The following is a 57,671-nucleotide window of genomic DNA, read 5'->3' on the forward strand; positions in this document are numbered from 1 at the left end:
TGAAAAGCTGGCTGAAGGCGTATTTCAAACGACATACGAAAACGGAGGCTTCGCTCTGGTGAATTATAACGACTTCCCGGTGCAGGCAGCTGGCCGAACTGTGGAAGCGAAAAGTTATGTGACAGGTGGTGAGCAGCTCTGAAAGCGCTACTGAAATGGAAGTGGGGACGTCGGACCTATGCCCAGCAGAAGGCGGCCTGGGGAGTGATCTATGTGCTTCCCTGGCTTATCGGCTTTGTCCTGTTCTTTTTTGTTCCGCTGCTGGCTTCCCTGCGTTACAGTCTAAGCTCAATTCAGGCGAACGCGCAGGGTATATCCATCCAGTTCACTGGTCTCGCCAACTATATTCAGGCGCTGACGGTCAATACCAGCTTCAACCGGGCGCTGATCGAATCCATAACGGATGTGCTCGTCAATGTGCCGCTGATCGTCATATTCAGCCTGTTCCTTGCCGTCATTCTCAATCAGAAGTTTCCGGGGCGGGCCATAGCGCGGTCTATCTTTTTCCTGCCGGTGATTTTGGCATCAGGCGTCATCATGGCGCTGGATAGCACCAGTCTGATCGAGGCCGTTAACCAGAGCAGTACGGGTGGCAGCGCTCTGGGTACCTTTGAAATCGAAAACCTGATGCTGGACGCAGGGTTAAGCGAGTGGGTAGTCATGTATCTGAGCGGCGCGGTTGACCGTATTTACCAGATCGTCAGTCAATCTGGCGTGCAGATTCTTATCTTTTTGGCAGGCATCCAAACCATTTCGCCCCAGCTGTACGAGGCATCCAAAATGGAAGGAGCCACGGGATATGAAGCTTTTTGGAAAATTACGTTCCCCATGGTCAGCCCGCTTATTTTCGTTAATGTGATCTATACCATCGTCGATTCCTTTGCCAGCAATGCCATGACTACGCTGATTCGAGATACGGGCTTTGTCAAATTTGATTTTGGACTGAGCTCAGCCATGGCGTGGGTCTACTTCGTGGCGATTGCCGTTATTCTGATCGTGGTATCGCTTATTTTCTCCAAACGTGTCTTCTATCAAGATTAGAAAGGAGGTTGTTCGGATTGATGATATCAAGGCTGTTGTCGCTTGAGCAGTGGAAAAGCTGGCTGTGGTCTGTTGTGCGGTTCACGCTCATTACCGGGCTCTCCTTCGTGATCCTGTTCCCGATATTTCAGAAAATATCGACATCCATTAAGGATAAGAGCGACCTGTATTCGGCTGTCGTGGTCTGGATTCCGCAAAACTTCTCCATCGACAATTTCAAGCAGGCCATTCGAGTCATGGATTATTGGGCCACGCTGCTCAATACGTTTGCACTGTCTGCCACTACGACCATTTTGACGACGCTTTCCTGCGCACTCGCCGGATATGGGTTTGCCCGCTTGAAATTCAAAGGAAGCAATCTGTTGTTTGCCGGAGTCATCTTGACCATTCTGGTTCCGCCAACGACCATCTTGATTCCGGTGTACCTAAACTTGAAGAGCTTTGATCTGATGGGGCTGATGACATTGATCGCCGGCAAGCCCGTAAATCTGCTGAATACGTACTGGCCGTTTATCCTGACAGCCATAACCGCCAATTCGCTCAAGGCAGGGCTGTATATTTTCATCTTCCGCCAGTTCTTCAGAGGCATTCCTAAGGAAGTGGAGGAAGCGGCTTACGTTGATGGTGCTGGCATCAGCCGCACCTTTGTACGCATCATGCTGCCCAATGCGGTCCCTTCCATTGTGACCGTGCTGTTATTTTCCTTCGTGTGGCAATGGAATGACAGCTTCTATACGACAACCTACCTGACATCCAGCAAAGTGATGTCAACCCAGCTGTCCTCGCTGCCGTATAATCTGGCCCAGCAGGTCAGCGACGGTGCATCCAAAGCCGATCCTTTTTATCTAAGCATGATACAGGATACAGGTATTTTACTGGCCATCTTGCCTTTAATTATCATTTACTTGTTTGTACAGCGTTACTTCGTGGAGAGCGTTGAACGCACGGGCATCGTTGGATGATGCTTCTCCATCGGAAGGGGCTTCAAGGGAGAGTCCCAATACAGTCCAGTGAAGGAGGTGATGCTGTCTGTTTTCACGTTTCACCATTCAAGCTCAGGAGGGATTATGTTGAAGAAGATGTTGAATTACTGTAAATTTATGCTCATTCTGGCCTTGCTGCTGTCCATCACGCCACTCGGATCGGGTCGCGCGGACGCGTGGGTTGGCATGCCCATGGGCAAGCTTCATGTGAGTGGGAAAAATCTGGTCAACAGCAGCAACCAGCCAGTCTTGCTGAGTGGGTGGCATCAGCCTTCTGGTGCCTATTGGACTTACCAGAACAGCAACTATTATCTCACTCGAAACGGCAACAATCGCCATGCCGCAACGCTGGCTTATCTCAAGGACATTACCGATACATTTACGAGCACCAGTCCGAAATACGGAAGCAGCCACGGCTGGAACATGAATCAGATTCGTCTGTTTATCGACCGTGAGGATATGGGCGATGTAGCAGCAGGTACTTACAATTTTGCCGGTGTACAAACGGTAACGCAGAACGTCATTATCCCTTATATCCAATATGCAAAAACGAAAGGCGTCTATGTTACACTCGGACTTGACTTCACATTGAAGGATGATCAAGCTACGACCGCAGCCAATCTGCAAAAGTTCAATCAGATCTGGGGTTATCTCGCTTCTCGCCCGGAAATTAAAAGCGCAGACAACGTACACTTCGAGCTGATCAATGAGCCGGTTAAATCGTACGCTAACGGTCATTGGGGCGGCTACAACGGCGAGAACGACTTCGTGGACCACTGGAATGATCTGCGCAATTTCCAGAACTCCATCATCTCAACCATCCGCAGCCAAGGCGCGGATAATGTCATCTGGGCCGCTGGTTTGGGATATAACCAATTCTACAGTCTTACAGCAAGCCATCCTTTGACAGACCCGCTGAACAATTACGGTTATGCCGTTCACTGGTATCCGGGGTACGGAGCGTATGACAACATGTCGATTCTGCAAGATCAGTGGAATACGAATGTGAAGGCTGCGGCTGATAAATATCCGATTAACATCACCGAAGTCACGTGGTTCAAAAAGAAAGCAGGCGATTCCGAATACTGGAATCTGTTCAACGGCAGCAATGAAGGCTTTGGCAACAATACAAAGACCATTTTCAACGCGGCAGGCAATGTCAGTATCGCAGCACATATGAACGGATTCATTTTGGATGCCGGGGAACGAAGCTCCTTTGCCGATCCAACGGCAGGCTTGAAATGGGACGGTGATGCTTCACGGAGTGCAATGGGACGTTTTTTGTTTAATTGGTTCTATGAACGCGCACAGTCTTATCCAAATGGTGGCACTCCATCAACCGGATTGACACCGGGAGCGACATACAAGATTGTGGCCAGACATTCTGGCAAAGTTATCGATGTCCCGGGTGGGGTAAATGAGAACAATTTGCAGCTTCAGCAATGGTCGGATCTGGGTGGCAATCCTCAAAAGTGGGTCCTGACCCAGATTGCTAATGGAATTTACAGTTTGACGAGCGTGAATTCGCCGGATAAGGTGATCGATATCCGTAATGGGACCAGTAACAACGGAGAGGCAGTTCAGCTCATGAGCAATTTGAATACCACTGCACAGCACTTCAAAATCAATGATCTGGGCAATGGATACTGGAGTATTATAAACGTAAACAGTAACAAGGCTGTTGAGGTCACAGGTTCCTCAACGGCAGACGGTGCCAAATTGCAGCAAAACGATTTTACAAACGCAACCAACCAGCAATGGAAATTTGTCGCCGTAAACTAAGAGAATGCAGGGGCACCCTGAACCGTCATTTATTAACGGACAGGATGTCCCCTGTTAATTGCCACACGGTGATATAAGGACAAGCGTGAGTGACAAAGGTAACCATCCCTTTTCATTCATGCTTTTTTTGCGTTTATATCAGTCTGTATATGAACCAGAAGAGAGATGAATAGAGATGAATAAAACCATTTGTATCATAAAAAAGGTATGATAACGATAAATCCGCAATTGTACGCTAAGGAAGAAGGTGTACCTACCCCAGGCCCTAATGCAAGGCGTATCATCATATTACTGTATTTGTAAACGCTTACTATAAAAAAGGGAGGGTACATATGAAGCGTTTATGGTCCAAATTTTCACCGGTATTCCGCAGATTTATGATTTCCTACTTTATCATTCTGATGATTCCCCAGATCGCGGGCTATGCCTCTTACAAGGCATCAATTGAAGTGGCCAGGACGAGCTCTATCGAAAACAGTCTGAAATCATTGAATCTGGGAAAGGAAATTATTGAACGAAACCTCCTGCAGGTAGAGGCCTTCACGAGGCAGCTTGCAATCAACCAGGATTTGTACCGCCTGATTGCCGATCCCAAGCCGCTGGATTCGAACAATGTTTACGGCGTGGGACGCATGCAGCGCAGCCTGTCCATGTACAGCAGCACGAACGACTATCTGTCCCATTTTTTTATTTACATTCCGAACTACAATGTCATCATCACGCCCACGACCGTTTTTTACCGACCTGAGCATTACTACGCCGCGAATCAACTTGAAGGCATGACGTTTGAGGAATGGAGCGAGCATATTTTGAAGAAACCGCATTTGAACGAGATCATGCCGCTTCGAAACTACAAGCGGGAGATTCGCAATAACGTTCTTGTTGACGCTCCAGCGATCACGTTTCTGCAATCTCTTCCGCTGAACAGCTTCAATAAACCGCAGGCTACGATTGGCGTCATGATTGATGAGGACCAGATGGCCGGTCTGACGCAAAATATCGTGGAGCAGTATGGCGGTTGGACGCTGGTGACGGATTCGGAGGGGAACATTATATTCTCGCGTGGCATCGATGGAGCGGAGGCAGAACGATTAAAAGACATGCCTGCCGACAAGCACGATAAAGTCACGCCTATGGGCAATGGTCGTCTGCTCATTTCCATCAAGTCGGATCTGAACGGCTGGAACTATGCCGCTGGCATTCCCGAGAGTGCGCTCATGGTCACAGCAGACCGGATCAAACAGGTTACCTTTACCTTTACACTGGCAACGCTCGGGCTTGGGCTGTTGATCGGGCTTTTGCTGGCTTACCGGAACAGCGCGCCGATTCACCGACTCCTGTCCGTGTTCCGGGATCAGGATATCGCATTACCCGGTAAGATCCGCAACGAGTACGATTTTCTGGCGAGCAACATCACCAGCCTGATTATGAACAATCATCTGCTGGAGAGCGCATTGAACGAGCAGCTTCCGCTGCTGCGCGACGGGTTTATCAAACGCCTTCTGACGGGCGAGTTCTACACAACGGGCGAGCTCGAGGCTGTCTCTTCCCAGACAGGCGTATCCCTTATCAGCAGCCAGGGCTTCGTAGGAATTGTGAAGGTAGACGGTTATGGAAGACCCGACAGCGGGGAGATTATTCAGGAGCTGAGCATTGCCAGATTAATCGTAAGGCAGGCTCTGATTGATTGGGATTCTGATGTTCTGGTAACCGATTGGGGGACGGATCAGATCGCATTTGTGCATTCAGTCCCTGGAGAGCATGAGCACACAGAGGAAACCTTGGGGACGTTCGAAGCCGAACTGCAAAGCCTGATCGCTTCCGTGTACCGGGATTACCGGGTATCAACCAGGATCGGGATGGGTTCTCCGTATCACGTATGGAACGACATCGGCCGCTCGTTCAATGAAGCGAGGCAAGCACTTGAATACGCCATTCATATTGGATCGGAGAACATGGTGCGATTCGAGGATGCCGTGAAAGAAACAGAGATGTATTATTATCCGATCGAGTCCGAGCAGCGGCTGCTGAATACGCTCAAGGCGGGTGAATTCGAGGAATCGAGCCGTATTCTGGACCAGCTGTTCAGCCGGAACTTCGAGGAGCGGGAGCTGTCGTATGACATGACGCAGCAGTTCATCATGGAGCTGAAGGGAACATTTCTGAAGGTGGCCGAGCCCAAAATATTGCTGGACGAATCACTCATCGAGCAATTCAAAAGCCGGGTAGCTGCCGTGTTGACAACAGATAGCGTTGCTGTGCTTCGGGATAAATTCAATCAGCTGACGCAAGACATCTGTCTGGACGTGCAGCGGAAGAAATCCGACATGCATGCGGACATTGTGAACGGAATTATCCGTTATATCCAGTCGAGGTACGACGATGCGAGCTTGACGCTGTACCGGATTGCGGAACAGATCGGCAAGCCGGAAAAGTATATCTCACAGCTGTTCAAAGAACATACCGGAGAGAATCTTTCGGAGTATGTCGAACTGGTTCGGATTAACAAGGCGGCAGAGCTGCTGCGGGAAAGCAGTCAGACGGTTGATGAAATTGCAGTACAAGCCGGATATAACAGCGCGCATTCGTTCCGCAGAGCGTTCAAGCGGGTTCGAGGGGTGTCGCCGAGCACGTTCCGGCAGATCGAAGATAACGGAGGGCGAAGCTGAGAATGGAGTAGTAACAAGGCTATCCGTCGATAAAAACTGGAATCGTACCCCATCGGTCCAAGTGTACCTTTACGAGCCGGGACGCGCAATCTTATGATTACGATCAAGAAAGCGCTAACAAAAAAGGGGTCTGCCTGATGGCATCGACCACCGCATGGGGGGATGAATCTGAGAACGACAATTTCCAATGCCAATTCGGATGTGAGGCAGCGCAGGCGCTCGGCGGTCAAGCATGCCGTATCCAAAAGTCTGAGAAGGCACTGGCAGCTTTATCTGCTAGTCCTTCCACCCGTCGTATACTTCATCATCTTCAAGTATGTACCGATGGCTAACGCGGTCCTGGCATTCAAGGACTACAACGTCATCAAGGGGATATGGGGCAGCCCGTGGGTGGGGACCAAGTATTTTGAAATGCTTTTCCGAAATCCCGCGTTCGCCACCCTGATCAAAAACACGCTGTATATTTCTTTCTATCAGTTAATCGTTGGTTTTCCGGTGCCGATCCTGCTGGCCCTGGCGCTGAACGAGATCAAGAGCGCAAGATTCAAGAAAACCGTTCAAATGGTCACCTATGCGCCTTATTTTATTTCGACGGTTGTTATGGTATCAATCATCATGCTGTTTCTTTCCCCGCGGCTTGGCATCGTGAATACGATTGCAGGCGCACTGGGCTTTGAAGCGGTGAATTTTCTGGGTGAGCCGGGATTGTTTCGCTCCATTTACGTGTTCTCGGACGTGTGGCAGAGCATGGGATATTCGGCAGTTATCTATTTGGCGGCGCTTTCCGGCATCGACCCTTCCCTGTACGAAGCAGCCAGGGTTGATGGTGCTAGTCGGTTTCAGAAAATAGTGAACGTCGATCTGCCTGGCATACTGCCCGCGGCGGTTATTATCCTCATTTTAAGTGTAGGCAACATTATGGCGGTTGGGTTTGAGAAAATCTATCTGCTCCAAAACCCGCTGAACCTGTCGGCTTCGGAAATTATCTCCACCTACGTGTACAAAATGGGGCTGCTGAACGCCAATTACAGTTTTGCCACGGCCGTCGGCCTCTTTAATTCATTGATCAACCTGATCCTGCTGTTGACTGTGAATGCAGCCGCCAAGCGATTGTCCAATACAAGCCTGTGGTAATGCAATACGCCCTTGAAAGGAGGAAGTCCATACGATGAGCGAGTTACAATCGCATCCAAGCCGTTTGGTGGATAAACGAAAGCACACGATCAGGGAGTCCTTTGGGGACCGCGTGTTCATGACAGTCACCTACATCATTCTGACCGTGGTTCTGATTGCAGTGCTCTATCCGCTGATCTATATTTTAAGCTCGTCCCTAAGCAGCCCGGCTGCTGTCTCTTCGGGGAAAGTCTGGCTGTGGCCGGTTGACATTACGCTGGCCGGATACAAGGCGGTATTGCAGAACGATCAGGTAATTACCGGATATGCCAATTCACTGTTCTACACCGCATGCGGCACGCTGATCAGCGTAGCTTTAACGATCATGATCGCTTATCCGCTTTCCAAAAAAACTTTTGTCGGGCGCAGCCCTCTTATGATGTTCATCACGTTCACCATGCTCTTCTCCGGCGGTTTGATTCCGACCTATCTCGTGGTCAAATCGATGGGATTGATTGATACCCGCTGGGCGCTGCTGATTCCAAATGCTATCTGGGTGTGGCAGGTTATCATTGCGCGCACCTTTTTTCAGAACTCCATTCCTGAGGAGCTGTCCGAGGCAGCCGACATTGACGGGTGCAGTGATATCAGATTTATTTTCAGCGTCATTCTGCCGCTGGCAAAGCCCATTGTCGCCGTTCTGTCGCTGATGTATGCGGTCGGGCAGTGGAATGCGTACTTCGATGCGTTGATCTATTTGAAATCACAATCGCTCTATCCACTGCAGCTGATTCTGCGCAGCATCCTCATCCTGAACAACGGCACCGGAAACATCGACGCCGGGGAAATGGTAAAGATGCAGCAGATGGCGGAATTAATGAAGTTTTCATTGATCGTCATGGCAAGCTTGCCAGTGCTGGTGATCTACCCGTTTGTTCAGCGGTATTTCGTGCAGGGCATGCTGATTGGCTCTGTCAAAGGTTGACTGATTACAATCATCGATAAGGGAGAGGATATTTTTGAGAAAATCAGGATCCATCATGCTTGTGTGCCTGCTTCTTCTTAGTGTGGCGCTGGCGGGGTGCTCGTCAAGCAATCGCGGCAACGGGGAGAAGGGCGATGCTTCCTCCGGCGACAAAGTATCCATCAACGTTTTTGCGCATCAAGGCTCGGATACCAATCTGCAAACGAACAAGTTTACGAAAAAGATGGAAGACAAATTCAACATCCAGTTCCATTGGACGACGGTTCCCTTTGACGGAGCTGCTGAAAAGAGGCAGATCTCACTTGCCTCGGGCGATTATCCCGACCTGTACCTGCTCATTCCTTGGGTAGACCGCTTCTCGCAAACGGACTTGCTGAAATTCGGCCAGCAGGGCGTTATTCTGCCGCTTAACGACCTGATCGACAAGTACGCTCCAAACATCAAGAAGGTGCTTGACAGCAACGAATATTATAAAGCGATGAATACAGCTCCTGATGGCAACATCTACGGTCTGACCGGCTTAAACGAATGCTTTCACTGCTCCTATCCGAATAAAATGTGGGTTAATACAAAATGGCTGAAACAACTCGGGTTATCCGAACCCGGAACGACGGATGAATTCAAGGCGGTGCTCGAAGCGTTCAAAACCAAGGACCCGAATGGCAACGGAAAGGCGGACGAAGTACCGCTTAGCGGGTCCATTGAAAATTTTGGCGTGCACATCATTCCGTACCTGATGAACGGGTTCATTTACGATGATGACAGAACATATCTTGTTGTGAATAACGGCAAGGTCGATACGGCAGCGAGCAAACCGGAGTGGAAGGAAGGACTCACTTATATTAAATCGCTATACGATGAAGGTCTGATCGATCCCGGCGCCTTTACACAAAATTCGGGGGCATTCAAGAAGATTGGCGATAACGCCGATGCGCAGCTGCTAGGAGCAGGCGCAGCCATGCACCCGGCCCTTTTTGTGAATACGGATGAGGGCTCGCCGTACGGCAAGGACTACAACGCGATTCCTCCGCTGCAAGGACCACATGCGAACTATGCAACCTACAACTATCCGATTGATCCCGGAGCATCGTTTGTGCTGACGAACAAGGCCAGCGAGCAAACGCAAATCGCAGCTATTCAATTGCTGGATTACCTCTATACGCAAGAAGGTGCGATGAGTGCTTATCTTGGCGAGGAAGGCACCAGCTGGCGCAAGCCGCAGGAAGGTGAGGTCGCGCTGAACGATCAGATCCAGCCGCTCTACAAGTCGATTCCGCTCGCCTCTGGAGAAGAGCCGCGTAATGACAGCTGGGGAGCGATGAGTCAGTACAACCATCACCGGGCATACCGCGACGCGGAAGTACAGGGCACGGACATTTATGCAAGCGACGGATATGAGCGCCGTCTGTATGAAGCAACATTGCTGATGGAAGGTAAGGAGCCCAAAAACGTATTCCCTCACTGGGCGCTGTGGGTCGACCCTGCAAGTGCTGATGAAGTGAGCATGATGCAGACCAATCTCAAGGATTATATTGACCAGAACGCCCTGCAATTCATCACGGGGGCAAAGAGCCTGGATAAGGATTGGGAGGATTACGTGAAAGGGTTGGAGGGACTCAACATCCAGCGTTATGTGGAGATCATGCAATCGTCTTACGATTCCTCGTCTATTTCCAAGTAACTGAATGTAATTTCCAGAATGCACGAGCGCCAGGTAGAAGCTTATCCATTGATTATGGAATCGATGTGTCCGGTTTGTTTGCCAATTTTAGCTTGGATGAAGTGAGGTTGACACCTGTGTGAAGCATAGCAATAATTCCGGCTGCCCGTGGTCATGAATAAAACGGACCAAGCTCGCATCTGCGAACCAGGTCCGTTTTTTTGTTCTTTCCATTCTTTGTACAATCTTTGCTTTCTTACTGCGACGAATGGGTTTATTTCAGCTTCCCGGCACGTATGTCATCCGTCATGCCAGGATAAGGTGCTATGGAGATCAGTTTCTCATTGTTGATGCCTGCATTTTCAATAAATGTTATATCGGCAAATTCGGGAACGACGTATTTCGGATAGGTCTCATATTTTTCTCGTGAATCAATCATAAGATCGATATAGTCGTTCTGGTAACAGACCGTGATTTCCGGATGATCATGCACCCATTTCGGGAAAAAAATAATGCCGTGCATCCGCATTTCGTTCGGCATGAAGTTTAGGGCAACATCCGTGCCTGTCGGCTCGGTCCACGCTACTTTATAAACGCCCTTCGTCAACTTCACAACGTTTGCTTCCTGATCGCGCACCCAGCGACCTGCAACCATGCCGCTATGAATGCGATAATCGATAGTATGATCGTTTTTGATATAGATTTCGTATTCCCAGCCGTTTTCGTAAGTATATATCATGTGGCTCCCAGTGAAGCCTTGCAGTGCCTCTTTCGTCTCCATATCCATGTGCTCCTTTCCTTATCAAAGGTTGAATAAATTCCTTCCTTGCCCAAGCTCAAAGCGCCAAGCGGTCAACAATCTATGTATGCCGATGATGAAGCAATTATGCTTGAGGCATAAGTCTGCGGGCCAGGACAGCTGGATGACAATCAACTCATACATATTAATACATACAATAACGTCCGCTCAAAGCCAGAAGACTGAAGAAGTACAGACAATTGTCATAGTATCGGCGGACACCTTGGCGTAATGGCGTATTCCAGAACTGATGCACGAACGGGTTAGCATGCGGCCCGTCGGCGGCCAGAGAAGCCATGGCATTGGTGGCGAGCAATCCGATGGGGTGCAGAGACAGTTCATCAAATGGCTGACCCTCAATCGTGTAACGGCGATAATCCGATACTTCAATTTCGCTGAAAAATGCCTGGATACGATTGGACTGCGCCACCTGCCAGCGATCCTTGCGGAACCATTCCCAGTCGAGGGCTATGTTGGCCGCTACCCGGTAAGCATCACTGTAGAAATGCCGGAAATCGCCATGGTGCTGAGGTGGTGCAGGCGTTCCGTCAAAATTTGCATATTCAGGCGAAAGTCCGGTTACCGGATGACAGGCTTTATGCAGATAAGCCCGACTCTCGGCGGCAGCTTCGTTCCAGAACGATTGATCACACTCATCTGCGTATTTGGCGAACAGTTCGTAAAAATGGGGCAGGTGATAGGACGGGTCGCTGAATGGTGATTCCGGTATGAATTTAATCAGTTTGGTTTCGGGGTCCCACATCGGATCGCCAACGCCGTTCTCCCCTTGATGTACGCAGGCATGCAGTATTTTCCGCGCTTGTACGGCATAATCATAAGGCTCTGGACCGTCGCCCCACCGATTGGAGGCGAAGAACAGGGCCATAGCGAAAAATTCCTCACCGTCAGGGGCAGGTCCCTGAGATATCCGGGTTCCATCCGGCTTGCAATGCCATGCAAAATAATCCTTGTATCGGCCTTCGGTATGCTGCATATACGTTTTCGAGAAATTCCAGAGTCGATTGAACTCTTCTTTTTTGTCCATTTGCACAGCCATCATCATCCCGTAAGACATGCCCTCCGAGCGCACATCCAGATTGCCGGTGTCGAGTACATATCCTTTGTCCTCACCCATCGGGTAATAGATTCGCGTATCGGCATCTCCATAAAACAATTCGGTCCACGTTTTATCCAGCTTTTCCGTAATTTCGCTGTCGTCATAGCCCAGTTCAAGAAACAGATTCCGGTATGTTCCCGTGTAAAATGCACCTTTGTCCGTGATGGTCATTCGCTTCCTCCTTGGTATCTCGATTTAGTCAAATTATAACATGACAAATACTAACCAAATTAAAGCGCTTTCCAGAAAAAATATAGGTAATTCCAACCGAGTATTCTCTTCGCTTGATTTTCATTGTATGTTAAAACAAAAAACTATACTTTATCAGGGAGAAAAGCAAGTTATCGTCAGGTTGATGGTACATAATGTAAGCGTTACACTTTAAGGTGAAAGGGTAAAAGACTGCGTTCCATTGACTGACCGTGCCTGTTGCTTGTTTCTCTCCATTGTTCTTCTCAAGTGTCTGCTTCTTTCTTCACATTTGTTACAGGAAAGGGTGATGGATGTCCATGCTCAACAATTCAGCGGATTCGGCAAATGAAAAGGAAGTTCCAACGGCACCGCGTGACCCGGTTGGGGTTGCTGAAGCTGTGAATGAGCCACCGGTTGATTCCGAGTCACAGGCGTATCGCAATATGATTGCCAAATCTCTTTTGAGCAAAGGGAATAACACCAGATTGAAGGCTGCTATCGAAAAAGCAAAAGGCGGCGAGCCCGTGACCATCGCTTATATTGGCGGTTCGATTACCCACGGCGCAGGGGCCATGCCTCTTCATCTCAATTGTTACGCCTATCGCTCGTTTGAAATTTTCAAGCGCATGTTCGCTCCATCTGAGGACAGTCCAATTCGTCTAATCAAAGCAGGCGTAGGCGGCACGCCGTCACAGCTGGGCATCATTCGCTATGACCGGGATGTGCTTAGGGACGGGACAGTCCAGCCGGATATTGTCATTCTGGAGTTTGCAGTAAATGATGCAGACGATGAGACCCAAGGCATTTGTTACGAGAGTCTGGTGTTAAAGGCGCTTGATGCAGATAACAAGCCAGCCGTCATTTTGCTGTTCAGCGTGTTTGAGAATGACTGGAATCTTCAGGATCGGCTGGCTCCTGTTGGCTGGCACTATAATTTGCCTATGGTGAGTGTAAAGGATGCTGTGGTGGAGCAATTCCACTGGACACTGGAACAGGGCCATGTCATTTCCAAAAAGCAATTTTTCTACGACATCTACCATCCGACCAATGCCGGGCATCATATTATGGCTGATTGTCTGGGCTGGCTGTTCGACGTAACCGATCAATCTGCCCTGGACGGGGAGGATGAAGACAGTACGAATGAAAGGCCGCCGCTAATTGGGGACCATTTTGTCGGCACAAAGCTGCTGGACCGTCTGAATGGGGACAGTATCGCCCGGATTGAGGCGGGTGGGTTTCGGGAGACGGACACCGATCTGCAACTGACGGAGATGGATGATCATGCATACGGTACACCACTATTTCCCAACAACTGGATGCACACGGGGCAGAACGTAACGGGCCATGCCAGCTTTAAGCTAATCCTGCGGAGCAAACGACTTATTTTGGTATTTAAGGATTCCGGCAGAGCCGATTTCGGGACAGCTAATATCAGGGTGGATGGTGCACTGGTGAGGACGGCTGACCCGCATCTAGTGAACTGGACGCATTGCCATGCTGTAATCCTGTACGATGAAGAACATTCCAGAGAGCATACTGTGGAGATTGCAATGGCTGAAGGCCATGAGGACAAACGATTTACGATTTTGGGATTTGGTTTTGTTGATTAGCCGCAACATCATGTTAAGCCGGAACGAAAGACGTATGTTGGGAAAGGAGAATGATGATGATAATAACTACGGCACCGGAAGGGTATGACCAGTACAGGGAAAACATACGGCATGGCAACATTGAAATGGTGGAATATTTCTCGGCAACGGTAGGGAATTCGCGCAAAACCATGGTGTATACTCCACCCGGATATTCCGTTGAATATACCTATAATGTGCTTTATCTTTTGCATGGGATCGGTGGAGACGAAGCCGAATGGCATAATCATGCCAATCCACAAGTGATTCTCGACAATCTGTACGACGATAACAAGCTTGAACCGATGATTGTCGTTTTTCCTAATGGCCGCGCAATGCCAAACGACAGGGCTGAGGGAGATCTGTTTGATCCGGAGAAAATAAAAGCATTCGAGACGTTTGAGTCCGATTTACTTCACGATTTAATTCCTTTTATTGAATCGAATTACCATGTACGGACGAAAAGGGAGAACCGGGCAATTGCAGGATTGTCCATGGGCGGAGGCCAGTCTTTAAATATCGGATTGAAAAATTTAAACCATTTTGCCTGGATCGGTGCGTTCTCCGCAGCTCCAAACACCAAAGCCCCGGAGCTGCTTCTCCCGCATCCATCAGAAGCGTCATCGCTTCTTCGATTGCTCTGGTTGTCCTGCGGTGACCAAGACAACCTCAAGCAAATCAGCGAACAGATGCACGCTTATTTGGCACAGCACGAAGTACCTCATATTTGGTATGAGGAGAGCGGTGGACATGATTGGCCTTTATGGAAGAATGATCTGTATCAATATTCCAAATTAATTTTTCAATATTAAAAGAATTGGATAGACAAACCTTGAGATTTCACCAAGAAACAGACAAGAACAAAAAGACAGGAGCATTCCTACTGTGGCTGAGACAGGGGAGCGCTTTTGTCTTTTTGTTCTGGTTTTGACAAGGTATATGAAGACGAAGATCCCTTTTTTTAAGCTTACGATTGGTTCCTACTTTAATGCAGCTGTGAATGTGGTAACACTCTGGGCAGGAAGTTGAGCAGTAAAAGAATTGTTAGTGATGTTAATGGAAGATCCGGCTGCCAGATTTCTTGTGCTGTCCGTAATCCAGGAAGATACGGTTGAGGCGTTCCCGTTTTGCAATACGAACTTTTGGTTTACAGCGGAAGTACCTCGGTTGATTGCTACGATAACCACCTTGTTATCTCCTTTGTATGCAGAGATAAACGTTTGGGTATCCGGATTTTTCGTCGCCTCAACTCTTACAAAGCCTGGGCGAACAAACTTGGAAAAATGGGCCATGTTATATCCCCGCTTGCTAATAGTGCCATCCTCTTTCATGGGTCCGTATTGTCTACGAATATACCACCACACATACGCCTGGAAATCTGCCTCTACCATTGCATTATGGATGTGATAGGAGACATCCAGCGCTTCTGGCCAATTATCTGCTGAGTTCGCATTACTATTAGGGTAGTATACCTCCGACATCCAAAGTTCCTTGCCAGCACCTTTTTGTTTAAAAAGTGGGTAAGGGAAATTGTTAAACTGTGTACCATACGTATGTGCACCCAGAATGTCCATGTTTGCTAAAGCTTGAGGATCATTCAGTATGGGGTCTGACATTTCTTTCAAGTAAGAGAAGGATTCTGGCGCCATTACTTTTGCTCCTGTAATGGAGCCTGCATAATCTTTCATGAATCGAAGCATCTCCTGAGGTGTCCACCATGTCCAATCATGCGCATAATCCGGTTCATTTTGCACGGAGATTGCATAGAGATTAACACCGTTGGATTTCATGTAAGAAACAAAGTCGTTAAGATGCTGGGAATACGCTGCATATTTGTCGTATTTAAGGCGCTTGGCTGCAGTGTCTCCATTACGATTGAATGTTTCCACCATATCACTTGGGGGATTCCATGGTGACGCAAAGACGATCGCCCCCAGCTCGATGGCTCGTTTCGCGGTAGGCACTTCTTTATACCAATTGTTTTTGTTTTCATCAATATACACACGCAAAATCGAAAAACCTAGCTGATTTTGTCCATTACCGAATGCCGTATCTCTTTGTGCTGATGTCAAATCTCCAATCCAGGCCGGATGATTGATTCCCCCAAATCCCTTGATAAGCTGCTTTTCAGAGGACAAGTTCACAGTAACATCGCTGGCAGCCGAAGCCTGAATTGGAGTTAAGATCAGCGGCAAGGCAGTCAGGATGGCCAACAGAATACTAATTGACTTCTTTAATTTGAATAACAACACTACACTCTCCTCTAAACTAAATTTTTCAACCTGAACAAGCAAGCCTAGACTTATTTTGAGACCTATTTTGGGCCAATCATTTTCTTGTATCACCTTCTTTTTTTTACAAAAACATATAAAAGATATGGAATTATTTATATGTTTTTGTAATGTTATGAATTTAATTCTACGGGAATAAATAAGAGATTTAAACCGGACAGATTCCAGTTTTTGAGCACAGAAGAGAGATTGATTGTTGTTCTGATCAGGTATGATTTGGCTATAATAGTTCGTTTCGAGCTGAGAAGCTTGTTACAAGCATGTGCCAAAACAGGCTTAATGCTGGCGTAACCAGTTTATTACGATGTCTTACTGCATAGATCGTTCTAACCGGAGTCCAATCGGGAATAGGGCAGGCTTTGAGTTCTCCTTTTTGCAGCTCCTGAATAATGGAGGCTTCAGATACCATGCCAATACCAAGATTAAGGCGAACAATGGATTTCAATGCCTCGGAACCGGATATTTCAATGGCGTGGGTGAACTGGACCCCATGTGCTTCCGCCCATTGATCAATCAGCGTGCGACTGCTTGAGCCCTCCTCATGAGCAACGAGCGGATATGCCTGCAAATCCATGGGGTGAACGATACTTTGGCGAGCCAGCGGATGCTCGGGATGGAAAATAATGACCAGATCATCCTTCATCAGTGGTTCAAAGATCAGATCCGCATCATCCGGGGAAGTATGGGAGATAACGCCCACATCCAATTCGAAATATTTTATTTTCTCCATTATGTAGCGTGCCGGTTTTACATCAAGACTCAGGAGCAGATTATGCTGCTGTTTGAAATCGGATAACAAGGATGGAAGCATATATGTGGCGGGTGTATGGGTACTTCCGATCAGCAATCGACCAGTTTCGGAGCCCCTGTGGTCGTCCAGAGTGCGGAGCATTTCCTCGTTCAGGGCAACAATCTGACTGGCATAGTGGTACAGTGCCTTGCCAGCTTCCGTCAATTTGATGACATGATAGGTTTTGGTATGAAACAGGGCAATCCCGGCGTCCTCCTGCAGTTTGTTCAAATGGAATGTCACTGTCGGTTGTGTAATATTCAGCTTATGTGCGACTAAGTACAGCTTTTGCAATTCCACGACGTAGACAAACACCTTCAATTGCTGCAAATTCATCCGTTAACGTCTCCTTTTGGCCTAAACATTGATAATATCTATATTATCATATAATACATTAATATCATTTAAATTAGCGTTTACTTTCCCCTAATATGAATCTCCAATAATAGCTTTAGGATGAAGATAGATTCAACAAGCAACATATTTGAGGGGGAGAATGATGAATAACATTTGGCGAAAAAGATTAAGCGGAATGAGCTTGCTGCTCGTACTGGTTACGGCAGGATGCGGAGGAGGAACGATAACAACAGGGAGTGGATCATCTAACGGCGAAACTGCCGCACCGGTCTCTTCTACAGCTGAAGGCAGCAGCTCACTTGCCCAGGAGGACACAGGTGAGACCATCTATTTATATGGGAATGACTTTGTGGATATTGTGGCACCTGAATTTGCCAAACAGACCGGATACAAAATAGAGGCTGTACATTATGGCGGCGGAGAGGCTCTGGCCAAAATTGAAGCCGAGCAGGGCAATCCACAGTGGGATGTTGTCATGATGGACGGTCACGGATCGATTCGCAGCCTGGCAGACAGGGGATTTCTGATGACGGACTGGACTCCTGATCATATCGGTAACCTGACCGAATACGGCTCCTCGCTGGTTCCCGAGGACCACGCGTATACTCCAATCAGTATTCATGCATCTGCGGTTATCGCTTATAACACCAACCGTCTTACCAAGGAGCAGGCGCCGAAGACCTGGGATGAGTTTTTTGAATATAAGGGCACCGCAGGTCAGGCTGATCCGGCGGTTGCGGCACCTGCATATCCGCTCGTTTCTGCACTGTTTTATAAGTGGGGCATTGATCAGGGAGAGCAAAGGTATGCACAAATGATGGGCAATGGTCTCAGAGTTTATCCCAAAAACGGTCCTCTGGGCAGTGCCCTTGTCTCAGGGGAAATCGATATTGCAGCGCTCCAGGAGAGCAATGCTTATGACCTGAAGTTATCGGGAGAACCCGTTGAACTGGTCTGGCCGGAAGAAGGTGCACCGGGAAGCTTACGTGTTGCTGCCATCAGCAAACAGACCAAGAACCCTGCCGCTGCTAAGGCTTTTGTAGAGTTCATGCTTGAACCGGAAACGCAGCAGATGTTAGCTTCCCTCGATTCATCCGACAGCTTCTTTACCCCATTGGTAAAGGGAGTAGAAGCGAGGAAGGAACGCGAGACGAATGCAACTTTCATTCTTCCGCCAGCTGAATGGGCCGCCGAACACGAGGTACAGATCAAAACCTGGTTTGCTGACCAGAACGTAAATTAAGAGGAACAACCTATGAAAAACTCTGGAACACGTTGGGGAGTCGGCGTAGCGCTTCTGTTATTCATCATAATTTTTCTGCCGCTGCTTGCGGTTCTGTTGAACGCGATATTGCCCGGCTTGTTTTTTGGCAACATACAGTTTCAGGGCTTCGGACTACTCGGAGAGATATTTCACCGACCCTTGTGGCGACAGTCCTTGCTTAACTCCGTGTGGCTTGGGATAGGAACTGCACTTCTGGGCACGTTGATTGGAGCCTCGCTAGCTATGGTAAGGGCGCGCTGGAACTTTGCATCAGGGCGTCTGCTGGATGCCGGAGTCTGGCTGCTGCTCATCGCGCCTTCGTTCATGCTGGCTCAAGGATGGGTGCTGTTTGCTGGTGCTGACGGACTTGCCAGCCGATTGCTCGGTATGAACTGGGTGACAGCTGCTCTGTTTCAACCTTCCGGGCTTATGGTCATTATGGCCCTGAGCAAATTTCCGCTGGCTTATCTGACGGTTCTTGCTGCAACGGAATGGAATGTCAGCCAATACGGACATGCTGCCCGTTTGAATGGCGCTCACCCATGGACGGTATGGCGCACGGTGGAGTTACCACTTGCGGCTCCTTCCATTGTAGCGGGAGCTACGCTGGTATTTATAGATACTGTCGGTGATTTTGGTCTGCCAGCGGCATTGTCCACGGTCTACCGATTTCCTACACTGACATATTCAATCTATTCTGCCATCTATCAATCTCCTGTTCGTTTTGATATGGCCGGAGTACTTGCTTTTTATCTGGTCGTCCTATTGGCAATGGCCATGACTGTTCTGCTATGGTCTCTGCGCAGATCCAGGTTTGATTTCTTGAATGCGAGAGCGGTCAGAATGATTAAGGTTAGACCGAAGAGCACACTGTTTCTGAATGGAGTAACCATTGTATTTTTAATGATGAGTATCGGCATTCCGGTGGGAAGCAGTCTATGCGTTTCCTTGATGAAAAAGGCTGGTAACAAATTGGTTTGGCCAAATTTGACCCTTGATCATTATTTTTCCCTGTTTGCAGCGTCCTCTACGGACCACAAGCAGCTCAGTTTTTTTGAAGGCATGCTCCATTCATTGACGATTGCTGCAATCGCAGCAGGCATCAGTATCATCATTGGATTCATCGTGGCTTATGTCCTTACATTTACGGAATTTAAAATGAAGGGCTGGCTGCAGTTATTCTCGATCATATCGCTGGCTGTGCCGGGGATTGTGATGGGAATCGGTTACATTTTTGTCTGGAATCAAAAGTGGCTGGAGACATTCAATCTGCACCTCTATGGGTCTCCCTCGCTGCTTGTGATCGCAGTTATTGCAGGTGCTGTTCCATACGCCGTACGTGTTCAGTTGGGCTCTTTCGGCACCATCTCGTCCTCTATCCTGAATGCCGCGGCAGTGCAGGGAGCAGGAACATTGGCTCGAATGCTGCACATTGTTCTTCCCTTGGTACGCAGATCATTGCTGCTTGCCGTCCTGACGGCCTTTGGCACAAGTGTATTCGATCTTGCTTTGACTTCCATGCTGCAGCCGGCCAATTATGTGCTGATGCCGCTTGTGATTGATCAAGCCTTTGAGTTTGGTCGTTATGGGTATGCAACGGCAGCAACTGTTCTGAGTGGAGGGATGGTTCTCCTGATCATTGTACTCATTCAATTTACAGGAGAGGCCATATTTAAGTGGAGCGATCGTCGAGAGAGAAACAGAACCAAGATTCAGGAAAGGCATACCCATACGGTACAACAAGGAGGCTCACCATATGAATTCAATTCTTAAACTGGAAGGGGTGCACAAGTCCTTCGATAAACAGGTTGTACTCAGGCCGATGTCTTTTGCCCTGAATCATGGGGAGAGGATCTGCATTCTCGGACCTTCGGGATGTGGAAAATCCACCCTGCTGCAACTGATTGCGGGACTGTTAAGAGTGGATGGAGGAAGCATTGAAATGGATGGTAAAAGCGTGGACACCAGACATCAGTACATCCCTCCAGAAAAACGTCCGGTAAACATGGTGTTCCAGGATTATGCGCTGTGGCCGCATATGACCATTCGCCAGAATATCGAGTACGGTATGAAACGCGGCAAAATCGGCTCCACTGTTCGTAATCAGCGAGTGGATCGACTGCAAGCGATGCTGCAGTTGGACGGGCTGCTGGACCGTCTGCCCTCCCAATGCTCGGGTGGGCAGCAGCAACGCGCCGGAATGGCGCGTGCACTGGCAACGGAACCTTCCATACTGCTTATGGACGAACCGTTATCCAATCTTGATGTGAAGCTGAGGACTGAGATGCGAAGTGAATTGGGGAGACTTTTGTCGGATCTGGAAACCACAGTGCTCTATGTTACCCATGACATGCTGGAGGCTTTTACTTTGGCTGACCGGATTTTGGTGCTTCGTGAAGGACGAATTGATCAGTTTGCCGAACCTCAGCAATTATTTACGCGTCCGGCAACGCCTTGGGTTGCCCGCTTAATGGGATACCATAATCGAATTAACGGGATCTATACAATAGGAGCATCATCCGTCATGATTGCAGGCCGGTGTATTGCAGGGAGGATGATAGATCCAGGACTTGGCGGACAGGCAGCCATTATTATGCTTCACCCGGAGCAATTAAAGCTTCGAGCAACAGACGAGGAAGGAAATCATAATGAGATCAGGGGTACGGTTATACAAACCATTTTTGAAGGCATACACTGGAGAGTAATTATCGCAACAGAGGATCATCAACGTATTCATGCGTTTCATGCTGAACCTCTGGAACTGGGCTCGGCATGCTGGGTTCAATGTTCCCCAGAGCAAACGATGATCTATCGGGGAGGAGCACACACGGAAGATGAGTAGACTGCTGGCCGTGTCTGATATACACGGACATGGACATCTTCTGAAGCAGCTGCTGGCTGCTTCAGGTTATAATCCTGACAAGGACTGCCTCGTTTTGTTGGGAGATTACGTGAATAAGGGGCCGGATTCCTGGGGAACGCTCCAGCTGGTGCATGATCTGACCCAAAAAGGTGCCATTGCCTTACAAGGGAATAATGAACGCAAGTGGCTGCGTTCCATGCCTGATTCAATCCCGGCAAGCCATGATGAGATCGCAAATGTCCGCAAATTTTTGGATCAAATGCCGTTATGGTATATATGTGATTCCTATTTGTTCGTACATGCTGGTATTCGTCCTGGAATTCCGCTAGACCATCAAACCGCTGAAGATCTGACCGAGATCAGACAGCCCTTTTTTGAAAGCCCGGTTAACCCTGAATATACAATTGTATTTGGTCATACCTCGACGTACCGCTTTCTTGTTCCGCCGTGGCAAATATGGATTGGAGCAGGCAAAATGGGGATTGATACTGGAGCCGGTCACGGATATTATGTCAGTCTGATCGATCTTACACATCGCTTGCAATGGTACATTTCTGTCCATTCTCCATCGACTGTCAGATGTTCTGTCATCCCCGGCTCATCCGGGGGACTGGAAGACAAGAGCATATATTCATAGACTGCAAAACAAAACAACCGTTCCTGACGGCTTATATTTTCCTTGTGGGCGTTATAAAAAATCGATTTGATTTTATGGAACATAATTGAAGGTATTCCAATAAGGTTGAAGAATACCCTAATAGAAATAGAATATAAATTATAAAGGGGAATGAAATGCGTAAACGTCTTACTAAAAATATACCGATATGGTTCCTTTTTGTCACGATCGTGGTATTTATTCTGCTATGTATTAATTTTGTTGAAATGAACACTAGAATTAATATGCTTGCAATGGTAATTTTGAGCATTGCTAATACATTTCGATTGTGGAAGAATGAACGTCAGTTAGCTCTGATTTTTCTGTTGCTAAGTGTTCTGTGTACGTTCTTTCTTATCAAGTCTTTAGTTTTATATTGATTGAGGAACAGGAAATAGTCATTCGTGATATGATGGAAAGTCTAAAAGCCGATAAACACCACTGCTTCTGTGTGTTTATGGGCTTTTCTTAAACGTTTTGAGATTACTGAGTTCTAGTTCTAATACTTTATTTTTGATGCAACATTCTAAAGAGTCTAAGTTGGAAGTTGAACAGGGAATGAAAATATTTTGACATTCTGATTTAAATATCGTAATATTACGATATAACGATTCAGGAGGGGTAATTTTGAATACTGAAGCTTTTGATAGCACTAATCTAAAACTGTTCGACGAGCCTGCTAATTTACTGAAAGCTCTATCTCATCCGATTCGTCTGTGCATTGTGCGCGGGTTGATGCGAAAAAAGAAATGCAATGTTTCATATATGCAGGAGTGTCTGGATCTCCCGCAATCAACAGTGTCTCAGCATTTGCAGAAGCTACGCAGTGCAGGTATTGTAGCGACTGAGCGCAATGGCCTTGAAGTAAATTATGTGCTTGCCGACCAACGGATTGAACAGATGATACCTATTTTGTTTGGAGAGGAAGATTGTGAATCATGAGCAAAAAAGTACTGATTGTAGGCGGAGTAGCGGGTGGTGCATCAGCAGCTGCCCGTCTGCGCCGTCTGGATGAACATGCCGAAATTATCATATTTGAAAAAGGACCCTATATATCGTTTGCCAATTGCGGCTTACCTTATTATATTGGTGGCTCGATCGAGGATCGAGAACGTCTGCTGGTACAAACGCCTAAAGGTATGGCTGATCGTTTTAATATTGATGTACGTACTCGAAGCGAGATCGTCGCTGTTGATCCGCATACTCGTACAGTTCAGGTAGAAAGCCAGGAGCGTGGTCGATATGAAGAAAGCTATGACGAATTGATTTTGTCACCAGGTGCCAAGCCAATCGTTCCTGATCTGCCGGGTAAGGATAATCCACTGATTTATACGGTGCGCAGCATTCCTGATATTGATCGGATCAAGAAGCAAATAAGTTCGTCTAACAACGCATCATCAATTGTTATTGGTGGAGGATTTATTGGTGTTGAAATGGCAGAAAATTTGAAGGAAGCCGGGTTGGATGTGACGTTGGTAGAGGGGAATGGTCAGCTGCTCACCCCATTTGATGCTGAGCTGGCAGCAGCCTTGGCACAGGAAATGGAGCAAAATGGGGTAAAGCTGTTGTTTTCCCAGCGTGTTCAGGGCTTTCGTTCACTTGAGCAGGGAATTGGTGTCGAGCTTGTTGATGGTCGTGTTCTGACAGCTGACATGGTTATTCTTGCAATCGGTGTAACTCCAGATACAGCTTTTCTGAGAAATAGCGGAGTTTCCCTGGGAACACGTGGACATATTATGGTGAACGATGCACTCGAAAGCAGTGTGCCACATATCTATGCTGTTGGCGATGCGATCGAAGTAACTGACACCATTCATGGCACAAAGACAGCTATTCCGCTTGCTGGACCTGCCAACAAACAGGGACGCATTGTTGCAGATCGTATTGCCGGACTAAGCTCCATCTACAAAGGAACACAAGGGACAGCCATTATTAAAGTGTTTGGAATGACCGGGGCAGCTACAGGCAGTAATGAGAAAACACTAAAACGTCTCGGCATCGAGTATCGAACTGTAATCGTGCATCCTGCATCTCATGCATCGTATTATCCCGGTTCCAGCGCGATTACGCTGAAACTGCTGTTTACACCGACAGGTAAAATTTTAGGCGCACAAGCAGTTGGTTATGACGGAGTGGATAAACGGATTGATGACATTGCTGTAGCCATTCATTTTGGGGGTCACATCAGTGATTTGACAGAGCTTGAGTTGAGTTATGCGCCACCGTATTCCTCTGCAAAAGATCCGGTTAATATGGCTGGTTATGCAGCTGAAAATATCATGGCAGGGCGTGTTGAAACGTTCACCTATGATCAGCTATCTGAACGCCAGCCGGAGCAATCAATACTGCTGGATGTACGCAGTGAGCTGGAGCATCGCAATGGGAATATTCCAGGTTCAATAAATATTTCAGTGGATGAGCTTCGTCAGCGTTTAGATGAATTAGACCCAACCAAAGATATTTGGGTATACTGCCAGGTTGGTCTGCGTGGATATACAGCTTCGCAAATTTTGCGACAACATGGCTTTAAGGTGAAAAATCTGAGTGGAGGTTATAAAACATACCGCCAAGCGCAATTTCGGCCCGCTCCAATTTCTACCGGCAACGACGTAAATAATGACGGACAAGATCAGAACAATAATTCGAAACATGCTGTAGTAAAGGAAAGAGAGCTTCCCAACCCAACCTCTGCACAGCCACAGCGTATCGATAACGAGTTGAACGTGTGCGGTTTAAGTTGCCCCGGCCCGCTGATTCAACTCAAGCAGAAAATGGATCAACTATCGAATGGAGAGACCCTGCGGGTGAAAGCTTCCGATCCAGGATTTTATGAAGATGTGAAAGCATGGGCAACCATGTCTGGCTCCTCACTCCTACACTTGGAACGATCCAAAGGCGGCACTATTGAAGCTGTTATTGCGAAGAATATCGCGCAGCCCGTATCTTCAGCTATGGAAACTCCTAAAGAGGAGCCTGCCAGCACGATGGTTGTCTTCAGTGGTGATCTGGATAAAGCGATTGCTTCTCTTATTATTGCAAATGGGGCAGCAGCAAGTGGACGTAAAGTAACCATGTTCTTCACTTTCTGGGGATTGAATATTATCCGTAAGCATCAGCCACAGCCTGTATCCAAAACAATGATCGGCCGCATGTTTGACATGATGTTACCGCGCGGCAGCCACAAGCTTGGCATGTCCAAAATGAATATGCTCGGCGTTGGTCCGAAGATTATCCGCAGCGTTATGAAGAATAATAATGTTGCTTCTCTGGAAGAACTGATGCAGACCGCAACTGCGCAGGGAGTTGAGTTTGTCGCTTGCCAGATGTCCATGGATTTAATGGGGATTCAGCGTGAAGAATTAATGGATTCGGTTAACATTGGTGGAGTGGGTTATTATCTGGGGCAGGCAGCTCAGGCAAATCATAATCTATTTATTTAAAAATCGGTGTATTAGTAAACCATTCAACTGTTCAGTGACATGTATTATCTTAAAAAGATAAAAGGCAAAAGCCCCTTCGTTTCTGAAGGGGCTTTGTTTCGTTTATTACATTACCTTTGGACGAAACGTAGTGGGCTGTTTATGCGGGCTCAGTCGAGCTAGTGCTTCCTTCATTTTTAGGTTCCATCAAAAGGATATGACATTCCTTTTCGGCGGAAGGTTTGATCTCGAGTCCCCTCTGGACAATAAACATCTCATCTTTGAATATTCTCACCTGACCATCACAAAAATCAATGATCATCTCGCCTTCAATCACGAAAAATAACTTATCGGTTTCGTGATGAACATGCCATTCATATTCCCCGGCAATTTTAACGATTTTAAATTGATAGTCATTCATTTCACCTATTAATTGGGGGGACCAATTATCGTTTATTTTAGATAGTTCCTCGCTTAGTTTAATCGCTTGATAATGAATAATAATCCCTCCTTGTTGTACCTTCAGTATTCTGATGCATACGCAATTCAAGACATGATGATGTTGTTTCCTTGGTCTACCATAAGTATACGGATTTAATTTTGGATATAAAATGGATGCCTGTTGAAGTTAGCATGGATTATTGATGAACTTCCGTCGATATTCAGTAGGAGAAAAGCCAAATTCTTTCTTGAACACTTTACTGAAATAAAAGGGGTCAGCGATTCCAACCGTTTGTGCAATTTGCTGTACTGGCATATCGCTTGTAAATAGCATTTTTTGCGCTATGTTAAGACGGTGTTTTAATAGATATTCTGCCGGTCCTAACTTGAAAAGGAATGTGTGCAAAATGTTCTGCTAACTGATTCACGTCTATTTTCACGTTGCGTACCTCATTTCGATAATAGGTTGCTGATGATTCTGCGATTTATCCGGGTATAACTCATCTTACATTATTGATAACGATTATCATTGTCAACTTATAAAATGAAAAAACACATCACTTGGGTAATTTTAACAGGGAATATGAGGACACATCGTCGAATACGTAAAATATGTTGGTCGCCTTGTGCCTATTTACTGTAAATGAGGCAAACCATAAACTTCGAGGAACGTTTTTTTCTTCTGATCTTTAAGCAAGTTAATGTATCTTCCCAGCCAATAGAACGTAATAGAAGTAACTATTCTGATATCGAGGTGATTAAATGAAAGCTGTAAGTAAGTTGCTGGTCCTATGTATGATTCCTCTATTATTGTCTGCCTGCTTACACAACGCGGAAAGTAACCACCCGACCATTAATTCGGAACTGAGTCCTCCAGTTGAAATTTCATTGGAAGAGGCGGAAGCTAGAACCCCGTTTGAAATCCAACAACCGTCAGTGCCTTTCCAAGTTACTCAAAAATCAGCAAGGATTTTAGATACCAATGGTAAATTTGATGCAGTAGAAATCACGTATGCCAATCCCGATGAAGGATTGAACCTGATCATTATGATTACAAACTCACAGGTTGATACGCCTCCGAATGGAAAGAAAGGTCTAAAATTATCTAATGGTTCGCAAACGTGGGACCAAGGGGACGGACATGTAAGTGCCGTCTATTGGAGAAACGAGGGGTTAACTTACTCTCTTGTTTCAGGGAAAAATAACAATCTTGAACCGTTATACGATTACCAAACATTAATTGAAATAGCAAATACAATAATATGATTTTGATATGCTGAATGGTTATGGTAAAGGGGAGATCGATGTTAGAACGGATGATTAATGATGGTAGCCAATCAGGTCACACCTCATCTATAGTTAAATAAAATCAAGAAGGCAGATGATCAAACGTGATCGAATGCCTTTTTTTGGTTCGTCGAAACTACTTTTTAAAGTTTTTTATTTACAAAGTAGTTTCGTTATTGTATATTCAGGACATAAAAAAGGTGAATTTTTCCATAAAATCATTTAGGTATGGGGGTGTAGGAGACAAACAACAATCCAATTGGAATTTTTGATACTCCGTACAGAGCGACTACAATTGGTATTATGCTGGTTCTGACAACTGTAGCTTTTGAGGGACTGGCTATCACGACAATTGCCTCGAAAATGGCACAAAGCTTGCAGGGCATTCATTTGTACGGTTGGATTTTCAGCGCATTTTTGTTATCGCAGCTTGTAGGAACCTTGGTCATGGGTCAGCAGGTTGACAAGCGCGGCGTTTTTACATCCATGCTTGTGTCGTGTAGTGTTTTTGTGCTAGGTACCATAGTTGCGGCTGTTTCTTTGAATATGGATATGCTTATTGCAGGAAGAGCCCTTCAAGGGTTTGGAGCGGGAGCTTTGATCACATGTGTTTATACCTGTGTAACATTACATTATCCAGATGCTCTTCGTACTCAAATCTTAGCTGCATTCTCCATGGCATTTGTTCTGCCTTCGTTAATCGGGCCTTATGTGGCAGGGCTTATTGCCTCCTATATCTCTTGGCGGTTTGTTTTCTGGATCGTTCTACCCTTGCTTGTATTGGCAATAAGTCTCACATTTCGCTCTTTTCGTGATCTGCAGCTTCGTCAAGCTCTGACTGGTTCAGCCCAAACAGCCAACTCGAAGATTATCCATGCGATTTTACTTGCCATTGGAACGGGATTGTTACTCACAGGGCTCGGGATGATAACCGATTGGAAAGGAATAGTACTGACTTTTGGTGGGTTATTCATCATGATCTCGCTAATGCACAAGTTGCTTCCAATAGGCACTTTCACGGTGGAAAAAGGGTTGCCGGCAACTTTGGTTTCCAGAGGGCTGTATGTTGCTTGTTATTTTACAACGGAGAGTTTTGTGATCCTGGCACTGACCGAAGTGAAGGGGTTATCATCAGATCTCGCGGGCCTGCTTGTTGCAGCAGGGTCTCTGAGCTGGTCCGCAGCAGCGTGGTTGCAAGCCAAGCTTGATGCACGAGATTATGGTCATGGCCGAAAGCGCAGAGTTATGGTGGGAATTGGGATTATGGTCGCTGGAACTATACTTGTGATCCTAGCCCTTATCTTTTCAAGCGGTGGAATTATACTCATCCTAATCTCACAAATGATTACGGGGTTCGGTGTTGGATTGGCCAACCCTACAACTGCGGCTATCGCTTTACAACATGCCGAGTCTGGGAAAGAGGGAGCAATGTCCGCGGATCTCCAATTTGTGGATTCCTTCTATATGGGTGTAAGCATTGGAGTTGGCGGTGCTCTAATTGCTTTGTCCGAAACTTTACAGTGGGGCATATCGACAGGCGTTTTGATGGTGTTAACGCTCCAATTACTCTTTGTTTTATCAAGTTTCTTAGCATCCTTAAGAATTACGGAACTTGTTCATCAAAAACATCATTCATTAAGCGATGCGAAGGATTCGCTTCCCATGTAATGGAAAACGGATACATCGCAAAATACATCATGAAGAACGGGGGTACTTATTGAAATTGGGAGGTGGAAAAGATGGCACGTGTGTTGGTTGTAATTACTCCGGCTGAAGGCCATGTGAATCCGTCGTTAGGATTAGTTACTCAGTTGAGGAACAATGGCGAGGAAGTTGTCTATGTGTGCACGGAGGAGTACCGTTCCCGAATTGAACAAAGCGGAGCCCAGTTAATTACCTATCCATTTCCGCAAGATGCCTTCTCGCATGATCCAGTACTGAAGCCACAGGAGTACAAGCATTCTTATCAATTCATTTATATGATGGTAGGCGGTATCATTCGGAGGGTGATCCCCGCTGTGCTTCGAGCGATAGAACATCAAAAGTTCGATTATTTGATCTTTGATTCCCTGATGGGCTGGGGTGGGACTATTCTTGCCGAAAAGCTGGGAATTCCAGCGGTGTGTTCGATTGCCTCCTTTGCTTTCGCAGAGCCCTTAGGTTCTGGCCAAGATTTGAATGAGAAGGATGATGCCGATACGATGGAACTGTATGAGGCCACGATGAAGATAACGCGTGAGTTGGCCCAAGAGTTCCAAGTGAATATTCCAGCCATGGAAGAGATTCCGGCACATGCAGGTCGGTTAAAGCTCGTGTATACAAGCCGTTATTTTCAGCCGCAGGCAGAAAAGCTGGATGATAGTTTTATTTTCACGGGTCCTTCGATCATACCGCGTCAAGATGCTCCGACCTTCTCGTTCGAGCTGCTTCGTGAACGTTACCCGCAAACGGTGTACATTGCCATGGGAACCATTATAAATAAAAACCTGGATTTTTATCAGCTTTGCTTTGAAGCATTTGGGGATTTGCCGGTGAATGTTGTACTATCTTCTGGAAAATACACCGATATGGAGCCACTGGCTGATCGAATTCCAGATAATTTTATCGTCAAGCCATACATCGCACAGTTGGATATGCTGCAGCATACGGATGTTTTTATTACACATGCCGGAATGAACAGCACTAGTGAGGCGCTTTATTACAACGTTCCATTGGTGATGATTCCATTAACGTCGGATCAGCCTCTTGTAGCCAGTCGGGTAGAGGAGCTGGGCGCGGGTATCACTTTAGATAAGCATAACCTCACCACAACTGGTTTGAGAGAGGCATTAGCAGAAGTACTAAGAAACCCTCTTTATAAACAGCAGGCTTACCTCATCGGCGAATCTTTACGGCAGGCCGGTGGTTATAAGCGAGCCGCCGATACAATTATGAATCATTTTGCTAAGGTCTAATCTTCATATTCCATAATCGTATATAGTACCATTCAAAGTCGCTGAATTAGCGGCTTTTTTTGCTTTAAGGAACCAAGTTATTGTCCCATAATAAACAAGAAAATAGTGCAAAAGAGTACTTGATATTACATGAAATTCAAAAGTTTTATCTTTAGGACAAGACTTATCTTAATAATTTTCTCCACGATAATAGCGCTCCAGTTTGTGATCCAGATGAACGAGCTGCGCTTTTTTCTGCTCGATATCTTCCAACAGCTTTTGCCTTTGATCTTGAATCAGTTTGGTTCTTTCAGGCAGAGTTGAGGTTCCTTCATTTACCTTGTCATAATACGTTTTAATGTCCTCCACACTCATCCCCGTTTCGCGAAGACATTTGATAAAAACCAGCCAATTCAGATCATCTTCCGTGTAAAGACGGTTATTCTGCTCACTGCGCGCAGCAGGCTTCAACAGGCCCTTTCTTTCGTAAAAACGTATCGCCCCGACAGCGATATCGACTTTCTTCGCTACTTCTCCAATTGTTAACATGCTAACCCTCTTTTATCAAAATTTATGGTTGACCTACACTAAGTGTAGCATAGTAACTTATACATTGTTAATGAAAATCAAATTAGAGAAAAGAGGATTCACATGAAAAAAATCGCTTTTGTAACTGGAGCAAATAAAGGTATCGGATTTGAAATCGTTAAGCAGTTAGGTCAGGCCGGCTGGAAAGTCCTCCTTGGTGCACGCAGCGCTGAACGGGGGGAAGCGGCTGTTTCCGAGTTAATTTCCGAGGGGTTAGACATAGAGTTTGTGCAAATCGATATGAGTGACTTGGAAAGCATCAAAAGGTCGGCCGATACGATTACTAAGGATTATCCGGACTTCAAACTTCTGATCAATAATGCGGGTATGCCTGGTGCTTTCTCGCGTTCATTTACGGATACCAAAGAGGAGGATCTGAGGAACGCTTTCGAAGTCAACTTTTTCGGAACCTTCCGTCTGAACCAGCGTTTGTTCCCGTTAATCAAAGATAACGAAGGCACAATCGTTAATGTATCGACCGACATGGCTTCGCTGGATCATATGCAAAATACGGGATTTACTTTAAACGCATTTGACTATAATTCATCCAAAACCGCCAACAACGCCATGACAGTTTCGATGGCATATGAACTCAAAAGCAGCAGGGCTCAAGTATTTGCGGTAACGCCTGGATTCACATCAACAGACCTTAACGGTAATGCCGAAGGCGGTAAATCAAAAGAAGCAGCTGCTGCGATAATCGTGGGTTATGCGACAGATGGCAAACATCATAACGGAGAGTTCTTGGATGAGAAGGGCGTGTACGCCTGGTAATGCAGATCTGCAAAACGATGGTATCGTAAAATACGTTGTTACTCGTTAAAAAACAGACGTATTAAACCGGGTACTCGCTTGGGGCACCCCGTAATACGTCTGTTCTTTTTTTAATAATGAAGAGATATGGGACGACATATGGAGTGGTCTTTATTTTAAAATAACCAAATATTCTTCCCAAGGTCCCACCTCCGAATCGTTTCTTTTGGCCATTATCCAAACGATCTTTGCGATGTGTGTTAAATCATGATCAGCCCATGCAGCAATTCATTCGTTATGAAGTGATCAGTCAATTAACCACTCCGATTGGAGAATGGCATACTGATACTCGTCCACCCAGTTTCCTTTTGACATGTAATTTTGCAACATATGCCCTTCACGCCTCATGCCTAAGCGTTCAAGAACGCGAATGGATTTGTCATTCCGTACATCCGTAAATGCAATCACCTTGTGTTTGCCCAGTGTTTTAAAAATATAATCCAACAATGCCTTTAGCGCTTCATGGATATATCCATGCCCTTGATGCTCAGGTGAGAGAGTGAACCCAATCTCTACAATTCTCGGTTCATTAAGGGGTGTATGCAGAGCGCAATCTCCAATAAGCAGATCCGAATCCGCTAAGGCAAGAGCGAATTGAAACCATGTACCTGGCTGATTAGGAGTGTGGTTCATTTGCTTGTCAACAAACAATTCGGCATCCTCATACGAATAGTTCTCCCAGGATTGGAACTGGGAAATGGTTGGATTTGCTCGGTACTCGTAGAAAGGCAGCGTATCCTGCAAGCCAAATTGCCTAATATGTAGACGATCTGTTACTGCATATACCTGTGACTTCTTCATATTTTCTATCTCCGTTCTGAAAAGTAATTTAATTGGAGTATATACGCTTTTTTTTCTTTCTTAATAATATTATCTTACTAACACAGTAAATAAAAGTGAATGCAATAGAGCTTCAGTAACAGCATTTCTCTTGTTATTCGCAAGCTAATGTTTTATATTGACATAATAGTAGGTCAAAAAAAGAGGTGATCCGACGAGATGACTCCACGCACGAAAGAACAAAACGAAGAAATCCGGCTGCGGCGTCTGGCGCAAATCCGTAAAGCCGCTGCCGATGTGTTTTTGAATAAAGGGCCTTTACTGGAAATCCGAGATGTGGCCGCTCAGGCTGGACTCGGGTATGGCACGGTATATCATTATTACAGCAATAAGGGCGATTTGCTCAACGATCTCCTGTGGGACGCATTGGAGCGGGCCGAGGGATGGCCAGATGCCCCGCGCGATTCGGCTTTGGGCGAGGAGCCAGCGAGTGGGCCCTTCGTCTTGGGTGCTGCCGTGCACACCGGGAATGCGATTGCGACGAATTCCAGCCGGGAAAGCCATGAAACGACCGCTTCCGCAGAACTTGGCCCCGTCGCGGCAGCCAGCGTCCAGTTGCTGCAGCTTTGGGCGGAGGACCACGCCCTATACTTGCTGCATAAGCTGGCTGTTGAGGGTTTTGCCTCGCTACCTGAAGCTCGATCAGCCACACTCTTGGCCGCTTTTCGGCATGAAGTGGTTGCGCCATTTGCCGCGCTGGTGGACACCGGGCATGCGTCAGACGGGGATGCCGCTTCCGGCGGGAAAGCGGCGGAGCAGCCCTATGGACTGCAGCGCGCGGAAATGCTGCTGGCCGCCTTGGTTGGCTGCGCCTCGCTATCGATGCGTCGCGACAAGCTGCACGAAGAGGCGATGGATATCGTCCGGATATTAAAATTATAGGATGGATGAGGAGTGAATAAACAAAAGATGATCATTATAAAATCACCTAGGGAAATTGAAGAAATGAAGCCGGCGAGCCAAATCGTTGCGGACTGCTACCGCGAGGTGACCAAACTCATTGAGCCCGGCATCACCACGCTAGAAATCAATGATTTTGTTGCCAGACACATCACCAAGCTGGGTGGCAAGCAGTTTACGAAAGGGTATAATGGTTTTCCCGCCGAAACCTGCATTTCGATCAACGATGTCGTAGCCCACGGCATTCCCTCGAACCGGGTTCTTCAGGACGGTGACTTGCTGAAACTCGACATCGTCGCGGAATACGGAGGATGGTTTGGCGACTCGTGCATGAGCTATGCGGTGGGCAATATTCGGCCGGAAGCGCAAAAATTAATGAAGGTGACAAAGGAATGCTTGGATCTGGGAATTGCCCAGGCTGTACCCGGGGGCCGACTCGGCGATATAACGTCGGCGATTCAAAAGCATGCGGAAGCTCACGGGTATTCGGTCGTACGCGATCTGTTGGCGCACGGAATCGGTCGGAGCCTACACGAGGAACCGACCTATGAGCATATCGGCGTAGCCGGCAAAGGCATTCGATTAAAAGAAGGCATGGTGTTTACCATTGAACCGATGATTAACGAAGGTACGTTCCGTATCACGATCGACGAAGATCATTGGACGGCGAGAACGGCCGACGGCAAGTTGTCGGCACAATATGAGCATACGATCGCAATCACGTCGGATGGACCGCTGATTTTAACGGCTCAGTAATAAATTTATGAATCTAAGAAAACCGCGTTGTTATGCGGTTTTTTTATTATGACTTGGGTATCATGCCCAGGATAGCGCAATTGTTAAGTGATAATATCATTTAGTAATATAGAAGAATCTAGCCATACGTAATACTTAAGTTACATGGGGATTTCTTACAGGGAGGTTACTTACAATGCATTATGACGTAATCGTAATAGGAGCAGGTTCAATGGGGATGGCGGCGGGTTATTTTTTATCCAAGAGTGGGAAAAGTACATTATTAATCGATTCTTTTAACCCGCCCCATAACAAAGGCAGTCATCACGGAGAGACGAGAATCATTCGACACGCGTATGGTGAAGGTGAAAATTATGTTCCGTTGGCGCTCAAGTCTCAAGAATTATGGAATGACTTAGCAAAAGTGTCGGGAAAACAGTTATTTCTCCCTACCGGGGTTCTAAACGTGGGTTACGAGAAAACAGATTTTATCCAAAATATCATTTCAAGCTCAAAAACATATTCATTGCCACTTGAAATTTTAGATTCCATTGAAGTAAATAAGCGCTGGCCAGGCATCACTTTACCGAACAACTACATCGGCTGTTACGAACCAACTTCAGGAGTGCTGAAATGTGAGGAGTGCATCGAAGCCTATCGAGAACTCGCAGAGCAGAACGGAGCGACCATCATAACCAATAGCAAAGTAAAAGAAATCATGGTTCATGATCAAAGAGTTAACATCAAAACCGATGATCATACTTTTAGCGCAGATGCATTAGTAGTTTCGGCAGGGGCCTGGTCAGGAAGTCTTCTTTCCATGTTGGATCTAAATCTTCCTCTTAACCCTATAAGAAAAACATTTGCCTGGTTTGATACTAATGAAGATTTATATAATCATAAGGAGTTCCCAGCCTTTTCCTTCGAAACATCTAACGGACATTATTATGGTTTCCCAAGCATCGATGGTTCCGGATTAAAATTAGGCCGACATGATGGAGGAGATACAATCGATCCAGATGAAGCCATCCAGGGATTTGGTGAACTAAAGGAAGACACAACAGATTTAAAACAATTTTTACATCACTATATGCCCTCTGCACAAGAATTGAAGTTCGGTAAAACGTGTATGTACACAATGACTCCTGACGAAGATTTCATTATCGATACACATCCTAACTATCCTAACGTTGCCATTGCATCCGGTTTCTCAGGACATGGCTTTAAATTCAGCAGTGTAGTTGGACAGATTTTAAGTGATTTGATTATATCAGGGAAAACGGAACATAACATTTCTACATTTTCAATCAATCGATTTTAAGAATCCATTCAAGAGAATCTTTACGAGCTGCCCCTCGTATGCCGTGCGAAAACAATCTAGCGATAAAAAGATAAAAAGACCGGTCTTCTTTTAATAGAAGTTTGGTCTTTTTTGCATTTACAGAATATTAACACGATGCAGATACGGATTTGATTTTTAACCCGTAACATAAGTATTAGATGTGGGAACGGTCCCACATTCAGGGGAAGTGTATCACGCAAGTCATCAATATAACGGAATAATGAAAGGTGGTGCGGCGCAATGAAGCTGCTGGATCTGCAAGGATACGCATCTCCCGAGGATTCCAAAACACATATCCGCATTCCTTTTGAATTGGAAGAGGGCTGTGGAAAGCTGAACCTGCGACTACAATATACGCCGAAAACGCTCGAGAATCGGGAGAAGGCGCTACGGCTGCTCAAGGACAGTTACGATCTATACATTTTGCCGCAAAATCGGGAATACGCGATTGCCAATGCCGACCATCATCTCCCTCTGAAAAATCTGATCACACTCTCGCTGGATGATGCGCGGGGATACCGAGGGGCGTGCCACCGCCAAGACGAGGTGCAGGATCTATACGTATCGGAGGGAGAAGCTTCTCCCGGCCTAATGGCGGGCGAGCTGGTTCCGGGGCCTTGGAGCGTCACATTAAGCCTGCACTGCATCGTGACCGATACGTGCGCTTATCGGCTGGAAGTCTGGACGACAGAGGAGGACTCGATATGAAGTGGTTCGCCTGTGAACTGCATACGCATACGCTGCACAGCGATGGCAGTCAGACGCTGGGAGAACTGGCAGCGGGAGCAGCTAATCTGGGCTTCGACGCCATCGCGCTGACCGATCACAACACGATGTCCGGTTTGAGCGGCAAAGCAGAAATCGAGCAGAAATACGGACTACGAATCATCCCCGGCATGGAATGGACAACTTTTCACGGCCATATGGTGACGATCGGACTGAGCGCTTTTGCTGATTGGCGTCAAGCGAATCGGGATGGAATCGATGAGGGGATCGAGAACGTGCATCGCCTTGGTGGAATCGCTGGGCTTGCTCATCCCTTCCGGATCGGAAGTCCGGCGTGTACGGGTTGTTTCTGGGAATACGAGATTGGGAACTGGTCCGCCGTTGATTACATTGAAGTCTGGTCCGGCACGTTCCCTTCCATTCAGACGAACAATCGGCGTGCATTTGATCTGTGGACGGAGAAACTGAATGAAGGATATCGGATCGCGGCCACTTCAGGCAGGGACTGGCATGCGCAGGGCGAGACAGACGATCCGATCTCGGTGACTTACCTCGGCATCGAGGACGACGCAGTGGCGGGGAACGGGGATTCGACAGCCCTTTCGCTCCATGAAGAAATGCTTATCCAAGCGCTGCGAGAAGGGCGCGCGTCCGTAACGATAGGTCCTCTGCTGACCCTGACACTGGCCGCTGGAGGTGCAATCTATGCAATCGGCTCTACGTTTCCAACGGCAGACGAGAGACGGGAAACTGCAGAGGAGCCGATCCGGGCGAACTTGACGCTGGACTTCTCGGTCCGCACCGGACTGTGGTCGCTACCGAACCAGGTCTGCAAATTGAAGCTGTATTCCAATCTGGGCGAGGAGCTTAACCTTGAAGTTCCGTCTTCATCGGACGGACAGATGATGCAACTCGAAGCCCAACTGAGGGAGTCAGCTCCAGATATTCCCCGCAGGTGGATTCGCGCCGAGCTATGGGGAACCGTACGAGGAGCCCATGTGCTGATCGCCTTTACCAACGCGATCTATTTCGAAGAAGGAGGATACTCGCGATGAACAAATTCCCGCTGATCACAGCCCATACTGGCTGCATGAGCCATCCCGATCATTCTTTCGAGTCACTTGAGGCGGCGCTAAGACTTGGCGTAGATATTTACGAAGACGATATCCGTTCCACTCGGGACGGCGTACCGGTGCTCGCCCACGATGAAGATATCACTTTGGCAGATGGGAGCTGCGGCAGTCTTACAGAAATGACACTGAAGGAGTTGAACACCGCTAGACTAGCGCCCGTTCCGACGCTTCAGGATGTGCTTGAGCAGATACGCTCAGCCGGTAAAATGATGAATCTGGATATCAAAACAGACAGCGCTCTGGAGCCGGTGTCCGCCTTGATTGAACGGATGGGGATGACGGAGATGGTGTTCTTCAGCGGCTGCGAATATGAGACGGCCCTCCAAGCCGGTCGATACGCTCCAAGCATCCGCAGACTGCTTAATGTGAACATGCAAAGCTTCAGGAGTCTGAGCTGCGACGAGGCAGTGTTCAAGGCGTGTGCAAATGCTCACGAAGCCGGCTGCTTTGGGATTAACGTGCCGTATCAGGTCGTTCAGCCAGAACTTATGGAAGCTGTGCGGCGGAATGGTCTGGCTATCTACGTCTGGACGGTTACGGAGGCGGACGACATGCGGCGACTTGCACAGTTGGGCGTTGACTCGATAACAACCCGTGATCCGGCGAAGCTGATTGCTGTCCGGGAAGAGACGGATTTTGCAAAGGAGAATAGGGATTGGACAATAAGCTGAATCATAGTTTGCGGGAGCTGGCCCAACTGGCCGGTGTATCGAAATCGACCGCTTCTCGGGTGATCTCCGGAAACGGATATGCGAGTCCTGAAGTCCGGGATCGCGTCCTGAAGGCGGTCGAGCAGCTTCGCTACAAGCCGAGCGCCGTCGCCCGGGCGATGGTTGCCAAGCGTACGTACAACATCGGAGTCATCGTTTTCCGTGACAGGCTGCCGATTGTGTCCCACACGCTGTATGGCAGAATCATTGACGAGATACTGATGTCCGCTGAAGAGATGGGCTACTCGATTTTCCTGAAGACCGATAGGGAAATGTCGCTGCGCTCCACCGATTATATGCTGGAACAGCGTGTGGATGGACTCATTCTGGTCAGCCGGCTGCAGAAGAACGTCATCGATTACGTCAAAAACTTCAATATCCCTTATCTGATGGTGAACGGATCGACGGAAGATCCGGACGTCGTACATCTTGTGAGCAACGATGAAGCCGGTGGAGAACGAGCGGCACAGCATTTATATGACTGCGGACACCGCAAATTCTTTATCATCGCCGGACCGAGCGAGCATCGGAGCCACTCGCTGCGATTGGAGGGCTTCCGAAAGCGGCTTGAATCCCTCGGTGTTAGTTCTGAACAGGACGGGTTTACCATTGCCGAGTCGTCGGAATCAAGCTTCGATTCCGGTCGGAAGTTGATGGAGGAGCATTATGTGGCCTTCCGGGAGGGACGATACAGCGCTCTGTTCAGTACAAATGACATGCTTGCACTGGGGGCGATGAAGGTGCTGATGGAGCGCGGCGTCCGCGTTCCGGAGGAAGTATCCGTTATGGGCTACGACAATACCGAAGTGGCCGGCATGTACCACCCATCGCTGACTACCGTCAGCGTGGATGCGTCTGGTATCGGCCGAGACGCGGTATCGATTCTGGATCGCCTGATTAGCGGCGAGGGGAGCGTGCCGCGACTGATTGAATACGAAAGCGAAGTGATTGTTCGTCAATCGACGAATGGAAGGGAGGACGGAACATGTCTTGGTACTGGAAACACGTAGGTCCGAGAAGAATAATCGAATTTGTGTTGCTGACCGTGTTCGCCATTTTTTTCGCGGGTCCGCTGGTCAATCTGCTAGTGCTTGCCTTTAGTGAAAAGTGGAATTATCCGGATATTCTGCCCCAGGTATGGGGCTTCAAATGGTGGGAGTTCGTACTGGCGAAGGACGATATTGTCTCGTCGATCTCATTGTCGTTCCTCATTGCTACTCTGGTGACCTTGCTGTCCATCGTCGTCTGCATCCCAGCAGCGTATGCCTTCGCAAGACTCCAGTTTCCGCTGAAGCGGATGTTCCTGTTCTCGTTCCTGCTGACGCACGCTTTTCCGAAAATGGGGTTGTACGTCTCCATCGCAGTTCTTTTCTACCGGATTGGACTGATGAATACGCTGCTCGGCGTTGTGCTGATCCATATGATCAATGTGCTGATGTTCATGACCTGGATTCCGACCTCCGCCTTTCGCAACGTGCACCAGGCGCAAGAAGAATCAGCGCGGGATGTTGGGGCAAGCCCGTTCAAAGTGTTCCGCAGCATCACCCTGCCAATGGCAATGCCCGGCATCATGGTCGCTTCGATCTTCACGTTCCTCAATTCGCTTGACGAAGCTCAGGGCACGTTCCTGGTCGGCATTCCCGATTACAAAACAATGCCAATCGTCATGTACTCCATTATTTCCGACTTTCCGAGCAGCGCAGGAGCCGTATTCTCCATCATTCTGACGCTGCCGACCATTATTCTGCTGGTGGCAGCCCAGCGGCTGGTGAGCGCGGACGTGCTGGCAAGCGGTTTTCAAATGAAATAAACATGTTTCGGTCGATATATCGAAGCAAAGGGAGGCAGAAGTATGCAGTTGTCTGTACGAGAGTTAGCCAAACGCTACAAAACGGGTGATGGTGTCAGCGGCATCAACATCGATATCAAAAAAGGCGAGCTGGTCACCCTTCTTGGTCCCTCCGGGTGCGGGAAAACTACTGTACTCCGAAGCATCGGCGGGTTTCTCGAACCGGACTCCGGTGACATCCTGATCGAGGGCAAGAGTGTCATTCAACTGCCACCGGAGAAACGGCCGACCTCGATGGTGTTCCAGAGCTATAACTTGTGGTCGCATATGTCGGTATATGACAATCTGGCTTTCGGCCTGAAAATCCGCAAAATGCCGAAGGAAGAGATCCGCACGGCGGTCGAGGATGCGCTCAAGCTGGTCCGATTGTCAGGTTTCGAGAAGAAATATCCGGCAGAGCTTTCGGGTGGACAGCAGCAGCGGGTTGCGCTGGCGCGGTCTCTGCTGCTGAATCCGGCGGTACTGCTATTGGACGAGCCTTTCTCGGCGTTGGACGCCAAGTTGCGGCACGAAATGCGTGAGGAGCTGCGTGAGATCCAAATGAAGACCGGGCTGACAATGGTCTTTGTCACGCATGATCAGGAAGAAGCGTTGTCGTTGTCCGACCGCATTATCGTCATGAATCACGGGCGCATCGAGCAAATTGCTCATCCGCAGCAGATTTACGATGAGCCCGCTTCACTATATGTCGCCGGTTTTATAGGCAAAATGAATTTCCTTAAGGGGGTGGCGGAAGGGGAGAGCATCCGGGTTGGACATCTTCGCCTGCCGAACGAGAAGGGGTTAAGCGGACAGGTGACGGCTGCGGTCCGACCGGAAGACGTACAGGTGAGCAGTACTACGATGGGAGAAGGTACTTTGGCGGGCAAGGTCAAGCAGGTCATGATTCTCGGACATTACGCCGAAGTTACCGTGGAACTGGTGGAATTCGGCATTATACGTGCTTTTCTGAACAAGGAATTCGTTGAGCAGCTGCAGGTAGGAAAAGACGTCGGCGTCTCGATCTCGAAAATGACCGGATTCCCGGTCGATGAATCGAACTGAGGAGGATGAATGATATGCGTATGAAAAAGCCATTTTTATCATTGTTGACTGTTGTGGGATTATCAGTGTCATTGCTGGCCGGGTGTGGGAACGGAAGCGAGATTAAAAGTACAACTACCACCGGAGGGAGCGCTGCTGCATCGAGCGATCCGGTGAAATTTAACTTCTACTTTACGGGCTCTCAGAACGTCAAGGATCTGTGGGATTCGCTGGAGCCGATGTTTGAGAAACAGCATCCGGATATCGACGTGAACCTGGTTTATATCCCGTCCGGTACTGGCGCTGAGCCGACCTACGACCGGATCGTGGCTGCCAAGAAAGCGGGTAAGGGCTCAGGAGACATTGACCTGTACGAGGACGGAATCACCTCCGTCGCGCAGGGCACCAAGGATGGTGTTTGGGAGCAGCTGAACGAGAAGGACATTCCTAATCTGAGCAAAGTCAACACAGACACGATGAAGGATGTGGACAACTTCGCAGTTCCGTATCGTTCGTCCGCCGTGGTTCTGGCCTATGACAGCAGCAAAATCTCCAATCCGCCAACTACGCTGGACGAGCTGCTGCAGTGGATCAAAGCCAATCCTGAGCAGTTCGCCTATAATGACCCGTCAACGGGTGGTTCCGGCAGCTCGTTCGTGCAGACGATTGTCTACAAGGACCTGCCGGAAGAAGACATTCACAACTCCGATCCGGCGATCATGGAGAAGTGGGACGGCGGTTTCGACACGCTCAAAGAAATCGGACCGTATGTCTACGGCCAGGGCATCTATCCGAAGAAAAACCAGGGCACGCTGGATCTGTTGATGAATGGCGAAGTGTCCATAATTCCGGCCTGGTCGGACATGGTGTTGCAGCAGCTGAACGAAGGTTTGTTGCCGGATACAATTAAGATGCAGCAGATCACACCGGGCTTCAACGGCGGACCAACGTACCTGATGGTCAACCAGGAGTCGGACAAGAAGGAAGCGATCAATGAATTCCTGAACTTTGTCCTGTCCCCTGAAGCGCAGGAAGTAATCGTTGACAAAATGAATGGTTTCCCGGGCATTGAGCTCTCCAACATGTCACAGGAGATGCAGAATAAATTCGACGGTGTGGCCGAAGGCTTCCGCACGTTCAACATCGGGGATCTGGGCACGGAGATTAACAAACGCTGGCAGAGCGACGTTGCCGCGAAATGAGTAAGGAAACCAGACAGTCGATCACAGGCCTGGCGATGGTGCTCCCCTCCTTCGCCATCCTCTTGATCGTCGTCATAATCCCGATTGTTCAATCCTTCATCATGAGTCTGAGCAACAGTTCGGGTGGATACGATCTGAGCCGCTATACCTATCTGTTCACTGATAAAGGGATGCGCAGCAATATCGTATTTACACTTCGGGTGACTGCCATTACGTGTGTTGCCGTAATTTTGATCAGCTACACGTTGGCAATCTACATGCGCTTCAATCAGGGGCCAATCGTTAATCTGATTCGTAAAACGTACATGATCCCGCTGTTCATCCCTGGTGTCATTGCAACTTATGGTCTGATCAACTTGCTCGGCAACCATGGCTGGCTCGCCCGCATGCTTGAGGTGGTCGGAATCACGCTGCCACGCATCATCTTTGACGAGAAAGGAATCATCATCGCCAACCTGTGGTTCAACATTCCATTTACGACGATGCTGCTCAGTTCCGCGCTGTCGGGCATTCCTTCATCGATCATTGAAAGTGCAAAGGACGTGGGTGTAGGCAGACTGACGCTATTTACCCGGTTTATTTTCCCACTGTCGTACAAGACATTTCTTGTTGCCCTGACCTTTGTCTTCATGGGGGTCATCGGCTCTTTCACTGCGCCCTATCTGATCGGAGCCAACTCTCCGCAGATGCTTGGTGTCTCCATGCAGCAGGTATTCAGCGTTTTCCAGGAGCGCGAACAAGCCGCAGCGATTGCTTTCTTCTCATTCTTGCTGTGCTCGGTGCTGGGTGCTTTCTACATCCGGTCGATGGCGGAGGAGGAGAAGGCGAAGATATAGATGGGGGTATAGATTATTCATTGTTGAAGAGTCTGAAAAGTTACAGCGCTCCTTTATTAGGGAGCGCTTTTTTGGTGCAAAGACATGAACGAATTTCTTCACCATCTCTCTTTGTTAAGTAGTCAGATCAAGACGGATCATACCCGCTTCTTATACACTCTCATTGCGAAGATATATGCTACAACCAAGATCCCGACACACCAGGCAAGCGCGACCCATATATCATTGCCTACCGGCTGACCCAACATTAGTGCCCGGATCGCTTCCACGATGGAGGTTACCGGTTGATTTTCGGCAAAGGCTCGAACGACAGAAGGCATCGACTCGGTTGGTACAAAAGCAGAACTGATAAAAGGCAGGAATATAATCGGGTAGGAGAAGGCGCTTGCGCCATCCACAGATTTGGCGGACAGTCCGGCAATTGCCGCGACCCAGGTTAATGCCAGCGTAAACAGAGTGAGTATGCCAGCTACCCCAAGCCATGACAGTATCCCTGCGGGTGAACGAAAGCCCATAACGAGCGCTACGAGAATGATGACTATCACCGACAAAAAGTTGGATAACAGAGAGGTCAGCACATGTCCCCATAATAAGGTGGAACGTGAAATCGGCATGGAGTGAAACCGCTCGAATATGCCCCGCTGCACATCAATGAACAGACGGTATGACGTGTAGGATATACCGCTAGCTATAGCAATCAATAGTATACCCGGCAGTAGATAATTTACATAATTATCGGTTCCGGTATGAATGGCTCCACCAAACACATAGACGAACAGCAGCATAAACGCGATGGGCATAATGGTGACCGTAATAATGGTGTCCATACTGCGGAAAATATGCCGCATGGAACGTCCAAGCATAACGCTCATATCGCTAAAAAAGTGTTTTTTCACCGTTTCCATTTAGTTTGCCTCCTTTATGCCGATGATTGCGAGGAATATATCCTCCAATGTTGGCTGTTTTTCCACATACTCGACCTTTGTAGACGGGATCAACTTTTTTAGATCCGAGAGTGTTCCGCTAGCGATAATCCTGCCTTCATGCAGAATGGCAATTCGATCGGCAAGCTGTTCCGCTTCTTCTAAATACTGCGTGGTCAGGAATACCGTCGTACCTCCGGCCGACAGCTCCTTTACAATCTTCCAAACCTCTATACGTGCTTCGGGGTCAAGTCCAGTCGTTGGCTCGTCAAGGAAAATGATCTGCGGTTTTCCCACAAGGCTCAAGGCGATGTCGAGTCTGCGGCGCATACCACCAGAATAAGTAGACACCCTGCGGTCGGCGGCATCTGTCAGGCCAAAACGTGTAAGCAAATCGTCCGCAACCTGACGGGGATTTTGGAGGTATCGAAGTTTGGCAATCATGATCAGATTTTCTCGTCCGGTTAAAATCTCGTCTACGGCGGCAAATTGCCCAGTCAAACTGATCGCTTGCCGCACATTGTCGGGTTTGGTTTCCACATCGAACCCGTTTACGGTGGCGGTTCCGCTATCTTTTTTGAGCAGCGTGGTGAGGATTTTGACAACGGTTGTTTTGCCCGCACCGTTGGAGCCGAGCAGGGCGAAGATGCTCCCTTTTTCCACCTCGAAATCAACGCCCTTAAGGACTTGCAGTTGCTTGAAGGATTTTTGCAGGCCATTCACATGAATTGACTTGTTTTGCATGGGATCCCCTCCTTAGATAACCGTAACTTTTGACAAATTGGCATCCATGCCTTTAAGGGCGGCATACGTCAGTTTATCCATCATCGCACCGTCAAAGCAGATGGTTTTGATAATACGGTAATATTTTTTAGACCACGAAGATGTCGGGAAAGAGACGTTCTTAAGTGTCGCATTTTTAAACGAAACTTCGTTCAGTGCTGCCTTATCAAACTTGACACCGATAAAAGTTTGCCCGTCAAAACACATCCCTCCCAGATCGGAAGATTTGAACTCCACGCCGTCAAAGATACAGTTTTGAAAAATGGTTTTTCTAAGATCGGTCAAGGAGAACGTGACGTCGGTCAGTCTTACACCTGTGAATTTTGCTCCGTCCAGTCCCGACTTGCTGAAGATTGTGCGTACAAGGATCGATCGATTGAAGCTCACATTTCCTAGGTCTAGGGTGGATAGGTTGCAATCAGTCAAATTTGCGCCGTCGAAATTGGCATCCCGCACATCGCTGCTGGCAAACGAGCTGCCGGTCAAGTCGGCGTTCGTGAAATTAGAGCCTCGCAACGCGCTGGACTTAAATTGTCCTTTATGGGCGATAACGCCCGCAAAGTCGCTTGTTGGTAGGTTACTCGCGTTAAAGTTCGTCACCACCTGCCGCTCCAGAGAGCGGGAGAGGTTGGCGACCTCCTGTACTGTTTGCTCAATATCACCGATGCTCTCTATGGTCATCTCAAAAGCAGTTTCATCATCCTTGCCCTCGGCTTTGAGATCACGGAACCTCTCCTGCAAATCGGAGTGAAGGTCTGCTTTCAATTCGGTGACGCTTTTCACCTCATCGTACGGTGCGAAAACGCCATTCAAATAGTGGGTTAACTTCTCATTCATAACCTCAACACTCCCTATAATAAGTTTTCAAGAACACGCTTGGCGTACTCCCAGTTGTCTTTGTTACTGGCATGCGTTGCCTTACCCTTTTCAGTAATCCTGAAATATTTACGACGTCCACCTTGAGATTCATCGCCCCAATACCACTCGATATCGCCCTCCGCTTCAAGTCGCCGAACGCTGGAGTACATGGTGGCTTCTTTTAATTCGTACTCACCACCCGAGCGCTCGGCAATCATTTTGACAATCTCGTACCCGTATCTGTCAGCTTCGGATAAGAGCCGTAATATCATCGTATCGGTATGGCCGCGTAGTAGGTCGGATGTAATTTTATTCTGGCTCATGTAATCACCTCGCATCTGTATAATACGACACACTACTGTGACTGTCAAGGTAGTATTACGAACAAAATACCTTGATTGAAAATTTGATTTTTCAGAACGATATTTAAAAGGGATTAACTTTCCAGAATGAGCCGGAAATTCGCTTTAATTTTAGCAGGAGGTTACGGAATCAATTGGTTAATTTTAGCATTATCAAACTGAGACAAAATTTGCTAAAGTAATCTAAAGTTACTCTAACTAATTACAGCTATGCTGGCGGAGGATAGGACGAAGTATGAGGAAGTTTTTGAGTGAGCAGTCCATTGAGGCATTTAGATCGATCATTAATTACAATCCGGATGCCATCTTCATTGTTTCCAACGAAGCAAAGATCGTTGAAGTGAATGAAGGGGTTACAGAGTGTTTAGGTTATAAAAAGGAAGAAATTATGGGTTCATCTTACAAAGATATATTTTGTCTACATCAGCTTGATTTGATTAGCCAGTTTTTCTTTGAAGTTTTAAAGGGTGCATCCTGTCAATACGTTGCCGAAGCTTATCATAAAAATGGAAATATCGTTCATTTGCAAATTAAGCAAGTTCCCTTGTTCTTTGAAGGCAAGGTCAATGGTATTTTTGGAGTAGCTAAAAACATTACTGAGCAAAGGCAGTTGCTCACGGCCTTGAAAGAAAGTGAAGAGCGATATCGATTGTTAGCAGAAAACTCCCTTGATCTTATCCAACTGATTAATCTTGACGGTATTGTGGAGTATGCTTCTCCTTCTCACAAAATGGTACTTGGATTTGATCCAAAAGAATACATAGGCAAATGGGTATTCTATCAACCGAATGATGAAGTAGATGAGAATTTTCGTACGATTTTTATGAGTATGTTGCTTTTACAAAAGCCCTTTACCTATGAGATACAGCGTCAGCATGAACAGGGATTTCCAGTATGGTTAGAGTTAAAAGGAACACCGATGTTCGATGAGTCCGGTGATTTTAAAAATATGATGCTTGTCGGAAGAGAAATAACAGAACGAAAAAAGTACCAAATACAATTGGAGCAATTAAGTTATCATGATGCCTTAACTGGAGCACCTAACCGAAGATTTCTTAATAAAATGTTAAGTGATGCCTTGAGTGGAGAAAAAACAGATGTGGGTCAGCTGGCTGTCATGTTTGCAGATCTAGACAATTTTAAGCAGATTAATGATACATTAGGGCATGATGCTGGGGATGAGTTGCTTCGTCAATTTGTAAAGAGGGCTGGAGCTTACCTTCGAGAACACGAGGTTTTGACCAGAATGGGTGGTGACGAATTCGTATTTGTAATTCCCCAAGTTCAATCCTCCTCAGACGTCAGGCAAATGGCTGAAGATATCTTAGAATCGTTGCAACTTCCCTGGAATATAGACGGGCAGGAGCTCTATACTACTTCCAGCATAGGAATTGCCTTTTATGAGAAACACGACACAGTAAAAGAACTGCTTCAAAAAGCAGATGCGGCTCTCTATCTTGCTAAAGCGGAAGGGAAAAATACATATCGCATATTCTCCTTCCTTGACTCGTCAATTTCCTAGTGCGAATACCGCACGTATGTCTCATTCGCACAGGCAAGTAGTCCACTTCTCGCGTAAACTGAAGTAGATCAGTAGAGCGAGGTGAAAATCCATGGCTAAAACCAACGAAATACGCCTTAAGGCAAAGCGGTATAAGGCCCGGCCCGTCTGCGTGACTCTTCATAATGGTGAAACGTACATCGGTTACATTTCTGACGTCAATAGCGGAGGCGTGGTGCTTACCGGAGGAGGCAAAGTATCGCGCACAGCGACCACAGGGGACAGTTCCCAGCGTTCCAATAAAAAGGTCGTTTCACGCAGCAAAAACGGTCGTCCTCAGAACCGGAAACGGGTAAATGGTACACGCAAACCATCTACCCGCTCGCGCGCAGTATCACGTGCGCAGGTTTCGTCCTTTCTACCGATGATGGGCTCGCTGTTTGGCGGGCTTGGTGGTGCGGCTTCGGCTGGAGGTATACTTGGAGGTGGAATGCGGCTATTTGGCATGATCCAGCAATTCATGCCGGTCATGAAAATGGGCTACGGCATGATCAAATCCATCCATCCGTTTATGGGTGCCGTCAAAGGTCTGATGGCTCCACCTAGTCAGGCCGAAGAGGAAGAGGCCTAATTCGAAATTCAGCCCCTTTGACGTAAGGGGCTTTTCTTTTTTAGTGTCAAGGTGTTATTGATAAATCGAGTTTTTAAAAAAAGTTGCGAAGCTTTGACCATTTGGATATGATTATCTAATTGGTTGTTTCAGCTTATACATTTAATTGATGATAAAAGATAGTGAGGTCAGAAAACAATGATTGCAAAAACAGAAGAAGACTTTAATGGTTTGAAGGAAATTGGCAGAATTGTTGCCTTTATTAGAGATGAATTGGTACAAAGAACAGTTCCTGGCATAACGACGAAGGAACTTGATGATATAGCTGGAGAGCTTTTTGAGAAAGAAGGCGCAGTCTCAGCTCCAAAAAGTGCATATAATTTCCCTGGCTTTACTTGCATTAGTGTTAATGAAGAAGTGGCACATGGTATTCCGGGGCAGCGGGTTATTCAAGAAGGAGATCTAGTCAATATAGATGTCTCTGGCTCGAAGAATGGCTATTTCGCTGATACAGGAATCTCGTTTGTAGTAGGCGAAGGAGACGAAGTATTAACGAAAATATGCGATGTTGCTAAACTGGCATTTGAAGCAGGTCTTAAGAAAGCAAAACCTGGATCCAAAAAAAGCGGCATCGGAAAAGCGGTATTCTTAACAGCAAAACAGCATGGATTAACCGTTATTAAAAATCTTACAGGACATGGTGTTGGACGTAACATACACGAAGCACCTGACCATATTTATAATTATAACGATACATCGGATGATGAGTTATTAAAAGAAGGCATGGTTATTGCATTCGAACCATTTATCTCAACTTTAGAAGAACAGGTGTATCAAAAAGAAGACGAATGGACCTTTGCTACAGAAAAAAGCTATGTAGCTCAAATCGAACATACGATTATCCTTACTAAAAATGGTCCAATCATTGTCACACAATAATGAATCAAAAGCATGTTCTAAGGTCGATTCCCCAACTGGGAAATCGGCTTTTTTTGATGCCCTGTAACAAAACGATTCGAGGTAGGAGGGAATGAGCTATATGGAATGATGTACAATAATAATATCGAGGAACAAAAACTACAATTGTTAAATTGTGATGAGGAGCGGATGGAGTTTGAACAGAACAGTCATACTGGAGCGTCTTCAATCACAGATCTGCGAGGGAAATCACATCATCGGTGTCTCAACAGGCACGGGGATTACAGCCAAGTATGCAGCTCAGAGTGGAGCGGATTTTATATTAATGCTGAACTCCGGCAAGTTTCGCCAGATGGGCAGGAGCTCTCTAGCCGGCTTTTTGCCGTTTTGCAACAGTAATGATATGGTGATGGATTTTGCGTCAAGAGAAATTGTGCCGCTGGTGAGGCATTCTCCCGTACTCTTTGGACTGAATGCGAATGATCCAACCATAGAAATAGCTGATTATATAGAGGAAATCAAGAGGAGAGGGTTTTCGGGAGTCAACAACTATCCTACGGTCGGCTTGATCGACGGATTATTCAGAGAGGCTCTGGAGGAAGACGGAATTCGTTATGACATCGAGGTTGAGGCCATACGCCTGGCCCATCGACAGGATTTGTTTACGGTGGCGTTCGTATTTGATGAGCTTCAGGCGGCCCAGATGATTGAAGCGGGGGCAGATGTAATCTGTGCTCATCTCGGCCTGACCGAAGGCGGGTTATTGGGTGCACGGAAGGTTGTATCCTTGGAGGCCGCCAAATCAAAGGCACTGCGTATTTTTGATACCTGCAATCAGCTTAAGCCGGATTTGATCAAGATGATTTATGGCGGTCCGGTAAAGACGCCGGTCGATGTCCAGTACATGTATAGCGACAACACAGACATTATGGGCTATATTGGCGGGTCTGCTTTTGAACGAATTCCTTCTGAGAAGTCGATTACGGTAATTACTCGCGATTTTAAACGCCTGGGTAAACTGGATGAGGACGATTTTATGGTCAAAATGCTGAAAGGCATCACTCACCATTATGATTACGTTGAGTTTGTCAAAGAGTATGTCGCGCAAAACTACAACAGTGAAATTGTTTTTTCGGATCTGGCCAAGGTTGCTCATGTTTCCCGCAGCTACTTGAGTAGTTTGTTTAAAAAGGAGGTTGGCTGCAGCTTTCAGACCTATCTGGTGAGCTTCCGCATCAATAAAGCCGTCACGCTTCTTCATGCGCCGCAGTTTCAATTATCCGAAGTGGCCGGGATGGTTGGGTATCCCAATTACGCACAATTCAGCAAAATGTTTAAAAAGCTTAAGGGCTGCTCCCCCAAAAAGTACAGATCTAACCTAAGCACAAAAACATAGAACATAAAAGCGTTTTCATAAATAAACAGGACCAGTATGATGAAGTTATAACGATCGTACTGGTTTTTCTGTTAGCCAAAAAAATCAGCGTGCTACCTGCGATCGAGCTTGGTTTCTAAAGAGTCATACGAGGAGGCCGTGGAATGAAAACCGTCGCAATCATTGGAACGTTTGATACAAAGGGTGACGAATACCTTTACATCAAGAGCATTGCAGAGGAGCTTGGGTTGGGGACATTGATGATTCATACAGGTGTATTTGAATCGTCCTTTGTTCCGGATGTGTCCAATCAGGAAGTCGCCCACGCCGCAGGCATGGTCATAGAAGAACTTGCGGCAAAGAAGGATCGGGCTTTGGCTACAGAGGTTTTGTCCATAGGATTGAAGAAGCTGGTGCCACAGTTGTACAAACAAGGTAAATTTGACGGAGTCATTTCCTTTGGTGGGACTGGTGGGACCTCACTGGTCACACCTGCCATGAGAGCTCTGCCGATTGGTGTCCCTAAGGTGATGGTATCCACCGTTGCTTCTGGAAACACAGCTCCATACGTAGGCACGAGTGATATTGTCATGATTCCGTCTGTGGTGGATGTAGCAGGATTGAACTCCATTTCTACAAAAATATTTACAAATGCATTATTTGCGATGGCGGGCATGCTCAAGTTTGAGCATACGCATAAACCGGATAAAAAGCCGCTGGTTGCAGCTACGATGTTTGGGGTGACAACACCATGTGTGACAGCGGCAAGAAAATATTTGGAGGAGCGGGGCTACGAGGTGCTTGTGTTCCACGCCACGGGCATCGGAGGGCAGTCGATGGAGGCGTTGATTGAAGCAGGCTTTATTGAAGGGGTATTGGACTTGACGACGACGGAGTGGGCAGATGAAATCATCGGCGGTGTCTTAACTGCGGGGCCGAATCGCTTGGAGGCTGCAGGCCACAATCGCATTCCGCAGGTAGTCTCGGTAGGCGCTTTGGATATGTGCAATTTTGGGCCGAGCGATACGGTGCCTGAGAAATTCAAGGATCATACCTTCTATCAGCATAATCCGACGGTAACTCTGATGAGAACCACGGTGGAAGAGAATGAGCAGATCGGCAGGAAGCTTGCGGAGAAGCTGAACATGGCAAAGGAACGCACCGTGCTAATGCTGCCCCTTAGAGGCGTATCCGCAATTGATGTGGAGGGGGAGCCTTTCTACGGACCGGAGGAGGACCGGATGTTGTTTGATACCCTGCGCCAGCATGTCGATCGCACAATTGTTGAAGTGATTGAAATGGATTGCGCCATCAACGATCCAGCCTTTGCAGAGGCCGCAGCACAAAAGCTGATCGCTCTCATGACATCAAATTCCTAATCAATCCAATAAGGAGGATAACGAAATGAATAAGCTGAACAGATCAGAAATTATGGACAAATTTAGGGAAGAGGTAAAGCAGGGTAAAATTCTACTAGGTGTCGGGGCAGGAACAGGCATTACGGCGAAGAGCAGTGAAGCGGGCGGAGCAGATATGTTGATCGTATACAATTCCGGCCGGTATAGAATGGCGGGCCGCGGATCGCTGGCGGGCTTGCTCTCCTATGGAGATGCCAATCAAATCGTCGTTGAGATGGGTGCCGAGGTGCTGCCCGTCGTCAAACATACGCCTGTTCTGGCAGGGGTGTGCGGCACCGACCCTTTCCGAATAATGGAGGTATACCTGAAGCAGCTGAAGGAGCAGGGCTTCAGCGGAGTTCAAAACTTCCCAACCGTTGGTTTGATTGATGGGGTGTTCAGACAAAACCTGGAGGAAACCGGTATGGGGTACGATCTGGAGGTTGAAATGATCCGTATCGCCCATGAATTGGATTTGCTGACTACGCCGTATGTTTTTGATCCTGCTCAGGCAAAGGCCATGGCGGAGGCGGGGGCTGACATTTTGGTAGCACACATGGGGTTGACGACCAAGGGCTCCATTGGTGCAAAAACAGCACTGACCCTGGACGACTGTGTGCAACGAATTGAGGCTATTATTGAAGCAGGACGGGCTGTGAACCCGGAAATCATGATTATTTGCCACGGTGGACCCATTGCAGAGCCGGAGGATGCGGCTTATGTCATTGAGAGAACGAAGGGCATTGATGGATTCTTCGGCGCATCCAGCATTGAGCGTTTTGCGGCAGAGAAAGGTATTACACAGCAGACGGAGTCCTTCAAATCAATTCGGAAATAGTATTCAACCTAACGACAGTCAATTATTTGGCTGTCGTTTTTTTATCCATAGGGGAAGAGGAGACTCCCAACTCATCATAATAGCGCTTACAAATTACTGTTGCGATTAGCCCTAATGTTCAGTAAATTGGGAGGTATACACCGATGGGAGGGCTGAACAACAATCATGTTGACCAGATGGCTGCGACGAATTACGCCAGGTACGTTTAAACACCGAATACTATTTTCGTTTCTGTTATTCCTCCTGACGCCTATAGCCATATTGGTTCTCTACAACTTCCGAGAAACGGAAGTTATGCTCCAGCGGGATGCTTCGGACATTAACGTCAAGCAACTCGAAGGCATCAAAGCCGATCTTATTGATTTGATGAGTCTTGTGATGAAGACTGGGATGCTGCTGGATCAGGATTCTGTTCTCCGCGAAGTGATGCAGAAGCCGGAATTATATGATGCCATCCATCGAAAGCGAATTGTGGAAAATAAATTTGCTAGTATTGAAAACAGTTTTTTCCTTACGGGAGCTACCGTATTTTATACATTGATCGATTTAAAAGGAAACGCTTACACTTCGTATACACCGCAGAATTCTTTGAATTATGCCCGCATCAGTTCCGAGCCCTGGGTACAGGAGCTGAAGAGGACTGACGGACAACGGTACGTATGGAAATCCAATGATTTGACGACCGGCATTCGTGAGAGAAAAGGAAATCGGATGCTGAGCCTTTACGAAGTCCTACGTGACGACGGACTGAAACCATTCGCTTATGGACGTTTTAGTATTGATTATGAAGCATGGTTTCAGGAAAAAACGGAGGAAAATACATTCGGCAGCGATAGGGAAGGAGCCTATTTTCTAATGGATGGATATGGGAATATTATGCTTCAGTCCAAGTCGGGGGACAACGTACCCTCTACCGTGTCATCTGCTATTACAGCAGCAAGTCATAGCCAGGGACAGGATACCTCCTCCCAATCCATTGTGAACGATCATATGATGTATACCTATAGCAAGATTCAAGAGCTTGACGGTTATCTTGTGAAAAAGATTCCCCTATCCTTGTTATTCGAAGAAGTGAACAAACAGAAGCTGAGGTTCTATACCGTATATGGGGCCATCCTGCTGCTGTTTGTGCTGCTGACTTATTTCATTTCTTCAACCGTTACCGGTCCTTTAAAGCACCTTCAACGAAAGATGGAGACAACCGTAAAATTGAATTTGAAGACAAAGCTGCCGGAACAAGGCAGAGGTGAATTGCTGGCGCTAACCCGAAGCTTCAATTTCATGATCGCAGACATCAATAATCTGTTGGAACAGTTAAAGCTTGAGGAGCGGCAAAAGCAGTTTGTCCGATTTCAGGTGTTGCTTGGTCAGATGAATCCTCATTTTCTGCTGAATACGCTGAATACAATCAAGAGCATAGCACTGGATAAGGATGAAGATGAGATTTACGAGATTTGTGTATCGCTAGGAAAAATATTAGAAACTACGCTGAATCTGGAGGTTGATCTTATTCTTCTGAAGGAGGAGATTGTGCTAATTGAATCCTATATGGATATTCAACGGAAACGGTTTGGACATGGCATCGAGCTCCATTATGAAGTTTCCAGGGATCTGGAGTATGCACTGATTCCGAAATTTTGTCTGCAGCCGCTGGTAGAAAATTCGTTGATTCACGGGTTTGGACAATCACAGCTTGAGGGGCGGATCGACATTCGTGCATCAATCCAACATTCGCTGCTTATTTTGGAGGTTGCAGATAATGGCATTGGAATGAAAAAATCCCAGGCGAATCAGTCCTACCGGAAACGAAAAAGCATTGGTGTACAAAACCTTCGCGAGAGCTTGGAGCTTATGTTTAAGAACCAGCCAACAGGACTTCGGATAGAGTCGACGGACGAAGGAACGCAGGTCATCATGCATTTCCCATTATTGTTATCCAAACCATATTTGAAGGAGGGGAGCACCATTGTGGCGCACATTGATCGTTGAAGATGAACAATACGCAAGAGCAAGCTTGCGCAAATTGTTTACAAAGGCGAATATCCCGTTTGAAATTATCGGTGAGGCGGTAAATGGCGAGGAAGGTTTGCAGTTGATTCGGGAACTGCAGCCCGATGTTGTCATTTCCGACATTTTCATGCCGCTAATGGATGGCATCCGTTTACTCCAGCTCACGAGAAAGGAAGGACATGAATGCAGATTCGTTATGTTGACGGCAGTAAGTGAATTCGAGTATGCCAGACAAGCATTGGAATACGGGGCTTCAGGTTATTTGATGAAACTTTCTCTGGATTTGAAGGAACTGAAGCAAACCATGGACAAAGTAGCCGGAGAGCTGACGAGAATGGATAAGCTTCGCCTGGCAGATAAATGGTTCCCGGATAAGACTGTCCAAGAACCAACAAATCATCGAGAGCTGAACCGAATGATTACTTACATTGAGGAGCATTTCGCCGAGGATGTGACATTAAAGAGATTGGCTGAATATGTTCGCATGGATGCCAGTTACATTAGTGACTTATTCAAGAAGAAGATGGGGATCACGATGACGCATTTTATTCAGAACCGCCGCGTTCAAGCAGCGAAAATGCTGCTGACAGAGACGGAGAAAACGGTGAGTGAAATTGGCAGGTTGGTAGGCTTCGAGAACGACAATTATTTCATTAAAATATTCAAGCGGTGGTGCGGGTTGACTCCAAATGAATACCGGAAAGAACAAAAAAACGTTCTATGAATATCCAAACACCGTTCATACCCCCAATGTCAGGCTGGTGATAAAGTTAAAGACGTAGCAAGCAGCTTATCAACTTGATAAGGGGGACTGTAAATGAAATATAGAAATTGGTTAAAGGCAGCTTTGATTACGACTTTGACAGCTTCGATGCTCAGCGCATGCGGAGGGGCTAACAACGAAGGAGCGAGTGCGGGATCGGCGAATCAAAATGCTGGTGAGACCATTAATCTCACACTTTGGGGAGCTGTTCCTGCCGAGGCAGGACCTCAAGAAGTGATTGACAGCTGGAACAAAGAAAATCCTGACATTCAGGTCGAGTACTTCCGTTATGTAAATGATGACCCCGGCAACCTGAAGCTGGATACGGCGCTCATGACGGGTCAGGACGCAGACTTGTTCGTCAACTACGCGATTAACCGTTTACAGAAACGTGTTGATGCAGGAGTCGCTTTGGATCTGAGCAGCAGAACTGATTACAACATCGACGAGCAAATGGGGGTAGACGCCGCTCAATGGAAAATCGGGGATAAGTATTATGGCATTCCGACAAAGAAAAACATGTTATTCATCTGGCTTAACAAAAGCATGCTGGATGAAGCCGGTCTTCCGATTCCTCCCGTTGATTGGACATGGGATGACTTGAGGGAATATTCGAAAGCGCTAACAAAATCAAATGTGTACGGTCTTATGCAGCATGATGCTGCCTTTACCGCTGCAATTGACGGTACCATTGCGGGCCTTGGCGTAACCACGCCGGAAGGAACATCTAACTTCAATAATGATCTTTGGAAAAAGCAGCTTCAAATCGTGCATGACATGATGTTTGTAGACAATTCGACACCCGAATATGGTGAACAAGTAACCAGCAAAATGCCGGTAGATACAATGTTCCTCAAAGGGGAGGCAGCGATGTTAGCCGCAGGAGAATTTATTTTCCGCAACGCCAATAACCTGAAGGAATTTCCGCATGACTTCAAAATCGCATTCGCTACAATTCCGAAAGTATCTGCCGATCAAAAGGACTATAAATATGCTGGCGGTTTAGGTGACATGCTCTCCGTTAATGCAAAATCCAAGCATCAGGATGCGGCATGGAAATTCGCAAAGTGGTATGCGGACGGCGGAATGTTGCCGATGGCGAGCGGAGGACGTCTTCCATCCTCGAAGAGCGTCGATAACAAGCAGGCGATGGACCTGCTGCTCAAGGGTGTTGAAGACAAATACGATACAGAGTCGATGAATAGCGTTGTGTTCGGAGAGTTCCCATCATTCCAGCTAAATGTACCGCAGCAAGCGCTGGATGCCCGCAAGGAAGAATACGAGAAATACTTCCTGAATGAGCAGGATATCGATACAACGCTTAAGAATATGGCCAAACGCCATCAGGAATATATCAAATAATCAAATAATCGAATATTGACAATATCCCTAAGAGAGAAGAAGGATTCTTCGCTTCCGTCTTCTCTCTTTGCTGTATTTAAAAAGTTCCATACGAGAAGAAAGGCGGCGTTTTCTGTGAAAAGGAACAGCTGGATTCGGAAACAAGGCTGGGTGGGCTACGTATTTATTTTGCCTAATATGCTCGGTATCCTCGCATTTTTTATTCTGCCAGCCTTGTACTCCTTCTTTATGATGTTCACGGACTATCAATTCGCCAATCCGAATTGGACGTTCACCGGGTTAGATAATATCAAACGCCTTTTTGGTGATGATCAGTTCTATGCTTCAATTAAATATACAATCATATTCCTGATGTCCGTTCCGGTCTCATTGGCAATTGCATTTCTCGTTGCTCTTGTGCTTAACCGGAGCGTGTATTTGAAAGGATTGCTTAGAGGCATGTTCTTCCTGCCATATATCTCTAGCGGTGTTGCCGTTGCTTTTGTATGGATGCTGCTGTTCCAGCCGTCCCAGGGGCCGATTAATGAAGTGCTTCGCTTTATCGGCATTGTATCGCCTCCCGGCTGGTTCGCTGATTCGAGTTCGGCGATGTATGCCATTGACGTCGTGCAGATATGGTTTATGTTAGGCTACAACATGATTATCTATCTGGCAGCCCTGCAGGAGATTTCGACCGAGCAACTTGAAGCCGCACGTATCGACGGTGCAGGGAAAGCGACTATTACATGGAGGATTGTATGGCCGCTTGTTAGTCCAACGACATTTATGCTACTGATTACGGGGCTGATTATGACGGTCAAATCCTTCTCTCTCATCCAAGCGATTACGGGCGGCGGCCCAAGCGGAAGCACCACGATTCTGTCGCTGTTCGTCTACAAAACGGCATTTAGCTATTATGAGATGGGCTATGCATCAACCATTTCCTGGTTCCTGTTTGCAGTTATTCTTGTCATTACCATAATCCAATGGGTCGGCCAAAAACGCTGGGTCCATTACTAGAGAGGA

The 57,671-nt window shown here is 47.2% G+C and carries 52 protein-coding genes and 1 pseudogene (1 of these 53 cut by a window edge); 41 read left to right on the forward strand and 12 right to left on the reverse strand.

Going from position 1 to position 57,671, the window contains the following annotated elements:
- The 8 genes from HW560_RS20075 to HW560_RS20110 all read left to right on the forward strand — a co-directional run.
- On the forward strand, positions 1–142 hold the final stretch of the coding sequence (locus tag HW560_RS20075; RefSeq protein ID WP_179264424.1) for a DUF5696 domain-containing protein. The gene continues 2,429 nt to the left of window position 1, outside the view; only the last 142 of its 2,571 coding nucleotides appear in the window; its start codon lies beyond the left edge, outside the window; it ends in the stop codon at positions 140–142.
- On the forward strand, positions 139–1,041 hold the full coding sequence (locus HW560_RS20080; protein WP_179265862.1) for a carbohydrate ABC transporter permease: 903 nt from the start codon (positions 139–141) through the stop codon (positions 1,039–1,041). The genes HW560_RS20075 and HW560_RS20080 overlap by 4 nt, the downstream gene beginning before the upstream one ends.
- Before the next feature lie 17 nt (positions 1,042–1,058).
- A complete protein-coding gene (locus tag HW560_RS20085) occupies positions 1,059–2,003 on the forward strand; it encodes a carbohydrate ABC transporter permease (RefSeq protein WP_179264426.1) in 945 nt (314 codons plus the stop codon).
- A gap of 105 nt (positions 2,004–2,108) precedes the next feature.
- The gene (locus tag HW560_RS20090; RefSeq protein WP_257031382.1) at positions 2,109–3,806 is read left to right on the forward strand and encodes an RICIN domain-containing protein; all 1,698 of its coding nucleotides are present in this window, start codon (positions 2,109–2,111) and stop codon (positions 3,804–3,806) included.
- A 332-nt stretch (positions 3,807–4,138) separates the two neighbouring features.
- Complete coding sequence (locus tag HW560_RS20095; RefSeq protein ID WP_179264428.1) at positions 4,139–6,475, forward strand: helix-turn-helix domain-containing protein; 2,337 nt, start codon at positions 4,139–4,141, stop codon at positions 6,473–6,475.
- Positions 6,476–6,637: 162 nt separating this feature from the next.
- Positions 6,638–7,609 carry an ABC transporter permease gene (locus HW560_RS20100; protein WP_090899333.1) on the forward strand — a complete coding sequence of 324 codons (972 nt, stop codon included), beginning with the start codon at positions 6,638–6,640 and terminating at the stop codon, positions 7,607–7,609.
- 34 nt (positions 7,610–7,643) lie between these two features.
- The gene (locus HW560_RS20105; RefSeq protein WP_090899330.1) at positions 7,644–8,573 is read left to right on the forward strand and encodes a carbohydrate ABC transporter permease; all 930 of its coding nucleotides are present in this window, start codon (positions 7,644–7,646) and stop codon (positions 8,571–8,573) included.
- A 55-nt stretch (positions 8,574–8,628) separates the two neighbouring features.
- The gene (locus HW560_RS20110; protein ID WP_373565006.1) at positions 8,629–10,254 is read left to right on the forward strand and encodes an ABC transporter substrate-binding protein; all 1,626 of its coding nucleotides are present in this window, start codon (positions 8,629–8,631) and stop codon (positions 10,252–10,254) included.
- A 253-nt stretch (positions 10,255–10,507) separates the two neighbouring features.
- Here the strand turns inward: HW560_RS20110 and HW560_RS20115 are convergent, their stop codons facing one another.
- Entirely contained in the window at positions 10,508–10,996 is a 489-nt protein-coding gene (locus HW560_RS20115; protein WP_179265864.1) for a phenolic acid decarboxylase, read from the reverse strand.
- A gap of 181 nt (positions 10,997–11,177) precedes the next feature.
- Positions 11,178–12,320: a family 8 glycosyl hydrolase gene (locus HW560_RS20120; protein ID WP_179264432.1), complete on the reverse strand. Its 1,143-nt coding sequence runs from the start codon at positions 12,318–12,320 to the stop codon at positions 11,178–11,180.
- Positions 12,321–12,658: 338 nt separating this feature from the next.
- On the opposite strand from HW560_RS20120, the gene HW560_RS20125 reads away from it, so the two are divergent.
- Together HW560_RS20125 and HW560_RS20130 are read left to right on the forward strand one after the other, a co-directional pair.
- Entirely contained in the window at positions 12,659–13,951 is a 1,293-nt protein-coding gene (locus HW560_RS20125) for an SGNH/GDSL hydrolase family protein (protein ID WP_090902417.1), read from the forward strand.
- 50 nt (positions 13,952–14,001) lie between these two features.
- The gene (locus tag HW560_RS20130; RefSeq protein WP_257031383.1) at positions 14,002–14,781 is read left to right on the forward strand and encodes an alpha/beta hydrolase; all 780 of its coding nucleotides are present in this window, start codon (positions 14,002–14,004) and stop codon (positions 14,779–14,781) included.
- Between the two features lie 168 nt (positions 14,782–14,949).
- Here HW560_RS20130 and HW560_RS20135 read toward each other — a convergent pair whose 3' ends face one another.
- Together HW560_RS20135 and HW560_RS20140 are read right to left on the reverse strand one after the other, a co-directional pair.
- Positions 14,950–16,218 carry a glucuronoarabinoxylan endo-1,4-beta-xylanase XynC gene (locus HW560_RS20135; RefSeq protein ID WP_090899319.1) on the reverse strand — a complete coding sequence of 423 codons (1,269 nt, stop codon included), beginning with the start codon at positions 16,216–16,218 and terminating at the stop codon, positions 14,950–14,952.
- Positions 16,219–16,480: 262 nt separating this feature from the next.
- The gene (locus HW560_RS20140; protein WP_090899316.1) at positions 16,481–17,386 is read right to left on the reverse strand and encodes a LysR family transcriptional regulator; all 906 of its coding nucleotides are present in this window, start codon (positions 17,384–17,386) and stop codon (positions 16,481–16,483) included.
- Positions 17,387–17,549: 163 nt separating this feature from the next.
- On the opposite strand from HW560_RS20140, the gene HW560_RS20145 reads away from it, so the two are divergent.
- The 6 genes from HW560_RS20145 to HW560_RS20170 all read left to right on the forward strand — a co-directional run bounded on the left by HW560_RS20145 (position 17,550) and on the right by HW560_RS20170 (position 25,629).
- Positions 17,550–18,650: an extracellular solute-binding protein gene (locus tag HW560_RS20145; RefSeq protein WP_179264434.1), complete on the forward strand. Its 1,101-nt coding sequence runs from the start codon at positions 17,550–17,552 to the stop codon at positions 18,648–18,650.
- Between the two features lie 12 nt (positions 18,651–18,662).
- Positions 18,663–20,444, forward strand: a complete 1,782-nt coding sequence (locus tag HW560_RS20150) for an ABC transporter permease (RefSeq protein ID WP_090899310.1) — start codon at positions 18,663–18,665, stop codon at positions 20,442–20,444.
- Positions 20,428–21,513: an ABC transporter ATP-binding protein gene (locus tag HW560_RS20155; RefSeq protein WP_179264436.1), complete on the forward strand. Its 1,086-nt coding sequence runs from the start codon at positions 20,428–20,430 to the stop codon at positions 21,511–21,513. The genes HW560_RS20150 and HW560_RS20155 overlap by 17 nt, the downstream gene beginning before the upstream one ends.
- Entirely contained in the window at positions 21,506–22,171 is a 666-nt protein-coding gene (locus HW560_RS20160; RefSeq protein ID WP_257031384.1) for a metallophosphoesterase, read from the forward strand. Before HW560_RS20155 ends, HW560_RS20160 begins: the two co-directional genes overlap by 8 nt.
- Before the next feature lie 645 nt (positions 22,172–22,816).
- On the forward strand, positions 22,817–23,131 hold the full coding sequence (locus tag HW560_RS20165; protein WP_090899301.1) for an ArsR/SmtB family transcription factor: 315 nt from the start codon (positions 22,817–22,819) through the stop codon (positions 23,129–23,131).
- A complete protein-coding gene (locus HW560_RS20170) occupies positions 23,128–25,629 on the forward strand; it encodes an FAD-dependent oxidoreductase (protein WP_179264438.1) in 2,502 nt (833 codons plus the stop codon). Before HW560_RS20165 ends, HW560_RS20170 begins: the two co-directional genes overlap by 4 nt.
- A 139-nt stretch (positions 25,630–25,768) precedes the next feature.
- Here HW560_RS20170 and HW560_RS20175 read toward each other — a convergent pair whose 3' ends face one another.
- Positions 25,769–26,107: a cupin domain-containing protein gene (locus tag HW560_RS20175; protein ID WP_179265867.1), complete on the reverse strand. Its 339-nt coding sequence runs from the start codon at positions 26,105–26,107 to the stop codon at positions 25,769–25,771.
- Positions 26,108–26,236: 129 nt separating this feature from the next.
- Positions 26,237–26,434 (reverse strand): annotated as a pseudogene (locus tag HW560_RS20180) (helix-turn-helix transcriptional regulator); the annotation flags it as partial.
- Between the two features lie 377 nt (positions 26,435–26,811).
- On the opposite strand from HW560_RS20180, the gene HW560_RS20185 reads away from it, so the two are divergent.
- The 3 genes from HW560_RS20185 (at position 26,812) to HW560_RS20195 (ending at position 30,290) form a co-directional block, all read left to right on the forward strand.
- The gene (locus HW560_RS20185) at positions 26,812–27,315 is read left to right on the forward strand and encodes a hypothetical protein (protein ID WP_090899290.1); all 504 of its coding nucleotides are present in this window, start codon (positions 26,812–26,814) and stop codon (positions 27,313–27,315) included.
- Between the two features lie 324 nt (positions 27,316–27,639).
- Positions 27,640–29,004 (forward strand): MFS transporter, encoded by a 1,365-nt coding sequence (locus HW560_RS20190; protein ID WP_179264440.1) that lies wholly within the window; start codon positions 27,640–27,642, stop codon positions 29,002–29,004.
- Positions 29,005–29,075: 71 nt separating this feature from the next.
- Positions 29,076–30,290, forward strand: a complete 1,215-nt coding sequence (locus HW560_RS20195; protein ID WP_179264442.1) for a macrolide family glycosyltransferase — start codon at positions 29,076–29,078, stop codon at positions 30,288–30,290.
- A 168-nt stretch (positions 30,291–30,458) separates the two neighbouring features.
- Here HW560_RS20195 and HW560_RS20200 read toward each other — a convergent pair whose 3' ends face one another.
- The gene (locus HW560_RS20200; protein ID WP_090899282.1) at positions 30,459–30,818 is read right to left on the reverse strand and encodes a MerR family transcriptional regulator; all 360 of its coding nucleotides are present in this window, start codon (positions 30,816–30,818) and stop codon (positions 30,459–30,461) included.
- A 102-nt stretch (positions 30,819–30,920) separates the two neighbouring features.
- On the opposite strand from HW560_RS20200, the gene HW560_RS20205 reads away from it, so the two are divergent.
- A complete protein-coding gene (locus HW560_RS20205; protein ID WP_179264443.1) occupies positions 30,921–31,631 on the forward strand; it encodes an SDR family NAD(P)-dependent oxidoreductase in 711 nt (236 codons plus the stop codon).
- Positions 31,632–31,916: 285 nt separating this feature from the next.
- Here the strand turns inward: HW560_RS20205 and HW560_RS20210 are convergent, their stop codons facing one another.
- A complete protein-coding gene (locus HW560_RS20210; protein ID WP_090899276.1) occupies positions 31,917–32,471 on the reverse strand; it encodes a GNAT family N-acetyltransferase in 555 nt (184 codons plus the stop codon).
- Between the two features lie 198 nt (positions 32,472–32,669).
- Between HW560_RS20210 and HW560_RS20215 the strand changes: the two genes are divergently transcribed.
- From HW560_RS20215 to HW560_RS20265, 11 genes are all read left to right on the forward strand, one after another.
- The gene (locus HW560_RS20215) at positions 32,670–33,392 is read left to right on the forward strand and encodes a TetR/AcrR family transcriptional regulator (protein ID WP_179264445.1); all 723 of its coding nucleotides are present in this window, start codon (positions 32,670–32,672) and stop codon (positions 33,390–33,392) included.
- Between the two features lie 27 nt (positions 33,393–33,419).
- Positions 33,420–34,166 (forward strand): type I methionyl aminopeptidase, encoded by a 747-nt coding sequence (gene map, locus HW560_RS20220; RefSeq protein ID WP_179265868.1) that lies wholly within the window; start codon positions 33,420–33,422, stop codon positions 34,164–34,166.
- Between the two features lie 175 nt (positions 34,167–34,341).
- The gene (gene solA, locus HW560_RS20225) at positions 34,342–35,466 is read left to right on the forward strand and encodes an N-methyl-L-tryptophan oxidase (protein ID WP_090899268.1); all 1,125 of its coding nucleotides are present in this window, start codon (positions 34,342–34,344) and stop codon (positions 35,464–35,466) included.
- Between the two features lie 261 nt (positions 35,467–35,727).
- Complete coding sequence (locus tag HW560_RS20230; protein ID WP_090899265.1) at positions 35,728–36,195, forward strand: hypothetical protein; 468 nt, start codon at positions 35,728–35,730, stop codon at positions 36,193–36,195.
- A complete protein-coding gene (locus HW560_RS20235) occupies positions 36,192–37,268 on the forward strand; it encodes a CehA/McbA family metallohydrolase (RefSeq protein ID WP_179264447.1) in 1,077 nt (358 codons plus the stop codon). Before HW560_RS20230 ends, HW560_RS20235 begins: the two co-directional genes overlap by 4 nt.
- Positions 37,265–38,017 carry a glycerophosphodiester phosphodiesterase gene (locus HW560_RS20240; protein WP_090899259.1) on the forward strand — a complete coding sequence of 251 codons (753 nt, stop codon included), beginning with the start codon at positions 37,265–37,267 and terminating at the stop codon, positions 38,015–38,017. Before HW560_RS20235 ends, HW560_RS20240 begins: the two co-directional genes overlap by 4 nt.
- An 8-nt stretch (positions 38,018–38,025) precedes the next feature.
- Positions 38,026–39,066, forward strand: coding sequence for a LacI family DNA-binding transcriptional regulator (locus HW560_RS20245; protein ID WP_306459248.1), 1,041 nt, complete (start codon positions 38,026–38,028; stop codon positions 39,064–39,066).
- Positions 39,042–39,866: an ABC transporter permease gene (locus tag HW560_RS20250; RefSeq protein ID WP_179264449.1), complete on the forward strand. Its 825-nt coding sequence runs from the start codon at positions 39,042–39,044 to the stop codon at positions 39,864–39,866. The genes HW560_RS20245 and HW560_RS20250 overlap by 25 nt, the downstream gene beginning before the upstream one ends.
- Positions 39,867–39,908: 42 nt before the next feature.
- Entirely contained in the window at positions 39,909–40,949 is a 1,041-nt protein-coding gene (locus HW560_RS20255; protein WP_179264451.1) for an ABC transporter ATP-binding protein, read from the forward strand.
- Positions 40,950–40,963: 14 nt separating this feature from the next.
- Positions 40,964–42,130, forward strand: a complete 1,167-nt coding sequence (locus tag HW560_RS20260; RefSeq protein WP_179264453.1) for an extracellular solute-binding protein — start codon at positions 40,964–40,966, stop codon at positions 42,128–42,130.
- Positions 42,127–42,966, forward strand: a complete 840-nt coding sequence (locus HW560_RS20265) for an ABC transporter permease (protein ID WP_179264455.1) — start codon at positions 42,127–42,129, stop codon at positions 42,964–42,966. The genes HW560_RS20260 and HW560_RS20265 overlap by 4 nt, the downstream gene beginning before the upstream one ends.
- 137 nt (positions 42,967–43,103) lie before the next feature.
- On the opposite strand, the gene HW560_RS20270 is transcribed toward HW560_RS20265, so the two are convergent.
- From HW560_RS20270 to HW560_RS20285, 4 genes are read right to left on the reverse strand one after another with little or no spacing between them, the layout of a single operon-like run.
- Positions 43,104–43,871, reverse strand: coding sequence for an ABC transporter permease (locus HW560_RS20270; protein ID WP_090899244.1), 768 nt, complete (start codon positions 43,869–43,871; stop codon positions 43,104–43,106).
- Positions 43,872–44,633, reverse strand: a complete 762-nt coding sequence (locus tag HW560_RS20275) for an ABC transporter ATP-binding protein (RefSeq protein WP_179264457.1) — start codon at positions 44,631–44,633, stop codon at positions 43,872–43,874.
- 12 nt (positions 44,634–44,645) lie between these two features.
- Positions 44,646–45,509 (reverse strand): pentapeptide repeat-containing protein, encoded by an 864-nt coding sequence (locus HW560_RS20280; RefSeq protein ID WP_090899238.1) that lies wholly within the window; start codon positions 45,507–45,509, stop codon positions 44,646–44,648.
- A gap of 14 nt (positions 45,510–45,523) precedes the next feature.
- A complete protein-coding gene (locus HW560_RS20285) occupies positions 45,524–45,853 on the reverse strand; it encodes a PadR family transcriptional regulator (protein WP_090899236.1) in 330 nt (109 codons plus the stop codon).
- Positions 45,854–46,139: 286 nt separating this feature from the next.
- Here HW560_RS20285 and HW560_RS20290 point away from each other — a divergent pair, with 286 nt between their 5' ends.
- The 10 genes from HW560_RS20290 (at position 46,140) to HW560_RS20335 (ending at position 57,665) form a co-directional block, all read left to right on the forward strand.
- On the forward strand, positions 46,140–47,414 hold the full coding sequence (locus tag HW560_RS20290; protein WP_179264459.1) for a sensor domain-containing protein: 1,275 nt from the start codon (positions 46,140–46,142) through the stop codon (positions 47,412–47,414).
- Between the two features lie 91 nt (positions 47,415–47,505).
- Positions 47,506–48,024 (forward strand): hypothetical protein, encoded by a 519-nt coding sequence (locus HW560_RS20295; protein ID WP_179264461.1) that lies wholly within the window; start codon positions 47,506–47,508, stop codon positions 48,022–48,024.
- Between the two features lie 177 nt (positions 48,025–48,201).
- The gene (gene map / locus HW560_RS20300) at positions 48,202–48,942 is read left to right on the forward strand and encodes a type I methionyl aminopeptidase (protein ID WP_179264463.1); all 741 of its coding nucleotides are present in this window, start codon (positions 48,202–48,204) and stop codon (positions 48,940–48,942) included.
- A 175-nt stretch (positions 48,943–49,117) separates the two neighbouring features.
- Complete coding sequence (locus HW560_RS20305; RefSeq protein ID WP_257031385.1) at positions 49,118–50,317, forward strand: phosphoenolpyruvate hydrolase family protein; 1,200 nt, start codon at positions 49,118–49,120, stop codon at positions 50,315–50,317.
- Positions 50,318–50,460: 143 nt separating this feature from the next.
- A complete protein-coding gene (locus tag HW560_RS20310; protein ID WP_090899222.1) occupies positions 50,461–51,675 on the forward strand; it encodes a Tm-1-like ATP-binding domain-containing protein in 1,215 nt (404 codons plus the stop codon).
- A gap of 25 nt (positions 51,676–51,700) precedes the next feature.
- Positions 51,701–52,531: a phosphoenolpyruvate hydrolase family protein gene (locus tag HW560_RS20315; RefSeq protein WP_179264467.1), complete on the forward strand. Its 831-nt coding sequence runs from the start codon at positions 51,701–51,703 to the stop codon at positions 52,529–52,531.
- Between the two features lie 165 nt (positions 52,532–52,696).
- Positions 52,697–54,520 (forward strand): cache domain-containing sensor histidine kinase, encoded by a 1,824-nt coding sequence (locus HW560_RS20320; RefSeq protein ID WP_179264469.1) that lies wholly within the window; start codon positions 52,697–52,699, stop codon positions 54,518–54,520.
- Complete coding sequence (locus HW560_RS20325; protein ID WP_179264471.1) at positions 54,498–55,265, forward strand: response regulator transcription factor; 768 nt, start codon at positions 54,498–54,500, stop codon at positions 55,263–55,265. The genes HW560_RS20320 and HW560_RS20325 overlap by 23 nt, the downstream gene beginning before the upstream one ends.
- Positions 55,266–55,358: 93 nt before the next feature.
- Entirely contained in the window at positions 55,359–56,666 is a 1,308-nt protein-coding gene (locus HW560_RS20330; RefSeq protein WP_179264473.1) for an ABC transporter substrate-binding protein, read from the forward strand.
- A 114-nt stretch (positions 56,667–56,780) separates the two neighbouring features.
- Complete coding sequence (locus HW560_RS20335) at positions 56,781–57,665, forward strand: carbohydrate ABC transporter permease (protein WP_076289323.1); 885 nt, start codon at positions 56,781–56,783, stop codon at positions 57,663–57,665.
- The last annotated feature ends 6 nt before the right edge of the window (positions 57,666–57,671 follow it).

Origin of the sequence: Paenibacillus sp. E222 (assembly GCF_013401555.1) — a bacterium.
Classification (GTDB): Bacteria; Bacillota; Bacilli; order Paenibacillales; family Paenibacillaceae; genus Paenibacillus.

Excerpts from the sequence above, each read along its gene's own strand:
- HW560_RS20310 (WP_090899222.1), top strand. The coding sequence starts at position 50,461 with ATGAAAACCGTCGCAATCATTGGAACGTTTGATACAAAGGGTGACGAA.
- HW560_RS20100 (WP_090899333.1), top strand. The coding sequence starts at position 6,638 with ATGAATCTGAGAACGACAATTTCCAATGCCAATTCGGATGTGAGGCAG.
- HW560_RS20140 (WP_090899316.1), bottom strand. The coding sequence starts at position 17,386 with ATGAATTTGCAGCAATTGAAGGTGTTTGTCTACGTCGTGGAATTGCAA.
- HW560_RS20285 (WP_090899236.1), bottom strand. The coding sequence starts at position 45,853 with ATGAGCCAGAATAAAATTACATCCGACCTACTACGCGGCCATACCGAT.
- solA (WP_090899268.1), top strand. The coding sequence starts at position 34,342 with ATGCATTATGACGTAATCGTAATAGGAGCAGGTTCAATGGGGATGGCG.
- HW560_RS20170 (WP_179264438.1), top strand. The coding sequence starts at position 23,128 with ATGAGCAAAAAAGTACTGATTGTAGGCGGAGTAGCGGGTGGTGCATCA.
- HW560_RS20155 (WP_179264436.1), top strand. The coding sequence starts at position 20,428 with ATGAATTCAATTCTTAAACTGGAAGGGGTGCACAAGTCCTTCGATAAA.
- HW560_RS20275 (WP_179264457.1), bottom strand. The coding sequence starts at position 44,633 with ATGCAAAACAAGTCAATTCATGTGAATGGCCTGCAAAAATCCTTCAAG.
- HW560_RS20095 (WP_179264428.1), top strand. The coding sequence starts at position 4,139 with ATGAAGCGTTTATGGTCCAAATTTTCACCGGTATTCCGCAGATTTATG.
- map (WP_179265868.1), top strand. The coding sequence starts at position 33,420 with ATGATCATTATAAAATCACCTAGGGAAATTGAAGAAATGAAGCCGGCG.
- map (WP_179264463.1), top strand. The coding sequence starts at position 48,202 with ATGATTGCAAAAACAGAAGAAGACTTTAATGGTTTGAAGGAAATTGGC.
- HW560_RS20255 (WP_179264451.1), top strand. The coding sequence starts at position 39,909 with ATGCAGTTGTCTGTACGAGAGTTAGCCAAACGCTACAAAACGGGTGAT.
- HW560_RS20280 (WP_090899238.1), bottom strand. The coding sequence starts at position 45,509 with ATGAATGAGAAGTTAACCCACTATTTGAATGGCGTTTTCGCACCGTAC.
- HW560_RS20090 (WP_257031382.1), top strand. The coding sequence starts at position 2,109 with ATGTTGAAGAAGATGTTGAATTACTGTAAATTTATGCTCATTCTGGCC.
- HW560_RS20130 (WP_257031383.1), top strand. The coding sequence starts at position 14,002 with ATGATGATGATAATAACTACGGCACCGGAAGGGTATGACCAGTACAGG.
- HW560_RS20250 (WP_179264449.1), top strand. The coding sequence starts at position 39,042 with ATGTCTTGGTACTGGAAACACGTAGGTCCGAGAAGAATAATCGAATTT.
- HW560_RS20260 (WP_179264453.1), top strand. The coding sequence starts at position 40,964 with ATGCGTATGAAAAAGCCATTTTTATCATTGTTGACTGTTGTGGGATTA.
- HW560_RS20240 (WP_090899259.1), top strand. The coding sequence starts at position 37,265 with ATGAACAAATTCCCGCTGATCACAGCCCATACTGGCTGCATGAGCCAT.
- HW560_RS20195 (WP_179264442.1), top strand. The coding sequence starts at position 29,076 with ATGGCACGTGTGTTGGTTGTAATTACTCCGGCTGAAGGCCATGTGAAT.
- HW560_RS20205 (WP_179264443.1), top strand. The coding sequence starts at position 30,921 with ATGAAAAAAATCGCTTTTGTAACTGGAGCAAATAAAGGTATCGGATTT.
- HW560_RS20330 (WP_179264473.1), top strand. The coding sequence starts at position 55,359 with ATGAAATATAGAAATTGGTTAAAGGCAGCTTTGATTACGACTTTGACA.
- HW560_RS20160 (WP_257031384.1), top strand. The coding sequence starts at position 21,506 with ATGAGTAGACTGCTGGCCGTGTCTGATATACACGGACATGGACATCTT.
- HW560_RS20270 (WP_090899244.1), bottom strand. The coding sequence starts at position 43,871 with ATGGAAACGGTGAAAAAACACTTTTTTAGCGATATGAGCGTTATGCTT.
- HW560_RS20120 (WP_179264432.1), bottom strand. The coding sequence starts at position 12,320 with ATGACCATCACGGACAAAGGTGCATTTTACACGGGAACATACCGGAAT.
- HW560_RS20235 (WP_179264447.1), top strand. The coding sequence starts at position 36,192 with ATGAAGTGGTTCGCCTGTGAACTGCATACGCATACGCTGCACAGCGAT.
- HW560_RS20110 (WP_373565006.1), top strand. The coding sequence starts at position 8,629 with ATGCTTGTGTGCCTGCTTCTTCTTAGTGTGGCGCTGGCGGGGTGCTCG.
- HW560_RS20215 (WP_179264445.1), top strand. The coding sequence starts at position 32,670 with ATGACTCCACGCACGAAAGAACAAAACGAAGAAATCCGGCTGCGGCGT.
- HW560_RS20105 (WP_090899330.1), top strand. The coding sequence starts at position 7,644 with ATGAGCGAGTTACAATCGCATCCAAGCCGTTTGGTGGATAAACGAAAG.
- HW560_RS20200 (WP_090899282.1), bottom strand. The coding sequence starts at position 30,818 with ATGTTAACAATTGGAGAAGTAGCGAAGAAAGTCGATATCGCTGTCGGG.
- HW560_RS20190 (WP_179264440.1), top strand. The coding sequence starts at position 27,640 with ATGCTGGTTCTGACAACTGTAGCTTTTGAGGGACTGGCTATCACGACA.
- HW560_RS20150 (WP_090899310.1), top strand. The coding sequence starts at position 18,663 with ATGAAAAACTCTGGAACACGTTGGGGAGTCGGCGTAGCGCTTCTGTTA.
- HW560_RS20315 (WP_179264467.1), top strand. The coding sequence starts at position 51,701 with ATGAATAAGCTGAACAGATCAGAAATTATGGACAAATTTAGGGAAGAG.
- HW560_RS20265 (WP_179264455.1), top strand. The coding sequence starts at position 42,127 with ATGAGTAAGGAAACCAGACAGTCGATCACAGGCCTGGCGATGGTGCTC.
- HW560_RS20295 (WP_179264461.1), top strand. The coding sequence starts at position 47,506 with ATGGCTAAAACCAACGAAATACGCCTTAAGGCAAAGCGGTATAAGGCC.
- HW560_RS20125 (WP_090902417.1), top strand. The coding sequence starts at position 12,659 with ATGCTCAACAATTCAGCGGATTCGGCAAATGAAAAGGAAGTTCCAACG.
- HW560_RS20230 (WP_090899265.1), top strand. The coding sequence starts at position 35,728 with ATGAAGCTGCTGGATCTGCAAGGATACGCATCTCCCGAGGATTCCAAA.
- HW560_RS20185 (WP_090899290.1), top strand. The coding sequence starts at position 26,812 with ATGAAAGCTGTAAGTAAGTTGCTGGTCCTATGTATGATTCCTCTATTA.
- HW560_RS20210 (WP_090899276.1), bottom strand. The coding sequence starts at position 32,471 with ATGAAGAAGTCACAGGTATATGCAGTAACAGATCGTCTACATATTAGG.
- HW560_RS20145 (WP_179264434.1), top strand. The coding sequence starts at position 17,550 with ATGAATAACATTTGGCGAAAAAGATTAAGCGGAATGAGCTTGCTGCTC.
- HW560_RS20320 (WP_179264469.1), top strand. The coding sequence starts at position 52,697 with ATGTTGACCAGATGGCTGCGACGAATTACGCCAGGTACGTTTAAACAC.